The 57089-nt window shown below is 70.5% G+C and carries 45 protein-coding genes, 1 tRNA gene and 2 riboswitches (2 of these 48 only partly in view); of the genes, 29 read left to right on the plus strand and 17 right to left on the minus strand.

From position 1 onward, the window contains the following. From WAT24_RS12900 to WAT24_RS12915, 4 genes are all read right to left on the minus strand, one after another. Window positions 1-3096, minus strand: partial view of a trifunctional glycoside hydrolase family 18/polysaccharide deacetylase/glycosyltransferase family 2 protein gene (locus WAT24_RS12900; protein ID WP_336808299.1) — the 5' portion only. It extends 306 nt beyond the left edge of the window; only the first 3096 of its 3402 coding nucleotides appear in the window; it begins with the start codon at window positions 3094-3096; its stop codon lies beyond the left edge, outside the window. 81 nt (window positions 3097-3177) lie between these two features. Continuing rightward, window positions 3178-4278: a DUF1615 domain-containing protein gene (locus WAT24_RS12905; protein WP_336808359.1), complete on the minus strand. Its 1101-nt coding sequence runs from the start codon at window positions 4276-4278 to the stop codon at window positions 3178-3180. Window positions 4279-4337: 59 nt separating this feature from the next. Then, window positions 4338-4649, minus strand: coding sequence for a hypothetical protein (locus WAT24_RS12910; RefSeq protein WP_336808300.1), 312 nt, complete (start codon window positions 4647-4649; stop codon window positions 4338-4340). 144 nt (window positions 4650-4793) lie between these two features. Then, window positions 4794-5333, minus strand: a complete 540-nt coding sequence (locus tag WAT24_RS12915) for a DUF4142 domain-containing protein (protein ID WP_336808301.1) — start codon at window positions 5331-5333, stop codon at window positions 4794-4796. 165 nt (window positions 5334-5498) lie between these two features. Between WAT24_RS12915 and WAT24_RS12920 the strand changes: the two genes are divergently transcribed. From WAT24_RS12920 to WAT24_RS12935, 4 genes are all read left to right on the plus strand, one after another. Next, window positions 5499-7202 carry an AsmA family protein gene (locus WAT24_RS12920; RefSeq protein ID WP_336808302.1) on the plus strand — a complete coding sequence of 568 codons (1704 nt, stop codon included), beginning with the start codon at window positions 5499-5501 and terminating at the stop codon, window positions 7200-7202. Between the two features lie 5 nt (window positions 7203-7207). Further along, a complete protein-coding gene (locus WAT24_RS12925; RefSeq protein ID WP_336808303.1) occupies window positions 7208-8800 on the plus strand; it encodes a GMC family oxidoreductase in 1593 nt (530 codons plus the stop codon). 141 nt (window positions 8801-8941) lie between these two features. After that, window positions 8942-10141, plus strand: coding sequence for a pyridoxal phosphate-dependent aminotransferase (locus WAT24_RS12930; protein ID WP_336808304.1), 1200 nt, complete (start codon window positions 8942-8944; stop codon window positions 10139-10141). 67 nt (window positions 10142-10208) lie between these two features. After that, window positions 10209-11195, plus strand: coding sequence for a malate dehydrogenase (locus WAT24_RS12935; protein WP_336808305.1), 987 nt, complete (start codon window positions 10209-10211; stop codon window positions 11193-11195). Between the two features lie 211 nt (window positions 11196-11406). Here the strand turns inward: WAT24_RS12935 and WAT24_RS12940 are convergent, their stop codons facing one another. Beyond that, window positions 11407-12447, minus strand: a complete 1041-nt coding sequence (locus tag WAT24_RS12940; RefSeq protein ID WP_336808306.1) for a MerR family transcriptional regulator — start codon at window positions 12445-12447, stop codon at window positions 11407-11409. A gap of 117 nt (window positions 12448-12564) precedes the next feature. Here WAT24_RS12940 and prpB point away from each other — a divergent pair, with 117 nt between their 5' ends. From prpB to WAT24_RS12955, 3 genes are all read left to right on the plus strand, one after another. Then, a complete protein-coding gene (gene prpB, locus WAT24_RS12945) occupies window positions 12565-13452 on the plus strand; it encodes a methylisocitrate lyase (RefSeq protein ID WP_336808307.1) in 888 nt (295 codons plus the stop codon). A gap of 112 nt (window positions 13453-13564) precedes the next feature. Beyond that, window positions 13565-14710 carry a bifunctional 2-methylcitrate synthase/citrate synthase gene (prpC, locus tag WAT24_RS12950; RefSeq protein WP_336808308.1) on the plus strand — a complete coding sequence of 382 codons (1146 nt, stop codon included), beginning with the start codon at window positions 13565-13567 and terminating at the stop codon, window positions 14708-14710. A gap of 207 nt (window positions 14711-14917) precedes the next feature. Continuing rightward, window positions 14918-15775 carry a hypothetical protein gene (locus tag WAT24_RS12955; protein ID WP_336808309.1) on the plus strand — a complete coding sequence of 286 codons (858 nt, stop codon included), beginning with the start codon at window positions 14918-14920 and terminating at the stop codon, window positions 15773-15775. Window positions 15776-15889: 114 nt separating this feature from the next. Here the strand turns inward: WAT24_RS12955 and WAT24_RS12960 are convergent, their stop codons facing one another. Further along, window positions 15890-16567: a TerC family protein gene (locus tag WAT24_RS12960; protein WP_336808310.1), complete on the minus strand. Its 678-nt coding sequence runs from the start codon at window positions 16565-16567 to the stop codon at window positions 15890-15892. Between the two features lie 316 nt (window positions 16568-16883). On the opposite strand from WAT24_RS12960, the gene WAT24_RS12965 reads away from it, so the two are divergent. From WAT24_RS12965 to WAT24_RS12975, 3 genes are all read left to right on the plus strand, one after another. Then, on the plus strand, window positions 16884-18335 hold the full coding sequence (locus WAT24_RS12965) for a bifunctional 2-methylcitrate dehydratase/aconitate hydratase (RefSeq protein WP_336808311.1): 1452 nt from the start codon (window positions 16884-16886) through the stop codon (window positions 18333-18335). 334 nt (window positions 18336-18669) lie between these two features. Next, window positions 18670-19812, plus strand: coding sequence for an OmpA family protein (locus WAT24_RS12970; protein ID WP_336808312.1), 1143 nt, complete (start codon window positions 18670-18672; stop codon window positions 19810-19812). 135 nt (window positions 19813-19947) lie between these two features. Next, window positions 19948-20706, plus strand: coding sequence for a pseudouridine synthase (locus WAT24_RS12975; protein WP_336808313.1), 759 nt, complete (start codon window positions 19948-19950; stop codon window positions 20704-20706). On the opposite strand, the gene WAT24_RS12980 is transcribed toward WAT24_RS12975, so the two are convergent. Further along, entirely contained in the window at window positions 20693-21568 is an 876-nt protein-coding gene (locus tag WAT24_RS12980; RefSeq protein ID WP_336808314.1) for a LysR family transcriptional regulator, read from the minus strand. The genes WAT24_RS12975 and WAT24_RS12980 overlap by 14 nt on opposite strands. Before the next feature lie 106 nt (window positions 21569-21674). Between WAT24_RS12980 and WAT24_RS12985 the strand changes: the two genes are divergently transcribed. After that, on the plus strand, window positions 21675-22460 hold the full coding sequence (locus tag WAT24_RS12985) for a hypothetical protein (protein WP_336808315.1): 786 nt from the start codon (window positions 21675-21677) through the stop codon (window positions 22458-22460). 11 nt (window positions 22461-22471) lie between these two features. Here the strand turns inward: WAT24_RS12985 and kbl are convergent, their stop codons facing one another. Both kbl and tdh read right to left on the minus strand, forming a co-directional pair. After that, the gene (gene kbl, locus WAT24_RS12990; RefSeq protein ID WP_336808316.1) at window positions 22472-23668 is read right to left on the minus strand and encodes a glycine C-acetyltransferase; all 1197 of its coding nucleotides are present in this window, start codon (window positions 23666-23668) and stop codon (window positions 22472-22474) included. A gap of 4 nt (window positions 23669-23672) precedes the next feature. Next, window positions 23673-24707: an L-threonine 3-dehydrogenase gene (tdh, locus tag WAT24_RS12995; RefSeq protein WP_336808317.1), complete on the minus strand. Its 1035-nt coding sequence runs from the start codon at window positions 24705-24707 to the stop codon at window positions 23673-23675. Between the two features lie 500 nt (window positions 24708-25207). Here tdh and miaA point away from each other — a divergent pair, with 500 nt between their 5' ends. The 7 genes from miaA to WAT24_RS13030 all read left to right on the plus strand — a co-directional run bounded on the left by miaA (window position 25208) and on the right by WAT24_RS13030 (window position 31942). Beyond that, a complete protein-coding gene (miaA, locus tag WAT24_RS13000; RefSeq protein WP_336808318.1) occupies window positions 25208-26155 on the plus strand; it encodes a tRNA (adenosine(37)-N6)-dimethylallyltransferase MiaA in 948 nt (315 codons plus the stop codon). Window positions 26156-26335: 180 nt separating this feature from the next. Further along, window positions 26336-26602: an RNA chaperone Hfq gene (gene hfq, locus WAT24_RS13005; protein WP_336808319.1), complete on the plus strand. Its 267-nt coding sequence runs from the start codon at window positions 26336-26338 to the stop codon at window positions 26600-26602. A 164-nt stretch (window positions 26603-26766) separates the two neighbouring features. Further along, complete coding sequence (gene hflX, locus WAT24_RS13010; protein WP_336808320.1) at window positions 26767-28158, plus strand: ribosome rescue GTPase HflX; 1392 nt, start codon at window positions 26767-26769, stop codon at window positions 28156-28158. A 339-nt stretch (window positions 28159-28497) separates the two neighbouring features. Further along, the gene (gene hflK / locus WAT24_RS13015) at window positions 28498-29535 is read left to right on the plus strand and encodes an FtsH protease activity modulator HflK (RefSeq protein WP_336808321.1); all 1038 of its coding nucleotides are present in this window, start codon (window positions 28498-28500) and stop codon (window positions 29533-29535) included. After that, window positions 29532-30398, plus strand: coding sequence for a protease modulator HflC (gene hflC, locus WAT24_RS13020; RefSeq protein ID WP_336808322.1), 867 nt, complete (start codon window positions 29532-29534; stop codon window positions 30396-30398). The genes hflK and hflC overlap by 4 nt, the downstream gene beginning before the upstream one ends. 10 nt (window positions 30399-30408) lie before the next feature. Further along, window positions 30409-30594, plus strand: coding sequence for a DUF2065 domain-containing protein (locus WAT24_RS13025; RefSeq protein ID WP_336808323.1), 186 nt, complete (start codon window positions 30409-30411; stop codon window positions 30592-30594). A 55-nt stretch (window positions 30595-30649) separates the two neighbouring features. Continuing rightward, the gene (locus WAT24_RS13030; protein ID WP_336808324.1) at window positions 30650-31942 is read left to right on the plus strand and encodes an adenylosuccinate synthase; all 1293 of its coding nucleotides are present in this window, start codon (window positions 30650-30652) and stop codon (window positions 31940-31942) included. 99 nt (window positions 31943-32041) lie between these two features. Here the strand turns inward: WAT24_RS13030 and WAT24_RS13035 are convergent, their stop codons facing one another. Together WAT24_RS13035 and WAT24_RS13040 are read right to left on the minus strand one after the other, a co-directional pair. Beyond that, complete coding sequence (locus WAT24_RS13035) at window positions 32042-33073, minus strand: hypothetical protein (RefSeq protein ID WP_336808325.1); 1032 nt, start codon at window positions 33071-33073, stop codon at window positions 32042-32044. Between the two features lie 105 nt (window positions 33074-33178). Continuing rightward, a complete protein-coding gene (locus WAT24_RS13040) occupies window positions 33179-34417 on the minus strand; it encodes a S8 family serine peptidase (RefSeq protein ID WP_336808326.1) in 1239 nt (412 codons plus the stop codon). A 59-nt stretch (window positions 34418-34476) separates the two neighbouring features. Here WAT24_RS13040 and WAT24_RS13045 point away from each other — a divergent pair, with 59 nt between their 5' ends. After that, complete coding sequence (locus tag WAT24_RS13045) at window positions 34477-35022, plus strand: RNA polymerase sigma factor (protein ID WP_425605304.1); 546 nt, start codon at window positions 34477-34479, stop codon at window positions 35020-35022. Next, complete coding sequence (locus WAT24_RS13050) at window positions 35019-35765, plus strand: zf-HC2 domain-containing protein (RefSeq protein ID WP_336808327.1); 747 nt, start codon at window positions 35019-35021, stop codon at window positions 35763-35765. The genes WAT24_RS13045 and WAT24_RS13050 overlap by 4 nt, the downstream gene beginning before the upstream one ends. Window positions 35766-35856: 91 nt before the next feature. Here the strand turns inward: WAT24_RS13050 and WAT24_RS13055 are convergent, their stop codons facing one another. Further along, window positions 35857-36090 (minus strand): hypothetical protein, encoded by a 234-nt coding sequence (locus tag WAT24_RS13055; protein ID WP_336808328.1) that lies wholly within the window; start codon window positions 36088-36090, stop codon window positions 35857-35859. A 186-nt stretch (window positions 36091-36276) separates the two neighbouring features. Here WAT24_RS13055 and WAT24_RS13060 point away from each other — a divergent pair, with 186 nt between their 5' ends. Beyond that, window positions 36277-37080: a histidine phosphatase family protein gene (locus WAT24_RS13060; RefSeq protein ID WP_425605305.1), complete on the plus strand. Its 804-nt coding sequence runs from the start codon at window positions 36277-36279 to the stop codon at window positions 37078-37080. Further along, entirely contained in the window at window positions 37077-37982 is a 906-nt protein-coding gene (locus WAT24_RS13065) for an NAD(P)H-hydrate dehydratase (RefSeq protein ID WP_336808330.1), read from the plus strand. The genes WAT24_RS13060 and WAT24_RS13065 overlap by 4 nt, the downstream gene beginning before the upstream one ends. Here the strand turns inward: WAT24_RS13065 and WAT24_RS13070 are convergent. Beyond that, a complete protein-coding gene (locus tag WAT24_RS13070) occupies window positions 37957-38466 on the minus strand; it encodes a cupin domain-containing protein (RefSeq protein ID WP_336808331.1) in 510 nt (169 codons plus the stop codon). The two genes, WAT24_RS13065 and WAT24_RS13070, sit on opposite strands and share 26 nt — an antisense overlap. A 173-nt stretch (window positions 38467-38639) precedes the next feature. On the opposite strand from WAT24_RS13070, the gene WAT24_RS13075 reads away from it, so the two are divergent. The 5 genes from WAT24_RS13075 to WAT24_RS13095 all read left to right on the plus strand — a co-directional run bounded on the left by WAT24_RS13075 (window position 38640) and on the right by WAT24_RS13095 (window position 46798). Then, entirely contained in the window at window positions 38640-39062 is a 423-nt protein-coding gene (locus WAT24_RS13075; protein WP_336808332.1) for a hypothetical protein, read from the plus strand. A 701-nt stretch (window positions 39063-39763) separates the two neighbouring features. Then, complete coding sequence (locus WAT24_RS13080) at window positions 39764-41638, plus strand: potassium transporter Kup (RefSeq protein WP_336808333.1); 1875 nt, start codon at window positions 39764-39766, stop codon at window positions 41636-41638. A gap of 37 nt (window positions 41639-41675) precedes the next feature. Further along, complete coding sequence (locus tag WAT24_RS13085) at window positions 41676-43223, plus strand: sensor histidine kinase (RefSeq protein WP_336808334.1); 1548 nt, start codon at window positions 41676-41678, stop codon at window positions 43221-43223. Beyond that, window positions 43220-43915 (plus strand): response regulator, encoded by a 696-nt coding sequence (locus WAT24_RS13090; RefSeq protein WP_336808335.1) that lies wholly within the window; start codon window positions 43220-43222, stop codon window positions 43913-43915. Before WAT24_RS13085 ends, WAT24_RS13090 begins: the two co-directional genes overlap by 4 nt. 111 nt (window positions 43916-44026) lie before the next feature. Beyond that, window positions 44027-46798 carry a glycoside hydrolase family 31 protein gene (locus tag WAT24_RS13095; RefSeq protein WP_336808336.1) on the plus strand — a complete coding sequence of 924 codons (2772 nt, stop codon included), beginning with the start codon at window positions 44027-44029 and terminating at the stop codon, window positions 46796-46798. 52 nt (window positions 46799-46850) lie between these two features. Here WAT24_RS13095 and WAT24_RS13100 read toward each other — a convergent pair whose 3' ends face one another. The 3 genes from WAT24_RS13100 to gcvP all read right to left on the minus strand — a co-directional run bounded on the left by WAT24_RS13100 (window position 46851) and on the right by gcvP (window position 54081). Then, window positions 46851-49346 (minus strand): beta strand repeat-containing protein, encoded by a 2496-nt coding sequence (locus tag WAT24_RS13100; protein ID WP_336808337.1) that lies wholly within the window; start codon window positions 49344-49346, stop codon window positions 46851-46853. Between the two features lie 126 nt (window positions 49347-49472). Next, entirely contained in the window at window positions 49473-51026 is a 1554-nt protein-coding gene (locus WAT24_RS13105) for a ShlB/FhaC/HecB family hemolysin secretion/activation protein (RefSeq protein ID WP_336808338.1), read from the minus strand. A gap of 163 nt (window positions 51027-51189) precedes the next feature. Continuing rightward, window positions 51190-54081 (minus strand): aminomethyl-transferring glycine dehydrogenase, encoded by a 2892-nt coding sequence (gcvP, locus tag WAT24_RS13110; protein ID WP_336808339.1) that lies wholly within the window; start codon window positions 54079-54081, stop codon window positions 51190-51192. Window positions 54082-54126: 45 nt separating this feature from the next. After that, window positions 54127-54219: riboswitch (glycine riboswitch) on the minus strand. Between the two features lie 3 nt (window positions 54220-54222). Continuing rightward, a riboswitch (glycine riboswitch) is annotated at window positions 54223-54308 on the minus strand. An 80-nt stretch (window positions 54309-54388) separates the two neighbouring features. On the opposite strand from gcvP, the gene WAT24_RS13115 reads away from it, so the two are divergent. Further along, entirely contained in the window at window positions 54389-54802 is a 414-nt protein-coding gene (locus WAT24_RS13115) for a VOC family protein (protein WP_336808340.1), read from the plus strand. A gap of 127 nt (window positions 54803-54929) precedes the next feature. Here WAT24_RS13115 and WAT24_RS13120 read toward each other — a convergent pair. Then, window positions 54930-55014 (minus strand) — tRNA-Leu (locus WAT24_RS13120). Window positions 55015-55151: 137 nt separating this feature from the next. Here WAT24_RS13120 and rnr point away from each other — a divergent pair. Further along, window positions 55152-57089, plus strand: partial view of a ribonuclease R gene (rnr, locus tag WAT24_RS13125; protein WP_425605306.1) — the 5' portion only. The gene runs 864 nt beyond the window's last position; only the first 1938 of its 2802 coding nucleotides appear in the window; it begins with the start codon at window positions 55152-55154; its stop codon lies beyond the right edge, outside the window.

The following is a 57089-nucleotide window of genomic DNA, read 5'->3' on the forward strand; positions in this document are numbered from 1 at the left end:
CTGCCAGAGCATCAGCAGGTCGACCAGCGGCGAGGCGACCGAGAACAGGATCTGGAACAGCCACACCTGCGGCAACGCGACCAGGCCCAGCGCACCGTAGCGCGGGTTGAAGGTGGCGTTGCGATGCTTCCACAGGCACTGCAGCGTGCCGAACGCCCAGCGGAAGCGCTGGCGGGCCAGGCCGCGCGCGGTATCGGGCGCCTCGGTCCAGGCCACCGCCGTGCTGTCGAACAGCGCGCGGTAGCCGGCCTTCTGCACGGCCAGGGTGAGGTCCTGGTCCTCGGCCAGGGTATCGCCGGGGAAACCACCGAGTGCCTCCAGCGCGGTACGGCGCCAGGCGCCCACCGCGCCCGGCACCACGGTGATCGTGCCCAGCGCCGCCAGTGCGCGGCGCTCCAGGTTCTGGGCGGTGACGTACTCCAGCGCCTGCCATAGCGTGATCAGGTTGATGCGGTTGCCGACCTTCGCGTTGCCGGCCACCGCGCCGACCGCGGGGTCGGCGAACCAGCGCACCAGCCGCGCGATGGTGTGCGGTTCGAACTGCGTGTCGGCGTCCAGCGCCACCACCACCTCGCCGTGCGAGGCGCGCAGCGCCGTGTTGACGGCGTTGGCCTTGCCGCCGTTGGGGATGCGGATCAGCGTGACGCGCGGCTCGTCGGCGAACTCCCGCGCCACCACTTCGGCGGTGGCGTCGGTCGAGCCGTCGTCCACCACCACCACCTCCAGGTCCACGTGCCGGCTGGTGAGGATGCGGTGGACGGAACTGGCGATCACCTTCTCCTCGTTGTAGGCGGGGATCAGCACCGACACGCGCGGCGGCGCGTCGATCGCGGGCACGTGGCGGCGCCGGTCGCGCAGCCGGTTGACGATGGCGAGCCCGCCGAGCACCAGCAGCCGCGCCACGCCGAGCAGCACCGCGGTGAGGAACAGCGCGCGCAGGAAGTGGCCGAACCAGCCCAGGGTGAGGAACACCGAGCGGTCGGCCCAGCGCGCCAGCGAGCCGGGGGGTAGCGGCGGCATCGCCTGGTCGCGACTGAGGCCCGCCAGCTCGGACACGGTGACGAACTGGTAGCCCTGCGCGCGCAGGCCGTCGATGATCCGCGGCAGTGCCGCCACCGTCTGCGAACGCTCGCCCCCGCCGTCGTGCAGCAGCACCACGCGGCTCTGCCGGTCCGGGCTCTGGTGCGCCACCTGGGCGAGCACGCTGTCGACGATCTGGTCGGCCGGCAGGCGCTGCCAGTCGTCCGGGTCGATGTGCAGGCCGACCGCGATGTAGCCGAGCTTCTGCGCGATCCGGATCGGCACCAGCTCGTCGGCCGTTGTGGGCTCGGCGTCGCCGAAGTAGGGCGCGCGGAACAGCCGCATCGAGCGGCCGGTGAGCGCCTCGAACAGCCGCTGGGTGGCGTTGAGTTCGAGCGCCACCAGGCCCGGCGGCATCTCGCCCAGGTTGGGGTGGGTGAACGTGTGGTTGCCGACGTCGTGGCCTTCGTCCACTTCCCGCTGCACCAGGCGCGGCGACATCTCGGCGTTCTCGCCGATGACGAAGAAGGTGGCCGGCACGTGCTTGGCCTTGAGGATGTCCAGGATCTGCGGCGTCCATTCCGGGTCCGGTCCGTCGTCGAAGGTCAACGCGATCTTGCGCGGCGCGATGCCCACGCGCTGGATCACGTAGGAGCTGGGCAGGGCGGTGTAGCGCTCGTCGTCGATGCTGCCGTCGTCCTTGTCCACCTCCACGCTGCGCGCGCCGGGCGAGGGGGCGGCGGCGATCTGGAGCACCTCGCCCTGGCCTTCGATGTCGATGTCCTGGCCGGCGGCGATGGTGCCCAGGGCCTGCGGCGCCGGCGCGTCGTAGGGCCGGCCCAGCACCGACCAGATCGACGGATCCTCCGAGCCGAGCCGCCACACGGCGTAGCCCCACGGCTTGTAGCCGTCGGCCGCGTGCACCTGGTTGTAGGCGGTGACGCCGTCGAGGAACCACACCTGGTGTGCGGTGCCGTCGTCCTCGTCGTAGTCGTAGTGCGGGTTGTTGCTGTCCGGGTCGAACTCGATCGTGGCCTGCGCGTCGCCGGCGCGGTCCATCGCGTCCTGGAAGGTCAGCGCCTCGGTGGCGCGGCCCGGCGCCCAGTCGTAGCCGTAGCTGCCCAGCGCGACCAGCACCTGGTCCGGGTCGAGCTCCTTCATGCGCTTGTCCAGGGTCTGCTCGAACCAGTCCTGGCCAGCGATGGCGCCCGGGTCCTTGCCGGCCCAGTGCTGGTCGTAGGCCATCAGCAGCTCGAAATCGACCAGGTCGGCATAGCCCTTGTAATCCCAGCTGTCGTCGTCGAACGGCACCGATAGCACGATGCCCCAGCCGTGCGGTTCGAAGGCGTCGGCCAGTTCCGACAGGAAGGCCTTGAGGTCGGGCTGGGCGGCTGGCGGCACTTCCTCGAAGTCCACCGTGATGCCCTGGAAGCCGTGCGCGGCGAGGAAACCCACGATCTCGCTTATGCGCGCGCGGCGCCGCGCCGGGTCGGCCAGCAGCCGGGCCAGGCCGGGGCCGTCCCATTGCGCGTTTACCGCGTTCTGCAGCAGCGGCAGGATCGGCATCGACGGCCGGGTCCGGCGGATCAGGTCCAGCGCCTTGGGGTCGATCGCGGTGTGCAAGGCCATGTCCGGGCCGCTCACGCTCAGCCACGAGGGGATCACCCAGTCCAGCGTGGGCAGCGCGCGCTTGAGCGCCGGGTAGCTGCTGTCGTCCCAGTTGACGTAGAAGCCGATTGCCAGCGCGCGGTCGGCCGGCCGGTCGAGCGAGGGGGGCGGCGTGCGCGCGAGGCTGCCGCGGGACGCGGCCGCGTGATGGCGAAGCTGCCGCTGGCGCGCGCGTACCTCGGCCGCGAGTTTTTCGGCCGGCCGCACCAGCTGCGGCGCCGCTGCCCGGGCGTGCAGGCCGTGCTCGTGCCGGCCCAAGCGCAGCGCCCCCAGGCTGGGCCCTACGAACAGGCTCACCGCACAGGCGACCACCAGCAGCGTGCTGACCACCGCCAACGCCAGCCCGAGCCGCGAGACATGGCTCGCCCGCCGACCGGTGGGGTCGTAGAAGATCGGTTTCCTGTGCATGCCTGTGCGGATCGAGGAGAGCGGCTGCGCGATTGTCGTGGAGGATGGGTGAACTGTGACCTAGCGGCCGTCGGCCGCCGGTCAGCCGCGCGCCTGCGCCAGGCAACGCTGGTAGCGCCCATCCACCCGCCGCGCGAACCAGGCGGTGGTGAGCTTGCGGGTGATCTTGGGGCTTTCCAGGCGGATGCGCGGCAGCAAGGCCCGCGGCAGCCGCTTGCGCGCGGTGCGTTCGGCCAACGCGAACACGCGCCGGTACAGCTCGGTCCCGGCGAAGTCGGGGCGCTCCCCCAGCTCGAGCGCGTCGTGGATGTCGTCCTCGTCCAGGTCGAGCCTCCGGGCGAGCGTGCGCACGGCGCGCTCGGTGGCGCCGGTGCCGCCGGCGTAGCGGACCAGGTCGCCGTCGAGGTCCAGCGGGACGCCCGAGGCGACGCTCACCGCGTTCTGGAACGCCGCGTTGCGGCTGGCGTACCAGCCGGCGTTGTAGTCGGCGAAGCGGTACAGCATCTGCGGGTAGTCGGCCGGGTAGCCGAGCAGGTGGGCGATACCGAAGTACAGGCCGCCGCGGCGGCTGAACACCTCGTGGCGGATCGAGCCGTCGACCGGATAGGGGTAGGGGTGGTCCTTCGCATAGGCCTCGGCGAAGGCTACGCCGACCTGCATCGGCCCGCCGGTGTGCACCGGGTTGTCGTCGCCGAACAGCTGCCGGCCCAGCGGCACCATGCCCACGAAGTCCTCGTACAGGCGGCTGAGATCGCTTTCGGTGCGCGCGGCGGCCAGGCGTTCGCCGTAGGAGCGCCCGTCCGGCGATTTCAGTGCGAGGGCGGCGCGCACCAGGAACTGCGGCACATGGTGCTGCGCGGCGCGGCGGTCGATCTCGGCGCGCGCGATGCGGCCCAGCCCGGGCACCGCCGGGTCGGCGCGGTAGCCGGACTCCTGCGCGGTGACCGCCAGCGCGGCGCAGAGGTTGCCGGTGGTCGGCGGGAGGTCGAGCGCGGCGAAGGCAGCGTACATGTCGGTTGCCCAGCCGTTGCGGTCGGCGGTGTCGGGCGGCAGCAGGCGCACGATCTGGGCACGGACCTCGTCCGGGCGGCGCCCGGGCGGCTGCGCTTGCGGGCGGGCGCAGCCGGCCAGGATGGCGAGCGCGACGAGCGCGACGAAAGCTGCACGTGCCGTCGGTGGGATGCCGCCGCGGTCCGGCGCGAGGCGACCGGCGTGCCCGACACGCACTTGCGGGCGGGCGCTCACGCCTGGCTGGCCCGGCGCCGCTTCCAGCGCAGCCAGCGACGCTCCAGCAGCACCATCACCCAGCGCATGGGACGGCGCAGGAAGGGCAGGTCCTGGGCCAGCAGCAACAGCCCCAGCGGCAGCATCCACAGGCCCAGCAGCGGCAGCACGCTGAACACGCCGCCGACGATCAGCAGCACGCCCACCGGGATGCGGACCCAGCGCGAGGACGGTGCGCGCAACCAGCCCAGCGGCGAGCCGATCCAGTGCGGCAGCCGACGCTCGAAGCGGTCGAGCAGGCGGTTGAGGCGGTGTACGTCTTTGATCACCCGGTGCTCCCGGTCGAGGCTGCGCCATTCGACTACGCGCCGGCGCCGAAGACCAGCGACGGGCGCAGCTTCGGTTCAGGGTCGCTTCGGCGGATGCGGCAGTCGCGACCGCCTCGTGCGGGCCGACAGCGCGCCCGCACCGTCTCACCGGTCGAGCAACGCCTGCGCCCCCTGCAGATGCTGGCGCAACAGGGGCAGGGCGTCGCGTGCAATCTGTTGCAGCTGCCGGTTGCCGGGGTCGTCGGCGGCGCGTTCGTACAGCGGGATGATCCTGCGGTGCTCCTCCACCATCATCCGGGCGAAAGCCTGATCCAGCGCGGGACCCTGCAGCTTGCGCAGGTGGAGCGTGTCCTCGGTGACCTGCCGGTTGGACACGCCGTGCGCGCTGCCGTGCGCCTTCCTGGCGACCGAGACCTTGGTGAACTTCGCGTTGAGCGCGTTGTGGTCGTCGATGATCCGGCGCGCCAGCGCACGTACCTGCGGCGAGGAGGAGCGCTCCCATGCCGCCTGGGCCACTGCGATCTGCATCGAATCGTCGGCGGTGGCCTTGGCCACGAAGGCCTGTTCGTCCCGGCTGAGGGTGGGCGTGTGGGTGGTCACGGCGAAGACGGGCGCGCAGCCGGCGCCCAGGCAGAGCCCGAGCAGCGTGCGGGCGACGGGTGTCCGAAGCGGGGCTGGGTTCATGGACGGCCTTCCGTCGATCGCGAAAGGGGCCAGCCTAAAGACCGGCCCGGCAACGGGCGCTCAACAGGCCGTGAACAGCGGACCCACGTCACGGCCGGCGCGGCGCGCGGGCCTGCTCCGCACGGCGGTTGGTAGTATCGGCGCGTCGCCCGGGGAGATGCATCGATGAAGCGCCTGCTGATCGGTCTGGTGGTCGCCGTGCTGGTCGTGGTGATCGTGGCCGCCGCCGCGCTGCTGCTGGTGGACGTGAACCGCTTCCGGCCGCAGATCCAGGCCTCGCTCGGCAAGGCGGTAGGACGCGAGGTGAGTGTCGGCCAGCTGTACCTGTCGCCGTGGTCGGGCTCGCTGGGGGCCGACGAGATCCGCATCGGCGAGGACCCGGCCTTCGGTTCGCGGCCGTTCGTGACCGCCCGCTCGTTCGAACTCGGCGTGGAGCTGTGGCCGCTGCTGCTGCGTCGCGAGCTGCACGTCACCTCGCTCACGCTCGACCAGCCGGTGGTGCGGCTGGTGCAGAACCGGCGGGGCGACTGGAATTTCGCCAGCCTGGGCGGTGCGTCGGGGAAAACGGCGCCGCCGCAGGGCGCCGCCCAGGTGCCCGCGCTCACCGTCGATCGCCTGCGCATCGACGACGGGCGCATCGAGCTGCATGGCGCGGCGGGGGGCGACAAGGTCTACAGCCAGGTGCAACTGCATGCCGACCACGTTGGCACGCAGGCCGCGTTCCCGTTCGAGCTGAAGGCCGCGGTCGCGGGCGGCGGCAGGCTGGCGCTGGACGGCACGCTCGGCCCCTGGCAGGCCGGCAGCGCGCTGCTGACGCCGCTGGACGCGCACCTGGTGCTGCGCGAGCTGGACCTGGTCGGTGCCGGGCTGATGGCCAAGGGCAGCGGCGTCGGCGGCGTGCTGGACCTGGATACGCGGATCGCCTCGGCCAAGGGGGTGCTCGAGTCCAAGGGCCGCATCGATGCACGCAAGCTGCAACTGGTCGCGTCCGGGTCGCCGTCGCCGCAGCCGCTGCGGATCGACTACCAGGCGAGCTATCGCTTCGCCGCCGGGACCGGCCGCATCACCGGCGCCGCGCTGCACGCCGGTGCAGCACGTCTTGCCATCGACGGCAGCTTCGACAACCGGCCGGCGGTGATGCGGCTGGACCTGCACGTGAAGGGCGCGAAGCAGCCGGTGGACGACCTGCAGCCGCTGCTGCCCGTGTTCGGCGTGGTACTGCCCAAGGACTCGCGCCTGCAGGGTGGCACCGCCAGCATGGACCTTGCCGTGCGCGGCCCGCTCGATGCCCTGGTCATCCGCGGTCCGGTCTCGCTCGACGACACGCGCCTGGCCGGCTACAGCCTCGGCGACAAGCTGGGTGGCGCGCTGGCGCTGGCCGGGATCAGCGCGCCGAAGGACACGGTGATCCGGCACGCCGAGGCCGGTCTCACCATTTCGCCCGCGGGAATCGATGCCGATCCGGCCAGGGCGGAGGTGGCGCAGCTCGGCAGCTTCACCGGCAAGGGGCGCATGGCCGCCGACGGCCGGCTCGATTTCCGCATGCTGGTCAAGCTCGACCCGGCGGTGGCCGGCAGCGCGCAGGGCGGGCAGGGCCTGGCCGGCCTGCTCGGCGGCTCCAAGGCCGGACGGGCGCTCGGCGGCGTGCTGGGCGGGATGAGCGCGCAGGGCGTGGGCGTGCGCGTCGGCGGCACCGCCAGCGCGCCCAGCTTCAAGCCCGACCCGAGCGCGGCGGTGGGCCTGATCGAGGCCGGCAGCCGCGGCGCCGGCGTCAAGCCGGCCGCCGGCGCGTCGGCCGACAGCAAGCAGGACCCGCTCGACAACCTGCTGCAGAACGCGCTCAAGCCGAAGAGCTCCTCCAGCCACTGAACGCCATGCACCACGACGCCGCGGATTTCGTCGTGATCGGGGCCGGCCCGGCCGGCTGTGCGGTCGCCGCGCGGCTGGCCGATGCGCCGGACCGGCCTTCGGTCTGCCTGGTCGAGACCGGCCCGGCCACGCCGTCGTGGCTGAGCCGGGTGCCGCTGGGCATCGCCTTGCTGGTGCCGCTGCACGGGCGCCACAACTACGCCTATCGGACGGTGCCGCAGGCGCAGTTCGACGGCCGCCGCGGCTACGTGCCGCGCGGACGCGGGGTCGGCGGCAGCAGCCTGATCAACGCCATGATCTGCACCCGGGGGCAGCCGCAGGACTACGACGGCTGGGCCGCGCTGGGCTGCGAGGGCTGGGCCTGGCGCGACGTGCTGCCGGTGTTCCGGCGGATCGAGGACCACCAGCGCGGCGAGGACGCATGGCACGGCGTGGGCGGTCCACTCACGGTCAGCGACCAGCGCTCGCCCAGCCCGCTCAGCCTGGCCTTCGTCGAGGCCGCCGTGCAGTGCGGGTACCCGCGCAACGAGGACTTCAACGGCCCGCGCCAGGAAGGGGTCGGCCTGTACCAGGTGTTCCAGCGCGACGGCCGCCGCCTCGACGCCGGCCGCGCCTACCTCGACCGGCCGCGGCCGAACCTGCGCGTGCTGTGCGGTCGGCCGGCGCGTCGCATCGTGTTCGACGGCCGCCGCGCGGTAGGCGTGCAGGTGGGCCGGCGTGTGCTGGGCGCGCGGCGCGAGGTGATCGTGTGTGCCGGGACGATCGGTTCGCCGCAGTTGCTGATGCTCTCCGGGATCGGTCCGGCCGCGCATCTGCGCGAGCACGGCATCGCGGTGCTGCACGACGCACCGGAGGTGGGCGCCAACCTGCAGGACCACATCGACTACACGGCCAACGTACGCGTGCGGGCGGAGGGCCTGTTCGGCATGAACCCGGCGACGCTGGCGCGCATCGTGGCCGGTGCGCGGGCCTTCCGCCGGCGCGGCGAGGGCATGCTGACCAGCAACGCGGCCGAGGCCGGCGGCTTCATCCGGAGCGACGCGGCGGTGGAACGCCCCGACCTGCAGTTGCATTTCTGCATCGGCCTGGTCGACGACCACAACCGGCGCATGCACCTGGCCACCGGCATGGCGCTGCACGTCTGCGTGCTGCGGCCGGCCAGCCGCGGCCGGGTACGCCTGGGCGGCGCGGACATCGCCGACGCGCCGCTGGTCGACCCCAACTTCCTGGGCGAAGTGCAGGACCTGGACCTGCTCGCGAAAGGGGCGCTCATCGTGCAGCGCATCCTCGCCGCCCCGGCACTGGCGGCCTATGGCGGGCGTCCCCTGTACGGCACCGGACAGGAGGACGAGGTGGGCTTGCGCGCGCTGATCCGCCGCCACGCCGATACCATCTACCACCCGGTCGGCACCTGCCGCATGGGCGCCGACGCGCGGGCCGTGGTGGATCCGCGGCTGCGTGTGCGCGGCGTGGAGGGGCTGCGCGTGGCCGACGCCTCGATCATGCCCACGCTGGTCAGCGGCAACACCGAGGCCCCGGCGGCGATGATCGGCGAGCAGGCGGCCGCTTTCATCCGCGCCGAACGACCCACCCCGTAGGAGCGCGCTTGCTCGCGATGCCCTGGCCCTGGTGCCGGCCAGAGGGGCGAAGCAGCGCGAGCAAGCGCGGTCCGGCGGCGCCCGAGGCGCGGCCGGCGGCGTGCTAAAATCCGCCGGTTACCTCCACTCCCCGAGGAAGCCATGCCCCAGCTCGCCCAGCGTGTCGGCCGCGCCAAGCCCAGCGCGATCATGGTCATCGCCGAGAAGGCGAAACAGCTGAAGGCACAAGGCCGGGACATCATCAGCTTCTCGATCGGCGTGCCCAACTTCCTGCCCGGCGAGCACGTCTACGCCGCGGCCCGCGAGGCGCTCGGCCATGACTCGGGCCAGTACGGCAGCAACCGTGGCGCCGAGCCGCTGCTGGATGCCTTCCTCGAGCACATCGAGGCGCTGGGTTTCTCCGGCTACGGCCGCATGAACCTGTCGATCGGCATCGGCGCCAAGCAGGTGCTCTACAACCTGGCCGAGGCGCTGCTCGACGAGGGCGACGAGATCTGCTTCGCCGCGCCGTACTGGACCACCTACCGCGACATCGCGGACATCGTCGGCGCCAGGATCAACGTGCTGCCGTGCCCCTCGACGCAGAACTACAAGCTCACGCCGGCGCAGCTCGAAGAGGCGCTCGAGCGCAAGCCGAAGGTGTTCCTGTTCAACAACCCGTCCAACCCGACGGGCATGGTCTACACGGCCGAGGAGATCGCCGCGCTGGCCGACGTGCTGGTGAAGTATCCGGACACCTGGATCATCACCGACGACATCTACAACTCGATGGTGTTCGACGGCATCGGCTACCACAACTTCGTGTTCGCCCGGCCGGAGTTGCGCGAGCGCCTCATCTTCGTTGACTCGGTCTCCAAGACTTACGGCATGCCGGGTTGGCGCGTGGGGCTGCTGGCGGGTCCGGAGTCGGTGGCCAAGGCCGTCACCACGCTCAACTCCAACCACATCACCAGCGTGCCCGAAGTGATCACCGCCGCCGCGGTGGCCGCCTTCAGCGGCCCGCAGGACGTGCCGCAGGCCAAATGTGCGGAGTTCGCCGCCAAGCGCGACATCGTGGTCGCCGCGCTACGCGCGATTCCCGGCGTAATCTGCCCGCGGCCGCAGGGCGCGTTCTACGCCTTCCCGGACATCTCGGTCGCCTTCGGCAAGTCCCGCAACGGCACGCCGATCGACAGCGACGTCGACGTCTGCGCGGCGTTGCTGGAAGCCAAGGGCGTGGCCTGCGTGCCCGGCTCGGCCTTCGGCGAGCCGCACTCGCTGCGCATCTCCTACACCTGCCCGACGCCGCAACTGGAGCCGGGCCTGAAGCGCATCCAGGAATTCTTCGCGGAACTGGCTTGACCGTTCCCACCCGATAACCGCCTTGGTGGGCTTGCGCGTCCACCTCTTGAACCGAAGGAGTGAAGTGATGAAAGCCCCCGTTCGAGTCGCCGTCACCGGTGCCGCTGGCCAGATCGGCTACGCGCTGCTGTTCCGCATCGCCGCCGGCGACATGCTGGGCAAGGACCAGCCGGTCATCCTGCACCTGCTGGAGATCACCCCGGCGCTGCCCGCGCTGCAGGGCGTGGTGATGGAGCTCAACGACTGCGCGTTCCCGACCCTGGCCGGCATCGTCGCCACCGACGACGTCAACGTCGCCTTCAAGGACGTCGACTACGCGCTGCTGGTCGGCGCCCGCCCGCGCGGCCCGGGCATGGAGCGCAAGGACCTGCTGGAAGCCAACGGCGCCATCTTCGGCCCGCAGGGCAAGGCGCTGAACGACCATGCCAAGCGCGACGTGAAGGTGCTGGTGGTCGGCAACCCGGCCAACACCAACGCCCTGATCGCGCAGCAGAACGCGCCGGACCTGGATCCGAGGTGCTTCACCGCGATGGTGCGCCTGGACCACAACCGCGCGCTCTCGCAGCTGGCGGAGAAGACCGGCAAGCACACGACCACGATCAGGAAGGTGACGATCTGGGGCAACCACAGCTCCACCCAGTACCCGGACCTGCACCATGCCACCGTCGAGGGCAAGCCCGCGCTGAGCCTGGTCGACCCGGCCTGGTACGAGAGCGACTTCATCCCGACCGTGCAGCAGCGCGGCGCGGCCATCATCAAGGCCCGCGGTGCCTCCTCCGCCGCGTCCGCCGCCTCCGCCGCGATCGACCACATGCGTTCGTGGGCGCTGGGCACGGACGAGGGCGACTGGGTCTCGATGGCGATCCCGTCCGATGGCTCCTACGGCATCGCCCCGGGCGTGATCTACGGCTACCCGGTAACCTGCAAGGACGGCAAGTACACGATCGTGCAGGGCCTGGAGATCAACGATTTCTCGCGTGCGCGCATGGACGCGACCGACAAGGAGCTGCGCGAGGAGCGCGGTGGCGTGGAGCACCTGTTCGCGAAGAAGTAAGGCCGCCTGCGGTGGTCTGGAAAAAGGGCGGCGATGGCCGCCCTTTTTTCTTGCCGACGCCCGCTCCGGGGTTTCCCGCCTTGGCCGCTCACCCCAGCCCTCTCCCCGGGGGGCGACGGGCGGGCCCGGCAAAGGTGTCCGACCCCTCACACCTTGCCCCCTCACCCTCCGGGGAGAGGGTCGGGGTGAGGGGCCGCTCTTGCGGCAAGCGCTACTCGTGCGACGGCTTCGAATGGGAGGATGCCGCGCCCATCGCCTCCCGCAGATAAGCCAGCAAGGCTTCATCCACCCACGTCCCGTTCATCAGATCCGGCTCCTTCATGTTCGCCTCGCGGATGCGCGCATGCGTGGCCGGATCGTCTCCCGCGTAGCTGCGGAACATCGCCATCCAGCGCCGCGCCAGCGCCTGTGCCTCGGGTGAGGAGGGCGATGCGCCCGCGACCATCGCCTTGCGCACTTCGGCGATCAGCGGCGGCCAGGCATACATCTGTTCGCCGTAGTGCTCGCGCATGAAGGCCAGCTCGTGCGGCTGCAGGTAGCGCGCATAGATCGCCAGCCGCGCCTCCACCAGCGCGCGTTCCACGAAGTGCTTCACCGCGGGCGTGATGCCGGAGAGCGCCACCATGCCCGGCTCGCTGTCGTGCATGGCGTTGAGCCGCACCACGAAGTCCGGGTTGCCGGCGGTGTCGCGCTGCAGGGTCTGCATCCAGCGCAGCGCGAGCAACTGGGCATCGTGGTCGTGAGGTGCCGCGCCACGGTCGATCGCCGCCTGCACTGCGGCCACCAGCGCCTGCCACTCGGCCTGCGCGTCGGGATCGTGGTGCATCGGCAGTTGCTGCAGTTCCTCGGGGGAGAAGTACTTCTCGTACATGGTCATCAGTTCCAGCGTGTCCAGCCAGTCGGCCAGGTCGGGGGACTGTCCGGCGGCGAGCTGCCCGCGCAGCGCGACCAGCCGCCTGCGCAGGCGGGCGGCGCGCTCGAGTTCCTGTTCGAGCTGGGCGATCTGGCGATCGATCACCTCGGCCAGCGGCTGCTCGGGTCCGGACAGGACGGTGCCGATGTCGGCCAGCGACAGGCCGAGCTGGCGCAGCGCCTGGATGCGGTGCAGGCGTTCGACGTTGGCGCGGTCGTAGAGGCGGTAGCCGGCATCGGAGCGCAGCGAGGGCTTGAGCAGGCCGATGGCGTCGTAGTGGTGCAGCGTGCGGACGGTCAGTCCGCAGCGGCGGGCGAGTTCGCCGACGGTCAGCGGCATGGTGGGTCTCCTCGTGCGTGCCGGCAGGTTCCGGCCTCACGTTACGTGAGGGTCAAGCCCCGGGACAGGGACGGGGCCGCAGTGCGCTAAAATGGCGCTTTTCCCGCGGAGCCATCCATGTCCCCCACCGCATCCCCGGGCGCCCGCTTCCGCGCCGCACTGCGCGAAGAGCAGCCCCTGCAGGTGATCGGCGCCATCAACGCCAACCACGCGCTGCTGGCCAAGCGCGCCGGCTACCGCGCCATCTATCTCTCCGGCGGCGGCGTCGCGGCCGGCTCGCTGGGCCTGCCTGACCTGGGGATCAACACCCTGGACGACGTGCTCACCGACGTGCGCCGCATCACCGACGTGTGCGACCTGCCGCTGATGGTGGACATCGACACCGGCTTCGGCCCCAGCGCCTTCAACATCGCACGCACCGTCAGGAGCCTGATCAGGTTCGGCGCCGCCGCCTGCCACATCGAGGACCAGGTCGGTGCCAAGCGCTGCGGCCACCGTCCCGGCAAGGAGATCGTCAGCACCGGCGAGATGGCCGATCGCGTCAAGGCCGCCGCGGACGCCAAGACCGATCCGGACTTCTTCCTGATCGCACGCACCGACGCCATCGCCGTGGACGGCGTCGATGCGGCCATCGAGCGCGCGATCGCCTGCGTCGAAGCCGGGGCCGACGGCATCTTCGCCGAGGCGGCCTACGACCTGCCGACCTACCGCCGCTTCGTCGACGCGGTGAAGGTGCCCGTACTGGCCAACATCACCGAGTTCGGCAAGACGCCGCTTTTCAGCGTGGACGAACTGCGAACCGCCGGCGTGGGCATCGTGCTCTATCCGCTGTCCGCCTTCCGCGCCATGAACAAGGCGGCCGAGAACGTCTATCAGGCGATCCGTCGCGACGGCCACCAGCGCAACGTGATCGACCAGATGCAGACGCGCGAGGAACTGTACGACCGCATCGGCTACCACGACTACGAGCGCAAGCTCGACGCGCTGTTCGCCAGGAAGAGCTGATCGCGTTGCAGGAGCGAGCTTGCTCGCGGTGCTTTCGGGCAGATGGCCGAAAAGCATGGGCATCGCGAGCAGGCTCGCCTGCGGCGCATTTTCAATTGCCAGGAGACCACCCATGACCGAGCAAGTCCTCCCCAAGGCCAAGAAATCCGTCGCGCTGTCCGGCGTGGCCGCGGGCAATACCGCGCTGTGCACGGTGGGCCGCAGCGGCAACGACCTGCACTACCGCGGCTACGACATCCACGATCTGGCCACCAAGGGCTGCTTCGAGGAAGTGGCCTACCTGCTGGTGCACGGCGTGCTGCCGAACTGGCGCGAACTGCAGAACTACAAGGCCAAGCTCAAGCGCCTGCGCGGCCTGCCGGCGCCGGTGAAGGGCGCGCTGGAGCTGTTGCCGGCGGCGACCCACCCGATGGACGTGCTGCGAACCGGCTGCTCGATGCTGGGCACCGTGCTGCCGGAGAAGGAGGACCACAACGTCACCGGCGCGCGCGAGATCGCCGATCGCCTGATGGCCAGCTTCGGCTCGATGCTGCTGTACTGGTACCACTTCAGCCACAACGGCAAGCGCATCGAGACGCAGACCGACGACGAGTCGATCGCCGCGCACTTCCTGCACCTGCTGCACGGCAGGGCGCCGAGCGAACTGCACGCGCAGTCGCTGGACAAGTCGCTGGTGCTCTATGCCGAGCACGAGTTCAACGCCTCGACCTTCACCGCCCGCGTGATCGCCGGCACCGGCTCGGACATGTACTCCTCGATCACCGGCGCGATCGGCGCGCTGCGCGGTCCCAAGCACGGCGGTGCCAACGAGGTGGCGATGGAGATCATCGCGCGCTATCGCAACGCCGACGAGGCCGAGGCGGACATCCGCGCGCGGGTGGAGAAGAAGGAAATCATCATCGGCTTCGGCCACCCGGTGTACACGGTGTCCGACCCGCGCAACGAGATCATCAAGGAGATCTCGCGCAAGCTCTGCACCGAAGGCGGGAACCCGACGCTGTTCGAGGTCTCCGAGCGCATCGAGAAGCTGATGTGGGACCTCAAGAAGATGTTCCCGAATCTCGACTGGTACTCGGCCAGCGCCTACCACATGATGGGCGTGCCCACCGCCATGTTCACGCCGCTGTTCGTGATCGCCCGTACCTCGGGCTGGAGCGCGCACGTGATCGAGCAGCGCCAGGACGGCAAGATCATCCGCCCGAGCGCCAACTACACCGGCCCGGAGGACCAGACCTACGTGCCGATCGAGAAGCGTTGAAGCTCAGCTGCCACCCTCTCCCTGCGTGGAGAGGGTGGACGGGCCGTGGGCACGCGGACGTGCTCGATCCTGCCTCTCCGGAAAGCCAATGCCGATGTCCAGGGCGCGACGCATGCCGCGAGGGCGACGTCGCGTCGCTGTGCTGTCCACGGCCTGTCCACGGGGGCGCTGGCTACGATGGCCTGCCGTCCACGAAGAGAGCCCAGCATGCGACATCCTGCGATACGACCCTCGTGGTCCGCGCTCGGCGCGGGCCTTGTCCTCCCGCTCGGCCTGGCCGCCAACGTGGCGATGGCGCAGGACGCGTCGCCCGTCCTGGACCGGGCGAGCGTGCGCCTCGGCGGCTATTACGCCAGCACGGACACGGACGTATCGGTGGCCGACCCGAGCGACACGCTCAGCGGCAGGATCAATCTCGAGGACGACCTGGGCTTCGACCAGGACAAGGCCGTGCCCCGGGTGCGTGCCGACTTCCTGTTCGGCGAGCACCAGGGACTGGCGCTGGACTACTACAACATCGACCGCTCCAGCCACCAGGTACTCGCACGCGACATCAGCTACGACGGCGTGACCTACAGCGCCGACGCGGATGTCCACGCCAGGCTCGATTTCGACTTCGGCAGTGCCGCCTGGCGCTGGTGGTTCGGCCAGGGTGACGATGCCTACGGCGTCGGCCTGGGCGCCGGCTGGTACCAGGTGAAGACCGCGCTCGTCGGCGATGGCGCCTACGACCCGGGTGTGGGGGGCGAGCAGCCGGTGTCGGTCGCCACCGCCAGCAACGACAGCGCCTGGGCGCCGATGCTGCAGCTGGGCTGGCGGCACCTGTTCAGCGACGACTGGCGCATCTACCTGGACGCCTCGGGAGTGCGCAAGAACGGCGGGCGCATCAGCGGGCACATCTACAACGCGGCACTGGGCGTGGAGTGGCTGCCCTGGCGGAACCTGGGCTTCGGCCTGGAGTACGGCTACAGCCAGATCAAGCTGCACTGGCGCCGCAGCATGTACGACGCCGACCTGGACATGACCCTGAGCGGTCCCCCCGCCTTCGTGAAGCTGCGCTGGTAGGCACTGGGCCCAGCGGGCACATGCAGGAGGGGCTTGCTCGCGATGCGTTTCCGGACCATCCCGGCACAAGAGCACCACGGGCAAGCTCGCTCCTGCGCGTAGCGCCTGGCGCGCTCAGGCCGGGGCGCGCCGGTTGCGCTGCGCCAGCCAGCCGCCGCCGCAGACCAGCAGGATCAGCAGCGCATCCAGCGCGTAGCCGGCCCAGGGACGGGCGTCGAACCAGCCGCGCAGCAGGTGGTCGTGCGCGACCATGCGGCCGGCGGTCCAGGCGATGGCACCGGCACCGATGTACACGATGACCGGGAAGCGCTCGATCAGGCGCAGGATCAGGGTCGAGCCCCAGACCACCAGCGGTACGCTGATCAGCAGGCCGAGGATGACCAGGCCGAGGTGCCCCTTGGACGCGCCGGCGATCGCCAGCACGTTGTCCAGGCCCATCAGCGCGTCGGCCACCACGATGGTGCGCAGCGCCGCCCAGAAGCTGTCGGCCGCATCGACCTCGTGCCCGCCCTCGTCGCCGGGCTTGAGCAGCTTCCACGCGATCGGCAGCAGCAGCACGCCGCCGGCCAGCATCAGGCCCGGCAGATTGAGCAGGTAGACCACGATGGCGGTAAGCACCACGCGCACCGCCACGGCGCCGAAGGTGCCCCAGAACACCGCCTTTCTCTGCAGCGAGCGCGGCAGGTTGCGGGCGGCCAGCGCGATCACGATCGCGTTGTCGCCGGCGAGCACCAGGTCGAGCAGGATGATGGCCACGAGGCCGGAGACGAAGTCGGTACCGCTGATGTCCATGCAAGGCTCCCGCGCGTGACTCATGGCGATGACGGCGGACACGCGCAGGGTCCGTCGCCACCGCAAAAGTCTCGTTCGCGAAAGCTCGCCGGGGTGACCGGGACGCTGCCGCGTCCGTGGTGACGATCACCGCACGATGCCGCGGGGCGGCACCGGAACTACTCCCCTTTGGGTGTTCCCCGATTGTCGGAGGCGATGCGGGGGCCGGTCAAGCGCCCGCCGGCGGCGGTCCGCCTGCACGTTCCTCCCCCGGGAAGGGAGCGGTGCGGCGGACGGGCGGATACAATGGCGGTTTTTCCTGCCGCGAGAAGCCTGCATGAGCGCCCACGACATCCGTTCCGCCGTTCGCCCCGATCCCGACCAGCCGATGGTCGATATCGCCAACTACGTGGCCGACTACCGGATCGAGTCGAAGGAGGCCTACGACACCGCGCGCTACATGCTGCTCGACTCGCTGGGCACGGCCATGCTGGCCATGAAGTTCCCCGAGTGCGTCAAGCACCTGGGGCCGCTGGTGCCGGGCGCGAACCTGCCCGGCGGCACGCGCGTGCCGGGCACCAGCCACGAGCTGGATCCCGTGCAGGGCGCCTTCGCCATCGGCACGCAGATCCGCTGGCTCGACTTCAACGACACCTGGCTGGCCGCCGAGTGGGGCCATCCGTCCGACAACCTCGGCGCCATCCTCGCGGTGGCCGACTACCTCAGCCGCAAGGCCGAGCGTGAAGGCGGCCGGCCGTTCACCGTGCGCGACGTGCTCGGCTACGCCATCAAGGCGCACGAGATCCAGGGTTGCTACGCGCTGAAGAACAGCTTCAACCGCGTCGGCCAGGACCACGTGATCCTGGTGCGCCTGGCCTCCACCGCGGTCGCCACGGCGATGCTCGGGGGCAGCAAGGAGCAGATCGTCACCGCCGTGTCGCACAGCTGGATCGACAACGGCGCACTGCGTACCTACCGCCACGCCCCGAACACCGGTCCGCGCAAGAGCTGGGCCGCGGGCGACGCCTGCCGCCGTGCGGTCACCCATGCGATCAATGCGGTCTACCGCGGCGTGGTGGGCTATCCGTCGGCGCTCAGCGCCAAGACCTGGGGCTACTACGACGTGGCCTTCAAGGGCAAGGCGTTCGAGTTCGAGCGCCCGTTCGGCAGCTACGTTATGGAGAACGTGCTGTTCAAGATCAGCTTCCCGGCCGAATTCCACGCGCAGACCGCGGTGGAGTGCGCCATGCAATTGCACGCACAGGTGGCCGGCAAGCTGGACCAGATCGAGAAGGTGGTGATCGAGACGCAGGAAGCGGGCGTGCGCATCATCGACAAGACCGGCCCGCTGGCCAATTACGCCGACCGCGACCACTGCATCCAGTACATGGTGGCGGTGCCGCTGATCTTCGGCCGCCTGACCGCCGAGGACTACAACGACGACGTGGCCGCCGATCCGCGCATCGACGCCCTGCGCGGCAAGATGGAAGTGCGCGAGAACCCGCAGTTCACCAAGGACTATTTCGATCCGGACAAGCGCTACATCGGCAATTCGGTGCAGGTGTTCTTCAAGGACGGTTCCTCGACCGAAAAGGTCTCGATTGATTATCCGATCGGCCACCGCAAGCGTCGCGCCGAAGGCATTCCGGTGCTGCTGAGGAAATTCGAGGCGGCCCTGCGCGGCCATCTGCCGGCCCATCGCGTCAAGGCCATTCTCGATGCCAGCGCCGATCCTGCCGTACTGGATGCCATGCCGATCCAGCATTTCCTCGGCCTTTTCACGGTTTGACCACAAGAGGGCCGTCGATCGGACAGGCGACCATCAGGCTGCCGCCTGTGGCGCCTGCCAGAAAAAACCCGGCCCAGGCCGGGTTCTTCTTGTTTTTCACCCTCCGTTCACGGCATACCGGCCGCAATGGCCCCCGGGGCTTTGCTGAACAAGGCCTCACTGGGGACGCCGGCGTACACGCTGGAGCACTTAACGGTTTTGCTACACTCGCGCCGCTTGCCCGTAGGGACGAAAGCGAGGGGGCGGCTCAAGCTTCCGTAGTCAAAGTGAGTTTGACGCGCGGTCCGTATGAGGTGAAACGGCTGCGAACATCAATAAATGAAGGAGACACCTGATGAAACGTAAGGGCTTGTATTTTCTTATTGCCTTGGCCCTGGGCGGCGTAGGTGCCGTTCACGCGCAGGACAATACCGCCGCCCCCAGCGATACCGCCGCCACCAGCTCCACCGATTACGACGGCCGCTGGTACATCGCCCCGACCATCGGTGGCTACTACAACGACACCGACCGCAACACCAACAGCCGCCAGTTCTATTACGGCCTGGGCGTCGGCCGTTTCATCTCTCCGAATGCCTCGATCGACCTGTTCATCGACCGCACCAAGCGCGACCGCGATACCGCCGTCGGCGGCGGCAACTGGTCGAACAACAACTTCGGTGCGGCCGCGCGCTTCTATGCGGGCGACTGGAACGCCTGGCGTCCGTACCTGCTCGCCGGCCTGATGGGCAGCTACCACCAGAATCCGGGCGACCACGGCTGGGCGCCGGCCGCCGAGCTCGGCGTGGGCGTCTCCAAGACCATCGGCGACAGCTCCGACATCCGCATCGAGACCGGCTACCGCTACGACTGGGACGACAAGAGCCAGCCGGCCCAGGACGGCTACGGCGACTGGTTCCTGGGCTTCAGCATCGTCTCCCGCTTCGGTGAGCCGGCCGCTGCGCCGCAGCCGGCCGCTGCGCCGCCGCCGCCGGCCCCGGTCAACGACTGCTCCACCAAGGACAGCGACAACGACGGCGTGAACGACTGCGACGACAAGTGCCCGGCCACCGCCGCCGGCACCATCGTCGGTCCGGACGGCTGCCCGCAGAAGGTCGTGATCGACCTGCGCGGCGTGAACTTCAAGTTCGACTATCCGAAGAAGGGTCACGTCAAGGCGGATGAAATCGGCAAGGCGCTGGCCGAACCGACCTCCGACTCGATCGCCATCCTGGACCAGGCCGTCGACACCCTGCAGCGCTATCCGCAGGTGCACGTCACCGTCGCCGGCTACACCGACTCGGTGGGTACCGATGCCTACAACCAGGCGCTGTCCGAGCGTCGTGCGCAGATCGTGTACGACTACCTGACCTCGCACGGCATCGATGCCAGCCGTCTGGAGGGCCCGATCGGCCACGGCGAGAACGACCCCATCGACACCAACGACACGGACGCCGGCCGCGCGCGCAACCGCCGCACGGAGCTGCAGGTCCAGCAGTAAGCGGACGTGCATCAGGCATGACGAAAAACCCGGCTCCGGCCGGGTTTTTCTTTGTCGGGCTGCGGCTCCGGCCCGAGGCAGGGCGGTTTTCCCTTGGCCTTGCCGCGCTTCGGGCCCGGCCGATACGCTTGCACGATGCCTGCCGCGCCGCGCCGTCCTCCAGCCTCTCCCCCTCGCGGCCCCCGTCATGGCCTGGCGCGCGTGCTGTCCAAGCGCGGCGTCTGCTCGCGCAGCCAGGCCGAGCAGTGGATCCGCGCGGGGCGTGTCGCGGTCGACGGCCGCGTGGTGCGCGATCCGGCGTACTCGATGGCCGAGGGGCAGGGCGGCATCACCGTCGACGGGCAGGCCCTGGCCGAGGCGGCCCGCGTCTACGTGATGTTCAACAAGCAGCGCGGCCTGGTGGTCAGCGCGGCCGACGAACGCGGGCGCGCCACCGTCTATGACGCCCTGGTCGAGGCGGGGCTGCCCTGGCTCGGGCCGGTCGGGCGCCTGGACAAGGCCAGCGAGGGCCTGCTGCTGCTCAGCAACGACACGGTCTGGGCCGCCGGCATCACCGACCCGGCCACGCATGTGGACAAGACCTACCACGTGCAGGTCGATCGCCTCCCCGATCCGGCCCTGCTGGCAAGGCTGGGCGAAGGGATCATGGATCAGGGCGAGCGGCTGGCGGCGCGCAAGGCCGCGTTGTTGCGCGCCGGGGAAAGGAACGCCTGGCTCGAGATCGTGCTCGACGAGGGGCGCAACCGGCACATCCGCCGGTTGCTCGCCGCACACGGCATCGGCGTGCTGCGGCTGGTGCGCGTGGCGATCGGCGGGCTCGTGCTGGGCGACCTGCCCAAGGGGCAGTGGCGGCACCTGGACGACGCCGAGGTAGCGGCGCTCAGGCGTCGCTGAGCCGGCGCTCGCGCAGCGCCCGCAGCAGATCCAGGGCGGCGGACGGCAGCGGGGTCGACGGATCGTGCAGCGCATGGATCGCGTTGCGGCAGCGCCGCTCCGGCCAGCGCAGCACGGCGATCTCGCCACGGCCGGCGGCCGCCAGCGCGCAATCGGCCGGCACGATCGACACCCCGCGCCCGGCCGCGACCCAGGCGAGCACCTCCTCCAGTTCCTCGAAGTGCGCCGTAGCGTGCAGCGACGGCACCGCCGTGCCGCAGACCTGGGCGAACCAGGTGGCAAAGACGTAGTCGCTCTCGTCGTAGGTGACGAAAGCCCGCGCCTGGAGATCGCCCGGCTCGGGGATGGCCGTCCCGGGCGAGCCGATCGCCACGATCTCCTCCTGCGCGACCGGTTCCTGGACCAGCCGGCCGGGCGGCTGCGGGCAGTGCACGAAGCCGAGGTCGGCATGCCCGGCCGCCACGCTGCGCGCCACCTCCGGGGCGGTCGGGTAGTGCATGCGCAGCGGTGTGCCGGCCAGGGGGCCGTCGCGGAACAGCGGCAGCAGCACGTAGCGGCCGAAGCCGCTCACCGCCGCGATACGCAGCGGCGCGTCGTCCGCGGCGGCGTCCAGCGCATCGCGCACGCGCGACCAGTCGCGGTGCATGCCGCGGCAGAAGTCCAGCAGCCGCAGTCCGCGCGCGTTCGGCGTGAGCCGCCCGGCCTGGCGGTCGAACAGGGGCGTGCCCAGCCGTTCCTCCAGACGCCGGAGCTGGTAGCTCACCGCCTGCTCGGTGCGATGCAGGGATTGCGCTGCAGCGCGCAGGCTGCCGGTCTCGCAGACGGCGCGAAACGCGGGCAGGTAGCGCAATTCGAAGTCCATCCGGAGGGCCGCCTCAAAATTCTTTTGCCGAGCCGCAAAGAGATTCGCATGGCCCCGGAGGGCCCACAACCGGACACTGGGCGCAGCTTCCCTTGGAGTTTCCCTGATGCCCATCCGACGCATCGCAACCCGCATCGTGCTGGCCGTGACGCTGCTGCCCGCCACCGGGCCGGCCCTGGCGCAGACAGGGCTTGCCGCGCATTTCTATTTCTATCGCCCGACCGCCGGTCAGCAGCAGGCATTCGAACAGGGCTACCGCCGGCACCTGGAGTGGCACCGGCAACACCGGGATCCGCTGGTCTGGTATGGCTGGACGATCGAGGACGGCCCGCGCGCCGGGCAGTTCGTCGATGCCAGCGTGGGCGAGCCTTTCGCCGCGTTCGACCGGCGCGTGGACGTTGCCGGCGATGCCGCCGACGCGGCGCGCAACGTGCTGCCTTACGTGACACCGCTGGCACGGCCCACCTACGTGTTGCGGCCGGACCTGGGCGCCGGCACGCCGCTGGAACATCGCCGGCCGACGGCGACGATGCAGGTGGCGGTGTTCCACCTGCGCCCGGGCACCGAGGCGCGCTTCGAGCGTGCGGTGCAGGCCGCGCGCAGGGTGCTGGCGAAACGGCCCGGGGCACCGGCGCATACCTGGTACCGGCTGGTGGTCGGCGGCGAGGCGCCGCAGTACCTGCTGCTGGTCGCGCGTGAGGGCTGGGCCGGCTACGACCGCTACGACGGGGACCTCGCCGGCCTGCTGGCGAAGGACGACACGGCGCTCGCCGACTACGCCGCGGCGGTGCGCTCGGTGGATATCGAGACCTGGCGCTACCGCCCGGAACTCAGCCTGATCCCGCCGGGCGAACAGCGAGATCGCGCGCCCCCACGCCGGGCCGCCGGGTGAGGGCGGGTCGCTCAGCCGATCACGCCGAGCCGCTTGCCGATCTTGGTGAACGCGGCGATCGCGCGGTCCAGGTGCTCGCGCGTGTGCGCCGCGCTCATCTGCGTGCGGATGCGCGCCTGGCCCTGCGGCACCACCGGGTAGAAGAAGCCGGTGACGTAGATGCCTTCCTCCAGCAACGCGGCGGCCATCGCCTGTGCCTTGGGCGCGTCGTAGATCATCACCGGCACGATCGGATGCACGCCGGGCTTGATGTCGAAGCCGGCCTCGGTCATCGCCTTGCGGAAGTACGCCGTGTTCTCCTGCACCCGCGTGCGCAGCTCGCCGGCCGAGACCAGCATGTCGAACACCTTGATCGCCGCGGCCACCACGTGCGGCGGCAGCGAATTGGAGAACAGGTAAGGCCGCGAGCGCTGGCGCAGCAGTTCGATCACTTCCTTCGGGCCGGTGGTGAACCCGCCCAGCGCGCCGCCGAGCGCCTTGCCCAGCGTGCCGGTGAAGATGTCGATCTGGTCCAGCACGCCGTGCACCTCGGCCGAGCCGCGGCCGGTCGCGCCGAGGAAGCCTGTGGCGTGGCACTCGTCGATGTGCACCATCGCGTCGTACTTCTTCGCCAGCGCGGTGATCCGGTCCAGCGGCGCGATGAAGCCGTCCATCGAGAACGAGCCGTCCGAGGTGATCAGCTTGGTACGCGCGCCGGCCGCGTCGGCCGCCTGCAGCTGCCTTTCCAGGTCCGCCATGTCGCAGTTGGCGTAGCGGAAGCGCTTGGCCTTGCACAGGCGGATGCCGTCGATGATCGAGGCGTGGTTGAGCGCATCGGAGATGACCGCGTCCTCCTCGCCCAGCAGCGGCTCGTACAGGCCGCCGTTGGCGTCGAAGCAGGCGGCGTAGAGGATGGTGTCCTCGGTGCCGAAGAAGTCGGCGATCTTGGCTTCGAGCTGCTTGTGCAGGTCCTGCGTGCCGCAGATGAAGCGCACCGAAGCCATGCCGAAGCCGTGCGTGTCCAGCGCCTCCTTGGCGGCGGCGATCACCTCCGGGTGGTCGGCCAGGCCCAGGTAGTTGTTGGCGCAGAAGTTGAGCACCTTGCGGCCGTCGGCCAGCGCGATCTCGGCCGACTGCGGCGAGACGATGATGCGTTCGCCCTTGAACAGGCCCTGCTGGCGGATCGAGTCCAGTTCGGTGGCGTAGCGGTCTTTGGCGGTATAGGTCATGGCATCAGGTCCAGGAGCAGACGACCTTGCCGCACTGGCCGGCGTCCATCAGGTCGAAGCCCTTCTGGAAGTCGTCGATGGCGATCTGGTGGGTCAGCACCTTCTGCAGCGGGAAGCCGGTCAGCACCATCTGGGTCATCTTGTACCAGGTCTCGTACATGCGCCGGCCGTAGATGCCCTGCAGCGTGAGACCCTTGAAGATCACCTTGTCCCAGTCGATGCCGGCGCCCTTGGGCTGGATGCCGAGCAGGGCGATCTTGCCGCCGTGGTACATCACCTCGAGCATGTCGTTGAAGGCGCGCGGGTTGCCGCTCATCTCCAGGCCGACGTCGAAGCCTTCCATGTGCAGGTCCTTGACCACCTCGCGCAGCGACTGGTTGGCCACGTTGACGACGCGGGTGGCGCCCATGTCGGCGGCGAGCTTGAGGCGGTAGTCGTTGACGTCGGTGACCACCACGTTGCGGGCGCCCACGTGCTTGGCGATGCCGGCGGCGATGATGCCGATCGGGCCGGCGCCGGTGATCAGCACGTCCTCGCCGATCAGGTCGAACTCCAGCGCGCAGTGCGCGGCGTTGCCGTAGGGATCGAAGAAGGCGGCCAGCTCGGACGGGATCTGGTCCGGGATCGGCCACAGGTTGGAGGCGGGCACCGCCACGTATTCGGCGAAGGCGCCGTTGCGGTTGACGCCGATGCCCACGGTGTTCGGGCACAGGTGCTGGCGGCCGGCGCGACAGTTGCGGCAGTGGCCGCACACGATGTGGCCCTCGGCCGACACGCGGTCGCCCACCTTGTAGCCGCTGACCGCGCTGCCCAGTTCGGCGATGCGGCCGACGAACTCGTGGCCGATGGTCAGCCCCTGCGGGATGGTGCGCTGGGACCACTCGTCCCATTTGTAGATGTGCAGGTCGGTCCCGCAGATGGCGGTCTTCTCGACCTTGATCAGCACCTCGTTGGGACCGATCTGCGGAACCGGCACCTCTTCCATCCAGATGCCCTGCTCGGGCTTGCGCTTGACCAGGGCTTTCATCGTCTGCGGCATGGGACACCATCGTCGGGCCCGCGGTGCGGGCGGGGAAGATGGGGATTATAGGCCGGTGCCGAACCGGCCGCTGCCGCTCAGCCCAGCGCGTGGTAGACGATGGAGAACAGCAGGCTGATGAGAATGCACACCAGCAGCCAGAAACCGAAGTTGTTCTTGTCCCAGATGGGCTTGCGGGTCACCTGCGGCTCTCCCCGCGCAGGGCGCAAGGCAACGGGTTCGGCCGCCGGCCGGTTGCGCGGTGCGGGCGAGGCCGTTCCTGGCCGAAGGCTGACGACTGCCCCTTGTCCGCCGTCCTGGTCGTGTTCCGCATCGATTCGGTGCGCCATCTCGTGAATTCTTCGTGGTCGCTGTACGGCGATGGTGCGCCCGCGCGACCGGTCAGGCAAGCCGCCCCATCGGGCGGGCGGAAAGTATCCACGAGAACGTGATCCAGATCACCCGGGCTGCCGGCGGGGCGGGCGGCTGGCACGCGGGCGCCTGCGACCTACAATGCCGCGATGTCCGCCGATACGCGCCCGCTCGCCGTGTTCCTGATGGGCCCGACCGCGTCGGGCAAGACCGCGCTGGCGTGCGCGTTGCGCGAGCGTTTCCCGCTGGAGCTGGTGAGCGTGGACTCGGCGCTGGTCTATCGCGGGCTCGATATCGGCACGGCCAAGCCGGACGCGGTCACGCTGGCGCGCCACCCGCACGCGCTGCTGGACCTGCGCGACCCGGTCGAGCCGTACTCGGCCGCCGACTTCCGCGACGATGCCCTGGCCGTGATGGCGGACATCGGCAAGCGCGGCCGGGTACCGCTGCTGGTGGGCGGCACCGGCCTGTATTTCCGTGCGCTGCAGCGCGGGCTCTCCGCGTTGCCCGAAGCGGCGCCGGCGATCCGCGCACGGCTGGCCGGCGAGGCGGCCACGCAGGGCTGGCCCGCGCTGCACGCGCGGTTGGCCCGGCTCGATCCGGTGGCGGCCGCGCGGATCGGTCGCAACGACGCGCAACGCCTGCAGCGTGCGCTGGAGGTGATCGAACTGACCGGACGGCCGCTGTCGGAACAGCAGACCGGTGGCCGGGGCGATGCGTTTCCCTGGCGGGTGCTCAAGCTCGCGCTGCTGCCGGCCGCGCGCGGGGAACTGCACGGGCGTATCGCCCGGCGCTTCGACGCCATGCTCGCCGCCGGCTTCCTCGACGAAGTGCGGGCCTTGCGCGCACGCGACGACCTGCACCCGGATCTCCCCGCGCTGCGCGCCGTGGGCTACCGCCAGGCCTGGGAGCACCTGGACGGCGCGACCGACGCTGCGACCTTCCGCGACCGCGCCATCTTCGCCACCCGCCAGCTGGCCAAGCGACAGATGACCTGGCTGCGCAGCGAGCTCGACGCGCGCGTGCTGGACCCGGAGCAGGCGGGCCTGCCGGACCGGGCGGGGGCAGCGCTGGAGCTGTTCCTGCAGGGGCACTGACGCCGGCGCGGGGGCCATGGAGCGTGTTTTTCGCGCGCCATGCGCGGGCTGGCGACTGGGTCTCGGTTCCCGTGCTTTCGCCCGTCATTTAAAACTGGTTAATATCCACCGGACTTGGGCCGGTCGCCGTCGTGGCGTCTTTTCTCCGGCCTGCGCAGGTTCGCGAGGGGGTACAACAACATGTCCAAAGGGCAATCACTGCAGGACCCGTTTCTCAATGCACTGCGCCGCGAGCGTGTGCCGGTGGCGATCTACCTGGTCAACGGCATCAAGCTGCAGGGCACGATCGAGTCGTTCGACCAGTTCGTGGTGCTGCTGCGCAACCAGGTGAGCCAGATGGTCTACAAGCACGCCATCTCCACCGTGGTACCCAGCCGCAACGTGCGCATGGGCAATGGCCACGAGGGCCATGCCGAGACGCACGCGTCTGCCGAAGCCGAAGGCTGACCTTCGCCGCGCGCCGCCGGCAGGACAGCCTGGCCTGCCGGCAGCCATCGCCTCGCGCCCACGGTCTCTTGCCGGCCGGTGCGCGATGATCGGCATACAATGCCGCTCCCGGCCGCGGGTTCGCCCTGCGGCACCCCCCACACGACAGGCGATTTCGAGACCTAGTGTTCGATAGACAGAAGAAGGGCGAACGCGCCGTACTGGTCTTGCCGTATGCCCGCGGCGAGGGGGACGCCGCCCGTCGCGCGGCCGAATTCGCGGAACTGGTCAAGTCCGCCGGCGCCGAGGTGCTGGCCAGCGTCGGCGCCCGCGTCGAGGACCCCAATCCCCGCTACTACATCGGCACCGGCAAGGCCGAAGAGGTCGCCGAGGCCGTGCGCGCCACCGAGGCGGACGTGGTGCTGGTCGACCACCTGCTGACCCCGGTGCAGGAGCGCAACCTGGAGAAGCTGCTGGCCGTGCGCGTGGTCGACCGCGCCGGGCTGATCCTGGACATCTTCGCCCAGCGCGCGCGCTCGCACGAGGGCAAGCTGGAAGTGGAGCTGGCCCAGTTGAAGCACCTGGCCACCCGGCTGGTACGCGGCTGGACCCACCTGGAGCGCCAGCGCGGCGGTGCCATCGGCCTGCGCGGTCCCGGCGAGACGCAGCTGGAGACCGACCGCCGCCTGCTCGGCGAGCGGGTCAAGATGCTCACCAAGCGGCTGGAGAAGGTGCAGGTGCAGCGCACCCAGCAGCGCCGCGCGCGCCTGCGCAACACGGTGCCGCGGGTGGCGCTGGTGGGCTACACCAACGCCGGCAAGTCGACGCTGTTCAATGCGCTGACCGAGGGCGAGGTGTTCGCGGCCAACCTGCTGTTCGCCACGCTCGATCCGACGGTGCGCAAGATCGAGGACCTGTCCTGCGGCCCGGCCGTGCTGGCCGACACCGTGGGCTTCATCCGCGAGCTGCCGCACGACCTGGTCGCCGCTTTCCGCGCCACCCTGGCCGAGGCGCGCGATGCGGATCTGCTGCTGCACGTCAGCGACGCCGCCGACGAGGAGCGCGAGCGGCTGCACCGGATCGTCGACGCCGTGCTGGAGGAGATCGGCGCGGGCGAGGTGCCGCAGTTGCGCGTGATGAACAAGATCGACGTACTGCGTGAGGGCCTGGGCGACGGCGGGGCTTCCACCGCTGACGGTCTGGACGATCCGCAGGAGGCGCCGGCGCCGCGTCTCGCGGCCGCTGCGCAACCGCGCATCGTGCGCGATGCCGACGGTCGTCCCGCCCAGGTGTGGCTGTCCGCCGCCACCGGGGAGGGCCTGGAACTGCTGCGCCAGGCGCTGGGTGAACTGCTGGGCGGCGAGCGCGTGCAGACCGAGCTGCAGTTGCCGCTGTCCGCAGGTCGCCTGCACGCGCGCCTGCGGGCGGCCGGGGCGATTGCACGCGAATCGGTCGACGAGCACGGCTGGCACCTGCACATCGATGCCCCGCGTGCGGTGATCGCTCCGCTGGGCGGCGGCAATCCACAGGATGCGGCCTTGCTGCGCGGGGTGCTGGGCGCCCCGGACATGCCCTGAACGGTAGGAGCGGGCTTGCTCGCGATGCTGTTCCTTCCGTTCGCCGGCCGCGCATCGAACCCCTCCGGGCGGGCATCCAGCCAACGGCATCGCCAGCAAGCCCGCTCCGACTAAAGGGGCGGCGGCGCGGGCAAGGGGGCGGCCGGAACGGCCACGGCCCGTTCCGGCCTCTGCTAGACTATCCGGCGTTTGTGCGGCGTTCGCCCGCCCGCACCGAGATCGATCGCGGCGTGCCGCGATTCACCCACCCCGACCTCGACGCTGCGTTTATGGCCCTGAATCCGCAACGCACTCGCCGGCACGTCCTGCCGGCCTGCCCCTTGCCCCAAGGAGATTGAGATGGCCTGGAACGAGCCCGGCAGCGGCCAGCGCGATCCCTGGAGCAGCAAGCGCCCCAGCGGCGGCAACCACGGCATCGACGACGTGCTCAAGCGCCTGCGCGCGCGCCTGGGCCGCCACGGGGGGCCGGGCGGCATCGTCACCATCGTGCTGGCATTGCTGCTGGCCTGGCTGCTGCTCAGCAGCTACACCGTGATCGACGCCCGCCAGGCCGGCGTGGTGCTGCGCTTCGGCCAGTACGCCCGCACGCTGCCGCCCGGCTTCCACTTCAAGCTGCCGCAGCCGATCGAGACGGTGACCAAGGTCGAAACCACCCGCGTGCGCTCGCTGTCCGACAGCGTGCGCATGCTGACCCGCGACGAGAACATCATCAGCATCGATTTCACCGTGCAGTACCAGGTCTCCGACGCGCGCGCCTACCTGTTCGCGGTGGACGACGTGGAGGGCACCATCGCCGCCGCGGCCGAGGCCGCCGTGCGCTCGGTGATCGGCCACAGCGACATGGACCTGATCCTCTCCGGCGAAGGCGCCGCGCTGGTCGACGAGGCCGGCCGCACGCTGCAGAAGACGCTCGACGCCTACCACTGCGGCCTGCAGGTGACGGCGGTCAGCTTCCAGAACGTGGCGCCGCCGGCGGAAGTGAAGGACGCCTTCGACGACGTCAACAAGGCGCGCGAGGACAAGCAGAGCATCGAGAATGGCGCGCTGGCGTACGCCAACAAGGTGGTGCCGGTCGCGCGCGGCGACGCCGCCCGCATCGCGGCCGAGGCGGCTGGCTACAAGGCCGAGCGCATCGCGCGCGCGCAGGGCGACGCCGAGCGCTTTTCGCTGCTGCTGAAGGAATACAAGGCGGCCCCCGAAGTGACCCGCAAGCGCCTGTGGCTGGAGACGATGGAGCAGGTGATGGCCGGCAACCGCAAGGTGATCGACGGCTCGGGCGGCCGCACCATCATCAACCTGCCGCCGGTGCCGGCGGCCGCGACCACCGCTGCCGCCGCCACGTCCGATGCGGACGCGGACAAGGAGAACCAGCCATGAAGGCCGTCTGGCTCGTGATCGTGGCGCTGCTGGTGCTGCTCGGCATCAACAGCGCCTTCGTGGTGCGCGAGGGGCAGAGCGCGCTGGTGCTGCAGTTCGGCCGCATCGTGCAGACCGACTACCCGCCCGGGCTGCATTTCAAGGCGCCGCTGATCCAGCAGGTGGTGCGCTTCGACACCCGTATCCAGGGCCTGGACGCGCCGCCGGAGCGCTACTTCACCTCGGAGAAGAAGAGCGTCAACGTCGATTTCTACGTGAAGTGGCGCGTGGCCGACAACGCCGGTTACTACCGCGCGACCAGCGGCGACGCCAACCAGGCGGCGCAGCGGCTCACTCCGGTGGTGAAGGACGCGCTGCGCTTCGAGTTCAACTCGCGCACGCTGCAGGACCTGATCGCCGGCGGCCGCAAGGACATCACCGAGCGCGTGCGCCAACTGACCGATGCCGCCGCACGCAGGAATCTCGGCATCGCGGTGGTCGACGTGCGCATCAAGCGCATCGACCTGCCGGAGGAGGTCAGCGAATCGGTGTACAAGCGCATGCGCGCCGAGCGCCTGCAGCTGGCCAACGAGCTGCGCTACACCGGCCAGGAGGCGGCCGAGAAGATCCGCGCCGACGCCGACCGCCAGGGCCAGGTGCTGCGCGCCGACGCCGAGCGCGACGCGGCCAAGGTGCGCGGCGAAGGCGATGCGCAGGCGGCGGCGATCTACGCCCGGGCGTACGGCCAGGACCCGGAATTCTTCGCGTTCTATCGAAGCCTGGCGGCGTACAAGAAGGCGTTCGCAGACGGCAAGGGCACCCTGGTGCTCAAGCCGGACGCGGAGCTGTTGCGCTACTTCGACGACAGCGCGGCCAAGCGCTGAGGGCGCGGGCATGCCGCACGAGTTGTCGGCCGCGTTGTGCCTGGTGCTGGTCCTGGAGGGCCTGATGCTCTTCGCGGCGCCGCGCCACTGGCAATCGATGGTGCGCCAGGCGCTCGAGCTCAGGCCGCGCACGCTGCGCGTGTTCGGCGCGGCGGCGGTGATCGCCGGGCTGGCCGCGCTGCAGCTGGTGCGCTGAGTCTTCCTTTCCGAAACCACGGCTCCCGTGCGGGGCACAACGAGCGAGAACTTTCATGGGCAAGTCAGTCGTCATCCTCGGAGCCCAGTGGGGCGACGAAGGCAAGGGCAAGATCGTCGACCTGCTGACCGAGCGGGTCAGCGCCGTGGCGCGCTTCCAGGGTGGCCACAACGCCGGCCACACGCTGGTGATCAAGGGCAAGAAGACGGTGCTCCACCTGATCCCCTCGGGCATCCTGCGCGAGGACGCGCTGTGCCTGATCGGCAACGGCGTGGTGCTCTCGCCCGAAGCGCTGATCCAGGAGATCGGCGAACTGGAAGCCCAGGGCGTGGACGTGCGCTCGCGCGTGAAGATCAGCCCGGCGACGCCGCTGATCATGCCCTACCACATCGCCGTGGATAAGGCGCGCGAGGCCGCCGCGGGCAAGAGCGCCATCGGCACCACCGGCCGCGGCATCGGCCCGGCCTACGAAGACAAGGTGGCGCGCCGCTCGATCCGCGTGGCCGACCTCATGTACCCGCACGAGCTGCCGGCGCAGATCAAGGCCGCGGTCGAGTACCACAACTTCATCCTGACGCAGTGGCTGAAGGCCGAGCCGGTCGACTACCAGAAGGTGCTCGACGACGCGCTGGCCTGGGGCGAGTACATCCGTCCGCTGGTCGACGACGTCGCCACCATCCTGCACGACGTGCGCCGCGAAGGCGGCAACATCCTGTACGAAGGCGCGCAGGGCGCGCTGCTGGACATCGACCACGGCACCTACCCGTACGTCACCTCGTCCAACACCACCGTCGGTGGCGCACTGGCCGGCACCGGCGTGGGCGCCTGCGACATCGACTACGTGCTGGGCATCTGCAAGGCCTACGCCACGCGCGTGGGTGGCGGTCCGTTCCCGACCGAGCTGCACGACGAGATGGGCGAGCGCCTGCGCAAGGTCGGCAACGAGTTCGGCGCCAGCACCGGCCGGCCGCGCCGCTGCGGCTGGATCGACCTGGTGGCGTTGAAGCGCGCGGTGCAGATCAACGGCATCAACGGCCTGGCCATCACCAAGCTGGACGTGCTCGACGGCCTGCCGTCGATCAAGGTCTGCGTGGCCTACGAGTACCGTGGCAAGCGCCGCGAGCTGGCGCCGCTGGACGCCGACGGCTGGGCCGAGTGCAAGCCGGTGTACCTGGAGTTCCCCGGCTGGGCAGAGTCCACCGCCGGCATCCGCGACTGGAACAAGCTCCCCGCCGCCGCCCGCGCCTACCTGCGCGCGGTGGAGGAGCTGTCCGGCTGCCGCCTGGCGATCGTGGCCACCGGCGCCGACCGCGAGGACACCATCGTCCTGGACGACCCGTTCGCCTGAGCGCATCGACGCAGAAGGCCCCGCCAGGCGGGGCCTTCTTTTGCGTCCCGCCCGACGGCGTTGCCTTCGGCATCGGTTTCCTTGCTTCTGCGCGAGGGCTCAGTGGCCCGCGGCATGCACACCGGCGCTGCCTTCACCCCGGGCGCGGGTCGAGGCGGAGACGCCGTGGCGGGCCGAGCCTTGGGCGTGGGCCCGTGCCTGTGCGCCAGCCGCACCACGGGCGTCGGCCGTGCCGCCGGAACCCGCCTTGGCCTGCGCGCCGCCTTCGCCCGAGCCCGACACCTCGGCCGACGGGCCACCGGCGCCGCGCGTCGTGCCGGCGGCCGGCGACAGCGGTCCGGACCCGCCGGTCGACCGCTCGTCCGACGTCGTGCCGGAGCCAGGCCCGCCGGTCGATGCCGTTCCGGAAGCGTCGCCGGCAAGGGCCGTCGCGAGCACGCCGGCAGGCGCGGGCTGCGCGCCAACGTTGTCGGTGTGGCTGGCCGTGCGGTCGCGAACATCGGCCAGGCCGTCGGCCGAGCCCTTCGCAGCGGCCGGGGCGTCGCCGGCTCCGCCGCGGGCGTCCGCCCCTGCGCCGTCGACATAGTGTTTGGCCGTCGGGACGGCCGAACGTGTCACACCGGTGACCTGACCCGGCGTGGTCGCCAGGCCGTCCCTCGCTGACGAAGGAAGGGTGCCGGCTGCAGAGGAGGCGAGTTCGGCTGCGCCGTTCCCCGCGACACGGTGGCCGCTGCCGCCGCCGGCCCCCGCCGCGCCGGCGAGCGCGGCGGAGGCATCGTTGGCCGCCGTACCGTCCAGTCGGCGGGTGGCGCGTGCCCCGGTATCCGTCGCCGAAGCAGCGCTCGCGGCGGCCCGCCGGCGCAGGCGCTCGGCGTGCCGCTCGACGGCCCGCGCATCGATCCCGGGCGCATCGAGACTGCTCATGCCGCCGCGCATGGAGCCGTCGATGCGGCCGTCCATGGAGCCCATGGTGGTGGATCGGATGGGGCCGCCCAGGCCGCCGGCGATATCGCCGGCAAGCGAGCCTCGGCCCAGTACCTGGGCGTGCGCCGACGCTGCTGCGGTCAGGGCGAGCACGCCGCTGACCAGGGCAATGGTGAGGGGCTTGTAGCTGAGGGTCGTGTTGCGCATGTGGGACCTCCTGCCCGCGGCCGATCCGCGGCTTCCGAGGTCCAGTACGTCCGTGGCGCAAGCATCCTTCCATGCCGGCGGCCCGTGGTCGGCATGCGTTCAGGTTCAGGGTGTCAGCAGACCGTACCCGTAGCGAGGGTCGTGGCCCGCGGCGCCGAGGTGACGTGCTTCGCCGATCAGCCGGCGCTGTACCTCGGCGGCGGCTCCGTCATGCGGCGCCTCCAGCAAGCCCGCAGCCCTCCGCGCGACGATCGGGGCCGCGAACGAGGTGCCACGCAGCGCATTGCGGCCCCTGCCGACCACGCCGGAGGCGCAGAAGTCCACCTGCTCGCCCGCGGCGGACTCGGGCAGCACGCGATCGTGCGCATCGACGCCGCCGACCCCGATCACACCCGGGTACGCCGCGGGAAACAGCGGCGGCGCGGCGGGTCCGTCGTTGCCGACCGCACTGACCAGCACGTGTCCCCGCGCGATCATCGCCTGCACCGCCCGCGCGAGTACCGGGTTGTCGGGCCCGACCAGGCTGATGTTGATGACCGCGACACGCTCGCGCGCCATCCAGGCAAGCGCATCGACGAGTCTCGACACGGCGCCCCCGACCTCGTCCCCACACCATAGATCGGCCGCATACAGCGCGTCCGCGTCGCCTGCGACCAGGCGCGCGGCAACTGCCGTGCCATGCGGTGAGGCGACCTCCCGCTGGCAGCCGTGCCGCTCGATATGCGCATGGGCGAGCGCAGGATCGGCCGCGTCGACGCCGCCGTCGATCAACCCCACGCGCCGGGCGGGCATCGCGGATGACCCTGCGGCCGCCATGCCGTCCTGGTCCGGGTGTCCGGGTCCGGCGGGCAGATAAAGATGCTGGTAGGTGAAGGTGGCATCCGGCGCAGCTTGCCGCAGGGCCTGCATGGCCGCAGCCGTGCCACGCCCGCGCAGGTCGTGCAGGACGACGAAGTCCAGGCCCAGGACGACATCGGCCGGTGGCGGCCGATCGACGGAGAAGCCGCCTGCCCGCACGGCGTCGAGTTGCGCCTCCGACAAGCCCATGGCAAGGAATTCGCCGCGGACGACCGGCGCTCCCCGGGGGTCGACATCGACGCGCCCGGGTTCCCGGCGCAGCAGCGCGTCGACCTGCGCTGTCAGGCCGGCGGCCAGTGGTCGTCGCAGCAGGTCACCGGCGCGCTGCAGGGGCGGTCCGGGGAGGGCCCCGGGCAGGGGCATGCCCGGGACCTGCAAGCCTTGCAGCGCGCCCCCCACCTGCGCCTGTGCGGGCGAAATGCCCGCCAGCGCCAGAACGAAGGCGGGCGCCAAAAGCCGCATGATGGAAAAAGCGCGCAAGGACATCGCCCGGTGGCCTCGGTGGGCGGATGCTAGCATCCACCCGCTTTACGCCCTCCAACCGCATGAGCGTGCGCGAGGGAAGAAATGTGCCCCTTCGGACGTACAGGAACACGATGGTGGATTCGACCGACGCCGTGCGCGCGGGCCTGATCCCGCTGCTGCCGCGCCTGCGTCGCCTGGCGCGCGCGCTGGCTGGACAGGCCGCGGATGCGGACGACCTGGTACAGACGGTGCTGGAACGGGCGCTGGCGCGCGCCGCGCAATGGCGACCGGATGCTCCGCTGGACAAATGGGTGTTCGCGATCGCACGCAATGCCTGGCGCGACGAGCTGCGCGCCCGCGGGCGGTCGCAAAACCTCTTCGTACCGGAGGCGGCGGCTGCGGTGGTGGACGAGGGCGCCAGCGCACGCCCGGCGGATCGGTTGGCGCTGGCGGCCGCGTTGGCGGCGCTGCCTCCGGACCATCGCGAGGTCGTCGCCCTGGTGCTGGTCGAGGGCATGTCCTACGGCGAGGCCGCCGAAGTGCTGGAGTTACCGGTCGGCACCGTCACCAGTCGGCTCGCCCGCGCCCGCATTGCCTTGCAGGCCCATCTCGGGAAAGACGCATGAACCCCATCGACGACGACACACTGCAGGCCTACGTGGATGGCGAACTCGATCCCGTCTCGGCGGCGCGCATCGATGCCGCGCTTGCGCACGACCCGCTGCTGGCCGACCGCGTCCGGCGGGCACGCGCGGTTCGGGCCGAGTTGCGCGCCGCGTTCGATCCGGTGCTCGAAGAGCCGATACCGGCGCGGTTGTCTGCCTTGTTGCAGCCGTCCTCCCAGCCCGTGCGGCGCGGCATGGCGCGCGGATCGGCAGCCGCCGGCCATGCAGCCGCGGCCCGCCGACGGCCGCGCCGCCGGCTCGTTGCCGGCATTGCTGTCGCCGCGTCGGTGGTGCTCGTCGGCATGGCGTTGCGAGGGTGGTGGGCTGGCGGCGACCTGGTGCGCATGCAGGATGGGCAGGTGCTTGCCGCCGGCGATTTGCAGCACGCCCTGGACGAGGCTCTGGCAAGTGAGCCCGACCCGCACGCCCGGGTCGGCGTCGGCCTGAGCTTCCGCGGCACGGATGGACACATCTGCCGCACGTTCGTGCTGCGCGCCCGGGCGGCGCGGGCCGGCCTGGCATGCCATGGCGATGCAGGCTGGTCGGTGCTGGTGCTGAGCCCGGCGGCCCGCGAGGATGGCGAACTGCGCCCGGCGGCGAGCGCTCTGCCGGCGGACGTGCAGGCGGCGGTCGATGCCCGCCTGCGAGGCGACGTGTTCGACGCCGGGCAGGAGCGGGCAGCACGCGCCGCAGGCTGGCGCTGACCGCTTGGCCCCGGATGCGCGGTCGGGGCCGGGATGGGCGGCGTCGGATGGCGCTTGGTGCGCGCCGCAGGCCCTGCGGTTCGAATACCCCTCAGTACATCCGCATCGACGAGGCGCGGATCACGTACGGCTCCTGCTCGGCCTCCGGGCCGGAAGCGATGCGGGCGAGTTCCTCGTCGAGGCGCTGGACCGTCTGCCCGGCGCCGTACCGTTGCATGCGCTCGCGCAGCATCGCGTTCTCTCGCATCAGGCGGTCGCATTCGTCATGGAGGGCGCGCATCGAGCGCTCCAGTTGGTTGCAGCGCAGTTGCAGGGCGTTTCGCATGGGAGGTCTCGTTCGGGCTTGCGGCGGGTCTGGCACCGGCGCGAACGCTCGGCAAGGTACCGCCGTTCGCAGGTCCGATGTTGGCGTGACGACCGTGAGGCCTCCGTCTAGCCGGCGCTAGCAAAAGCTCAGGTGCGGCCGCCGGCAGCGGTGGTGGCTCGACCGGCCGTTCACGCCGCGGCGCCAATGCTCAGCAGCGATACGGAGCAGGAGAATCGCGTGTCGGGCGCAGTCAGACAGGACCACGCCGGATGGCCCGAGCGGCTGTGGATCATCCGGCATGGCGAAAGCGCGGGGAACATCGCGCGCGACCGGGCCGAGGCCTCGGGCGCGCCGCTCATCGAACTGCAGCACCGCGACGCCGACGTGCCACTTTCACCGCTCGGGCTCGAGCAGGCGCAGGCGCTGGGCGCGTGGATGCGGGCATTGCCCGAAGAACTGCGGCCGACCACGATCCTGGCCTCGCCCTACGAGCGTGCACGGCAGACGGCCTGCGCGGCGGCCGAATCGATGGGGCGCAGGGCGGAGGAGGTGCTGGTGGACGAGCGCCTGCGCGAGAAGGAGTTCGGTGTGCTCGACCGCTACACGCGTGCCGGCATCCGCGAGAAGTTTCCCGAGCTCGCCGACCAACGCCGGCTGGTCGGCAAGTTCTATTTCCGCCCACCCGGCGGCGAGAGCTGGTGCGACGTGGTGCTGCGCCTGCGCAGCATGCTGAGCGACCTGCAGCGCAACCACGCCGGCGAACGGGTGATGATCGTCGGCCACCAGGTGATCGTGAACTGCTTCCGCTACCTGCTCGAGCGCATGGACGAGCGCACCATCCTGGCGATCGACCGCGAAGGCGACGTACCCAACTGCGGCATCACCGAGTACGTGCGGGCCGCCGACGGCTGCGGCCTGGTGCTGGAGCGCACCAACTTCGTGGCGCCGCTGGTCGAGGCCGGATCGCCGGTGACGATCGAGTCCGACCGGCCCAAGGGGGCACGATGAGCGCGCGGGCCGAGCCGCAGCGGCTGACGGCGCGACTGCTGCGCGGCATGCCCTTGCCGGATCCCGACGGCGGCAAGGAAGCGCGCGGCCGCGTGCTGGTGATCGGCGGCTCCAGTCGCGTGCCCGGTGCGGCGCTGCTGGCGGGCACCGCCGCGCTGCGTTCCGGGGCGGGCAAGCTGCAGGTGGCCACCGCGCAGGACGTCGCGCTGCCGTTCGCCGTCGCCCTGCCGGAGGCGCTGGTGCTGGGGCTGCCGGTGGACGCGCGGGGCGGCATCGTGCGCGGCAACGCCGCGCTGGACGACGCGCTGGCCGGCGCCGACGCGGTGCTGGTCGGCCCGGGCATGAGCCCGGCACCGGCGACCACCACGCTGGTGCAGCGGATCATCCGGCATGCGACGGGCACGCTGGTGATCGATGCCGGAGCGCTGTCGCCGGACCTGCGCGCGCGGCCCGGCGCGCCCTACGTGCTGACGCCCCATGCAGGCGAGATGGCGAAGCTGTCCGGCCTGGAAAAGTCGCGCGTGCAGCGCGAGCCGCAGGAGCTGGCGCTGGCATTTGCCCGGCGCACGCGCAGCGTGCTGGTGCTCAAGGGCGCCACCACCTGGATCGCATCGCCCGACGGCCGCCTGTGGCTGCATCCGGGCGGCTGCCGCGGGCTGGGCACCTCCGGTTCGGGCGATGTGCTGGCCGGGCTAATCGCCGGGCTCGCGGCGCGCTGCGGCGATGCCGTGCAGGCGGCACTGTGGGGTGTGTTCGTGCACGCCGAGGCAGGGCGGACGCTGGAGCGTTCGGTGGGTTCGCTGGGTTTCCTCGCCCGCGAGATCGCCGACCCGGTGCCACGCCTGCTGGACCATCTGCGCCGGCGCGGCGCGACGGTCAGGACGGGCTCCAGCGCTGGGTGAGCGGGCCGTGCTCGCCTTCCACCGGATCGCACGCGGGGAAGGGCAACTGCGCGATGCGCATCAGCATGGTCGCATCGGGGGCGTCGCGGCAGATGTCCCAGTGCTGGTCCGGCGGATAGGCACCGACCACCAGGAAGTCGTTGCTCGACTCCAGGCGGCGGTGGCCGGTGCCGGCCGGCAACAGGGCCACGTCGCCCGCGCGCACCCGGACCTCGCGGCCGCCCGGGCCGCCCAGCATCAGGCGTGCGCTTCCCCTGGCGACGCCGAGCACCTCATGGGCGGTGGAATGGTAATGATGGAAATCGTAGATGCCCGAGCGCCACTGCGGAGGCCAGCCGTTGCGCCGGAACATCGCCTCGAAGGCTGCTGCGGCGCCGTCCTCGCCTGCCTCGCCGCCGAGCGCCTGGCGATAGAGCAGCACCGGCAGGCGCGGGTGGTTGGGCACCCAGTCGTGGGGCGACAGCAGGAAGGCTTGTACGTGCATGGTGGTCGGTTCCGGTGTCGTGACCACGTCCGCGCGGACGGGGCCAGCGGCGAGCTTGCGCCGGCGCATGTGTAGGAAGCGGCGAGCTAACGAGCCACCCATCGTCGCTGCACGCCCCGCTGACCTTCGCTCGGGCAGGATCGTGCGCAGCCGTTCCGGAGCAGGAGAAACCCATGGGCAGCATCGACGATCCGCGTGGCCGCACCAACGCCAACCTGCAGGACGCCATCGCCAGGCGCGCCGAGCAGAGCCAGGTCCAGGTCGAGGGCGAGAGCCGCGAGGCGGTCGAGCCGGTCGGCGGCACTGGCGGCGAGAGCGGCAACGGCCAGATGCGCCCGCACCATGGTTTCGGCGACCCGCGCGGACAGCAGGCGCTGGGTGAGCCGCTCGACCCCGAGGCGATCCTGCCGGTGCCGGAGAACGGTCCCACCTACCAGACCGGCGGCGTCGGGCTGGACCGCGCGCAGCACATCGAGGAGCGCAAGCGTCGCGAGAGCGGTGTGGGCTCGACCAAGGGCCAGGGCGCGGACGGGCAGGGGGGCGGGTTCGATCCGCCGCCCGGGGCGCCGACCACCGGCGGCCGCGGGCGCCCCTGATACCGGCTCGCGATTGCCGCTGAGTGGGGGTTCCGGCATCCTGTCCGCCCGACAGGAGCGGCGCGGCACGCGGCGTGTCTGTGGACCCTTGCCGGCACGCGCCAGCGTCGGCGCTGCCTTGGCATCCTCCACACGCCGGCTGCACCCGTGCCGGTGCATCGTCGAAGACCCCGAAGCCGGAGGCCCGCCATGCGTCACGACGAGTCCCTTCCCAGCACCCGCCGTCCCCTGCCGGCCGCGAACATGCGTCACGGCATCAGGCTGCCCGCGCCTTCGTGGGCAAGGGGCGGCAACACCACGAGGGTCCCGGGTGGCGTGCCGCCCATGTTCGCCAGCATGCCGCCGCATCCGGGCGGGGCGAACCGGCGGCCCGTGTCCGGCTGAGCCGAGCACGAGCGAGGCGCCGCCCCCGCGGACGACGCCCCTGCGTCGGGCTTTGCTGGCGCGCGGGGCCTGCTCCGGCGCGGCGGGCACGTAGAACCAGCAAAGGTGCGGGCGCCGCAGGGTCGTTCGGCACGAGGTAAACGATCGCGCTTTTTTTTACGGCCTCTTTATGTGGGGAGGCCGCCGCGCTATCCCTTTCTTACGAGAGCGTCCCTAAAGTGCGCGCCGGTTCAACTGGCGCTCGCTTCCATGTCCCTCCATCCCGCTCGGCCTAACCGTTTCCGGTTCACCGTCCCCCCGCATGGCCCGGTGCAGCCATGAGCGAGGAACGCAAGCGGCTCGCCGCGCTGGCGCTGGGCGCGGTGGGGGTGGTCTACGGGGACATCGGCACCAGCCCGCTGTACACGCTCAAGGAAGTGTTCGGCGAACACGGCGTGGCGGCCACGCACTCGAACGTGCTGGGCGGGCTCAGCCTGGTGTTCTGGTCGCTGCTGATCGTGGTGTCGGTCAAGTACGTGCTGTTCATCATGCGCGCCGACAACAAGGGCGAGGGCGGCATCATGGCGCTGATGGCGCTGGCGCAGCGCAGCGTGCGCGAGATGCCGCGCCTGCGCATGGCGATCGCCCTGCTGGGGATCTTCGGCGCAGCGCTGTTCTACGGTGACGGCGTGATCACGCCCGCGATCTCGGTGCTGTCGGCGGTCGAGGGCCTGCAGGTGGCCACGCCTGCGCTCGAGCAGTGGGTGGTGCCGGTGACACTGGTGGTGATCCTCGCGCTGTTCTGGCTGCAGAAGCATGGCACCGACCGCATCGGCGCGGTGTTCGGACCGGTCTGCGTGGTCTGGTTCCTGGCGCTTGCGGCGTTCGGCCTCGCCGGCATCGTGCGCCACCCCTCCGTGCTGGCGGCACTGAGTCCCGCCTACGGCGTCGACTTCTTCCTGCGCAACCGTGCCGAGGCGTTCTTCGCACTGGGTGCGGTGGTGCTGGCGGTGACCGGTACCGAGGCGCTGTACGCGGACATGGGGCATTTCGGGAAGCGGCCGATCCGGCTGGCCTGGTTCAACCTGGTGCTGCCCGCGCTGGTCATCAACTATTTCGGCCAGGGCGCGCTGGTGCTGGCCGATCCGCGCGCGCTCGCCAACCCGTTCTATCACCTGGTGCCCCGTCCCTTGCTCTATCCGACGATCGCGCTGGCCACCGCGGCCACGGTCATCGCCTCGCAGGCGGTGATCTCGGGGGCGTTCTCGATGACGCGCGAGGCGATGCAGCTCGGCTACCTGCCGCGCATGCGCGTGGTGCATACCTCGCACGAGATGTCCGGCCAGATCTTCGTCCCGTGGATCAATCGCGTGCTGCTGGTGCTGATCGTGGCGGTGGTGCTGGGATTCCGCTCGTCCAGCAACCTGGCGTCCGCCTACGGTATCGCGGTGACCGGCACGATGGTGATCACCACCCTGCTGGCGCTCGTGGTGGCGCGCTTCCGCTGGCGCTGGAGCGTGCCGGCGGTGGTGGCCACCGGCGTAGGCCTGCTCGTCGTCGACCTGGGCTTCTTCAGCGCCAACCTGGTCAAGATCGAATCCGGCGGGTGGTTTCCGCTGGCGCTCGGCTTGGGCATCTTCGCGCTGATGACGACCTGGCGGCGCGGCCGAGAGCTGGTCGTGCGCGAGATCCGCCACGGCGGACTGGCCGTGGACCCGTTCATCCGCACCATGGTCGACCATCCGCCCCCGCGCGTGCAGGGCACGGCGGTGTTCCTTACCGCCAATGCCGACGCCATTCCCCACGCGCTGCTGCACAACCTCAAGCACAACAAGGTGCTGCACGAGCGCAACGTGCTGCTGACCGTGGAGGTGCTAGAGACGCCCGTCGCCGAAGCGGAGGAGCGGTTCCAGTGGCAGGCGCTCGAGGGCGGCTTCGGCCGGCTGCTGTTCCGCTTCGGTTTCGCCGAAGACCCGGACATCCCGCGCGCGCTGGCGCTCTGCGGCCAGCGTGGGGGGCCCGGGTTCGACCTGATGGACACCACCTTCTTTCTCTCGCGCGAGACCGTGGTGGCCGCGGAGAGGCGGCCGGGCATGGCGCCCTGGCGCGACCACCTGTTTGCCTTTCTCGCCCGTAATGCGCTGCCGGCCACCGCCTTCTTCCGGATCCCCGGCAACCGGCTGATCGAGCTGGGCGCCCCGGTGGAAATCTGAGGCCGGCGCGCGCCGGATGTTCTACCGTAGGCGGGCCATGCCGAGCTTCCGCGACATGCCTCCGGGCCAGCGCTCCCGCACGATCCGCCGGATCCTGCGGGAATACGCCCTCGCGTCGCTCGCCTCGGTGCTCGCCGTGGCGCTGGCCGCCGTCGCGGATCGCTACCTCTCGGTCGCCAACCTCGCCTTCATCTTCCTCACCGCCGTGCTGGCGGTCGCCGTGCGTACGCGCATGAGCGTGGCCGTGTACGCGGCGGTGCTGTGCTCGCTCGCCTACAACTTCTTCTTCACCCCGCCGCGGCACACGCTGATGATCGCCGATGCGGACGACGTGCTGGCGGTCGGCCTGTTCCTGGTTGTCGCGCTGGTTTGCAGCCGCCTGGCGACACGGTTGGCCAGCCAGGTCGAATCCCTGCGTGGCGCGCAGGCCAGCTCGCGCGCCTTGCTGCGACTGGGCCAGCGCCTTGCGGCCTGCGAAGGCGCCGCACAGGTCCTGCAGGCCGGTGCGGCACGCCTGTCCCAGGCGCTGGAGGCACCGGTGGCGATCCTGGTGCGGGAGCCCCCCGACGGGCCTTTGCGCCTTGCCGCCGTGGCACCGGCGACCCCGGGGCTGACGGCGCAGGAGCTGGCCGACCTCGAGGCGGGGGTCCGGTCGGAGCCCGCGGCGGACGGCCCACCGACCCGGGCGGCCGGCTACCGGATCGTGCCGCTGGGCGGGGCGGAGCAACCGGCCGGCCTGGCGGCCTGGCGGCCCGCGCGCTGGGCGCGCGAGCCCGATCCCGAACGCCACCGGCTCGCCCGAGCGATGGCCCGCGACATCGGCCTCGCCCTGGAGCGGGCGCGCCTCGCCGAAGCGCTGGAGCAGGCCCGCGTGCAGGGTGAGACCGAGCGCCTGCGCAACGCGCTGTTGTCCTCGGTATCGCACGACCTCCGCTCGCCACTGGCGGCGATGATCGGCGCGGCGGGGACCCTGGCCAGCTACGAAGACCAACTGCCGCGCGAGGAGCGCCGCGAGCTGATGCAGGCGATCCTCGAGGAAGGGCAGCGCCTGGACCGTTACATCCAGAACCTGCTCGACATGACCCGGCTGGGGCACGGCACCCTGCACCTGCACCGCGACTGGATCGATGCCGGCGAAATCGTGGTCGCCGCGGTGGAACGGCTGCGCCGGTTGCAGCCGGCGCAGGCCGTGGAGATGGCGCTGCCCGCGGGCACCGTGCTGCTGTACGTGCATCCGGCGCTGATCGAGCAGGCGTTGTTCAACGTGCTGGAGAACGCCGCCCACGTTTCGCCGCCGGGAGCGCCGGTGCGCGTCGCCGTCCGCGTGGCGGGTGCCGAGCTGGAGATCCAGGTGATCGACCGTGGCCCCGGCATCCCGGAGGAGGAACGCAAGCGCATCTTCGACATGTTCTATTCGGTGGCGCGTGGCGACCGGGCCGCGCGCGGCACCGGCCTGGGCCTGTCGATCTGCCGTGGCATGATCGGTGCCCATGGCGGCAGCGTGGCCGCCCTGCCCGCGGAGGGCGGCGGCACCGTGCTGCGCCTGACCCTGCCGCTGCCCAGCGCCCCGGAGGCACCCGCATGAACGCCGCCGCACCGCGCGTGCTCGTGGTCGACGACGAGCCGCAGATACGCCGCTTCCTCGACATCGGCCTGCGTGCGGAGGGCTACCGGGTGCTGCTCGCGGCCAGCGCGGCCGAGGGCCTGGCACTCGCCGCCACTCAGTCGCCCGACCTGATCGTCCTCGACCTCGGTTTGCCCGACCGCGACGGGCAGGACATGCTTGCCGAGCTGCGGCAATGGAGCCAGGTACCCGTGCTGGTGCTGTCCGTGCGCAGCGCCGAGAGCGAGAAGGTGAGGGCGCTGGACCATGGCGCCAACGACTACGTCACCAAGCCCTTCGGCATCCAGGAACTGATGGCACGCCTGCGCGCGTTGCTGCGCAACCACGCCGCGGCCGCAGGCGGCACAGAGCCGCCGCGCTACGACGACGGCCGGCTGGCGGTGGACCTGGCGCGACGCGAGGTCGCGCTGGATGGCCGGCCGGTGGCGCTCACGCGCAAGGAATACGCCGTGCTCGCACTGCTGCTGCGCCATGCCGGCAGGGTGGTTACCCAGCAGCAGTTGCTGCGCGAGGTCTGGGGCGCCACCCACGTGCAGGACACCCATTACCTGCGCATCGTGCTGGGCCGCCTGCGCCAGAAGCTCGGCGACGACCCCGCCGCGCCGCGCTGGCTGAAGACCGAGCCGGGCGTGGGCTATCGCTTCCTCGGCTAAGCGGCCACGGCGGCGCCCGCCGGCTTGGTGTAAGTTCCGGCGGCGGCCTCGGCAAGGGGCAGGCGACCGGGCCGCGCTCGACCGAACATCGCTGGCAGCGGAGGTTTGCGCATGGGCGTTCGTCGCTTGGCATGTCTTGGGGTGGCCTGGTTGCTGGTCGCATGGGCGCCCGCCCGTGCCGACGCGCCGGCCAGTTCCGCGGTGGTCGCGGGCAAGGCCCGCTTCGAGTTCCTGACGCCCTCGCTGGTGCGGCTGGAATATGCGCCCTCGGGCCGTTTCGTCGATGCGCCCACGGCCGTGGTGCAACAGCGCGACTGGCCGCCCGTGGCGGTGCGCCGCACGCAGCGGGACGGCTGGCTGGTCATCCACACGGACGCGATGACGCTGCGCTACCGGACCGGCAGCGGTCCGTTCACGGCGGACAACCTGGAGGTGACCTGGCGCGGTCCGGGCGGCCGGGAGAGTCATTGGCACCCGGGCGAGGTGGACCGGCGCAACCTCGGCGGACTGACCTATTCGCTGGACGACCTGCGCGGGACGAACCTGCCGGCGCACGGCGACGGTACGGAAAGCCCGGTCGGCATCGTCATCCCCGGGATCGAGGTGCACCTGCAGCCGGCCAAGCCCGGCCTGCTCAGCCGCAGCGGCTGGGCCTGGATCGACGACAGCCGCACGCCGCTGTGGAACACGCGCACGCAATGGATCGAGCCGCGGCCCGACGCGCACGGCCAGGACGGCTACCTGTTCACCTACGACCACGACTACGCGCGCGTGCTGCGCGATTACGCCCGCTTGTGCGGCGCCATACCCATGGTGCCGCGCTACGTGTTCGGGCCGTGGATCACCGACTTCAACTTCGAATACTTCCCCGGCACGGCGGAGGCCGCGCGGCCGGCGTTCCGCCGCTACGGCCAGCAGGCCCTGCAGACGGAAGTCTCGCGGCTGCGCGAGGCAGGCATCCCGTTCGACACGCTGGTGCTGGACTTTGCCTGGCACAACTACGGCTGGGACGGCGGCTACGACTGGAGCCCGCTGATCCCGCAGCCGCAGGCCTTCATCGACTGGCTGCACGCGCGCGGCATCCGGCTCGCCCTCAACGACCACCCCGGCTACGCCAACACCCGGGAGAGCATCCTCTCCTTCAGCGACAGCCACGCGCCGCAGGTGCTGGAGGACCTGGGCCGGCCGCAGCCGCCCGAACCCGGCTTCGACCTGGATATCTCCGGCGGCTGGCGCTTCGCTCCCGATCCGCGCGACCAGGGGCTGGACAACCGCTGGTACGCACCGGGCTTCGACGATCGCGGCTGGAAACCGATCCGTACCGACCTGGCCTGGCAGGAACAGGGCTGGCCGGACTACCAGGGGCCGGCCTGGTACCGCACCACCGTGCGTCTGCCCGATCGCCTGCCGCCGCACCTCTACCTCTACCTGGGCGAGGTGGCGCGGGACTACCGCCTCTTCGTCGACGGCCGGGAGGTGCCGCACAGCCACGTGCAGTGGCCGCGCCGGCTGACCACGGCCGACCTGGCGCCCTATGCGAAAGGCGGGCGGAGCATCGTGGTCGCGCTGCGGGTGGAGCCGGGCAAGCGCGGCGGCGGGCTGCTGCGCGGGCCGGTGGCGCTGCGCGACGTGCCGCCGCCCGGACGGATCTGGTTCGACCTCGCCGACCGGCACCAGGCGGACGTCTTCATGCGCGACCTGCACCGGCCGCTGATGCGCCAGGGCGTGGACCTGTGGTGGGTCGACGGCGGCAGCGGCGCGGCGGACATGCCCGGCCTGAACCCGCAGCTGTGGACCAACAAGGTGTTCTACGACGACGCGCAGCAGACCACCGGCGAGCGCGCCTTCATCCTGGGCCGCTACGGCGACTGGGGCAGCCAGCGCTACCCGGGCTTCTTCACCGGCGACACCTGGTCCGAATGGCCAGTGCTGGCGTACGAAGTGGCGTTCACCGCGCGCGGCGGCAACGTCGCGGTGCCGTACATCAGCCACGACATCGGCGGCTTCCACGGCGGCAGGATCGACTTCGACCTCTACGCGCGCTGGATCGAGTTCGGCACCTTCAGCCCGCTCCTGCGCATGCACAGCGCGCACGCCAATCCGCGCGAGGGCAACCTGCGCATGCCCTGGGTCTATGGCGAGCGGGGTGTGGCGCTGATGCGCAAGTACTTCACGCTGCGCGAGCGGCTCGTGCCCTACCTCTACAGCCAGGCCTGGATCGCCCACCGCGACACGCTGCCGATCCTGCGCCCGCTGTACCTGGCCTACCCGCAGCTGGAGGAGGCCTACCGGCATCCGCACGAGTATTTCTTCGGCGAGTCGATGCTGGTGGCGCCGGTGCTCGATCCGGATGGCGAGGTTGCGATCTACCTGCCGCCGGGTACGTGGATCGACTTCTTCACTGGCAAACGTTACGTGGGCGGGCACCGCTTCAGTGCCCGCTACGCGGTGGACGAGATCCCGGTGTTCGTGCGCGAGGGCGCGATCGTGCCGGAGCAGGAGGCCGGTGCCTATTCGGATGCCGCCCCGCTGGATCCGCTGGTCGTCAGCGTGTACGGCCGGGGGCAGGGCCGCTTCGAGCTCTACGAGGACGACGGGCACTCGCTCGCCTACGAGCACGGCGACTACGCCATCACCCCGCTCGAGCACGTGACCGGTCCCGACGGCGCGCAACGGCTGGTGATCGGGCCGGCGCGCGGCCGCTTCGCCGGCCAGTTGCCGGCGCGCGGCTACGAGCTGCGCATCCACGCGGCGGTTAAGCCGCGCGAGATCACCGTCGAGGGGCGTGCGGTGGATGACTGGCGCTGGGATGCGGCAACCGCCACGGCGACCCTGCGCCTGCCCCGGCACGCCGTGCGCGAGCCGCTGACGGTAGGCTGGTGACGTGCGCGACGGCAGGCCGCGAAGGCCTGCCGTCGAAGGGGCGCGACCGGCCTTACTGGGCGGCCGGGGGCGTGTCGGTGTGGAACATCGAGGGATCCAGCGCGGCGTAGATCACCGTGCTGCCGCTCTGCTTGCCGCCGAAGAAGGCGCCCGCGCCCAGCGCGCCGCTGGCGTACTGGTCGGTGAGCGTCTGCGTGCCGAAGCTGATCCAGCTGTTCGCATTGGTCGTCACGGTATAGCCATTGAGGTTGAGCGGCTGCGCGGTGATGAACTCGATGCCGCCGTCGCTGGCGGTGCTGCCCGGCAGTACGTTGCTGAACTTGCCGCCGAGGGTGATGGTGCCGGTGCCCAGCGTCGCGGGGGCCGGCGTACCGTCGGCTTGGCCGGCCACCGTACCGAGATAGACGTAACCCGGCCAGTAGAACCTTCCGGTGCCCGTGGTAATGCTGCCGGAGGCCTGCAACACCAGGTGGGTATTGGGGATGGCCGATGGGCTCGGAGCAGACCCCGATCCGTAGATGGCGGGCGAGCTGTTGTAGACCGGAGGCACCAGGTTGACGCTGCCGTCGACGAGCAGGTTCACGGAACCCGCGCTCGAGGTATAGGTCACCGGCTTGAGCGAAAGCAGCAGTGGCGCGCGACGGGAGCGCACGGGCAGGAAGGCGTAGCGGAAGTCGGTGCCGGCAGAGGGGAGCGCGCCGACCGTGCCGGTGAAGGCGATGGTCAGGCGCGGGTCGGTGCCGGTGAACTTGAGGAAGCCGCCCGGGCCGCTGAAGACATCGCTTAGCGGTTGCCCCGAATCGCCCAGGTAGATCCAGCCGGCGGTCAGCGTGCCGTCGAGCAGCACGTTCGGGTTGGTGACACGGCCGTCGGTGGGCGCGACGGTATAGGTCGGCCCCTTGATGCTGACCATGTGGCCCGACACGGTGGCGCCGTTGGCGATGGTCACGGCATAGTCGCCGGTCATCTGGCTGCCGGCGGCGATCGTGATGTTGCCGGCCTGCGCGCCGTTGGCGTCCACGCCGAGCACATTGCTGAGAATCTTCACCTGACGCCCGTGGATGATCGCACCGCTGACCGCCAACGGCGTGGCGATGGTCAGCACGCCGTCGGTCCAGAACGTCGGCGTGTCCACGGTGGCGTTGTATCCGCCCGCGGAGCTGACGAGCTCGCCGATCGGGTTGCTGGTGGACACGTCCTGGGCGTTGGCGCCGAAGCCGGTCTGCACCTTGCCGCCCAGGTACACGTCCTGCCAGCCCTTGACCTGGAGCTTGGCGCCCTTGGCCAGCTGCAGCGTGCCGGTATTGATGAAGCTGCCGGTCGACGTGTTGGCGCCGTCGTTGTAGTGGCTGGCGCGGTTGGCGTCGATGGTCAGCTGGCCGTAGCTGGTGATGGTGCCCGTGTTGACGATCGAGTAGTAGGCACCGGGCTGGTAATACCTGTTCGAAGAGGTGCTGAGCCCGACTACGCCGACGATGCGGCCGCTGTTATTGACGCTCCCGTCGACCACTTCGATGAGCTGCGCACCGTTGATGGTGCCGGTGTTGACCAGGTCGCCGCCGCCTTTCACGGTGATGCCGTGCGAGGTAGTGAACGTGCCGTCATTGGTCAGCGCCGTGAAGGTCGTTCCGACGTCACTCGACAGGTTGCCCTGGTTCCACATCGAACCGTTGCTCGCCGGCAGGGTGAGGTTGCCCTGGTTGGTGAACAGGCCGGCGACGCTGTAGCCGTCGCTCAGCGCCAAGGTGCCGGTATTGAGGGCGGTACCCGCCGAGCTGAATCCCCCCAGGCTGCGCCCGGTGGGCAGGGCGCCTGCAGTGGTAAGCGAGGCGTTGGGGTTGTCCGTCGCACCGCTGCCGGCGCCGGCCGAGGCACGTCCAGCCGCCAGCGTGGTGCTGCCGCTGGGCCCAGTGAAGGCACCAAGGTCGACGTTGACGTTGCCACCTCCCGCGACCAGTACGGAGTTGCCGCTGATCACCGCACCCCTGGCCACCGTCACGTCCCCACCGGAGCCGTCGTAGGCGAGCGAACCGGTATTGCCGTCGAAGCCGCTGCCGCCTGCGATGAGCGTATTTCCGATCAGTGCCACATTGGCCGTGGAGGTAATCCTGGCGCCCGCGCCGACGATGATCCCGTTCCGGTTGGCGACGAAGATGCTCGTGCCGTTGCCGACCAGCTGGCCGAAGATCTGCGACGGGTTGCCCGTGCTGTCGATGTTGAGCACCGCGGCACCGTGCCCGCCGGTGCCGTCGTTGAACGTCAGTCGCGATTGCGGACCAAGGTTGAAGCCGGCGGTACGCGTGGGATTGATGTCCGTGCCGGATCCCCAGTCGATCACCGCGCTGGCGAGGCCGGGGTCGCTGGCATTGCCGATGGTAATGGTCTGCGTGCCTGCGCCGGCGACCCCGGCGCTCACATGGCCGCTGACGATACGACCCTGGCCGGGCATCTGCCGCGTGCCGATGTCGGCATGGGCCGGGACAGGGCGCAGGGCGAGCAAGATCGCTGCAGCCAACGCGGCCGCAGTCCAGCCACTCATCCGATTCATGGGGAAGATCCTCGCAGGTGTTGGGTGTGTGTTCGTGGAGCGCGCGGAGGCTATGCCTGCGCGTGTAGCGGACTCGTGAGTGGCGGAAGTGCCGTCCGCGTGCACGGGGCGTGAACGTCCGCCCCCTCAGAACCCCACTTCGAGGTAGACGAAGGCATGCGCACGTTGGCGGCGGCGCGTTTCCCAGGGAATGTGCGAGGTCAGCGGGTGCGCATAAGCCAGCAGGGCGTGCGTGTCCGGACCGGGCAGGTCCAGCGCCAGGCTGGCTCCCGCGTCGGTGAGCGTCTGCCGCCCCGGATTGCCGGTGGCCTCGTTGTAGCGCGAGGCGCCCTGCTCGGCGAACGCGAGCGCACGCAGCCGCCACGTGCCGATGCCCCATACCGGTGCTTCCAGGGTGAGGCGCTCCAGGAAGCCCCTGTCGCCAGCCAAGGTACCGGGCAGCCAGGCGGCCAACGCATTGACCCCGCCGAGGACCCATTGTTCGTACGAGGGCAATGTATCCGGTGTGGCCTGGCCGCTGAGTTCGAGTCGCAGGCCGTAACCCTTCGCGAGGGCCTGGTCGAGGCTGACCCGCGCGGTGAAGATGTGGAAGTCCGCGGTCGGTGCGCCCGTGCCGTTGTAGAAGCCTCCCGCGCCCCCTGGTCCGCCCAGCTTCGAGCCCAGCGCGAGGGCCAGGCTCGCGGGACGCCCGCCGACGCCACCCAGTTGCCAGGAGGCCTGGGTGCCGAGGTCGACGACCTGGTAGCGCTGATCCCGCAAGGCGTAGGCACCGGCAAAGACCGTCTCCCTGTCGTGGACGCGGTGCAGGCCTTCGGACAGGGTCCAGCGCCGCGCCTCGTCGGCAAAGAGCAATTGGGTGGCTCCCCCACCGAACACGCTCACGTTGCCGGCCGGATCGAGCGGCGCGAAGGCCACGCCCAGGCGGTAGCGTGTCCCGATGCCGTCGAGCTGGAACCAGCCGGCAGGGGTCACGCGGGTCAGGGTTGCTCCGGTTGCTGCATAGAAGGCGCCGCGGCTGTCCGCATCGACGCCGGTGAGCGCGCGCGCATGATTCACCTGCAGCGTGTAGCCACCGTACTGCAGTTGGCCTTGCACTTGCGCCAGGTCATGGCCGGCATAGCGGTTGCCCAGGTTGCCGACGGAGAGGCTGCCGCCCGCGTGATGCTCGTGGGCCGATCGCGTGGTGTCGATCCGCAACGTGCTCGCGCCAGGCTCGGCCGCGGGCACGAAGGCGAGTTTCGCCTGCAGACCCTCGGTGGCGGCGTGCGCCTGGACCAGCAGGTCGCGGCGCACGACCTGCTCGTGTCGGACATCGTCGCGCCCGAGCAGACCGGCAAAGTACGCCGCAAGGTCGGTAGGGCCTTCGACGTGCGCCAGTCGGCCTTGCACCACGTTCACCTTGACCTCCCGCCCCTGTACCTGGGCCACGACCGCCACGAGGAAGTAGCCCCTGTCTGCGTAGGCCCGCTTCAGGGCGCCGATCGCCTCCGTCGGGGTCGCGCCGCGCTTCAGCGCCGAGCGCACGTCGGCCGGTTCCAGCAAGTGGTTGCCTGCGACGACGTACCGATAACCGCCCTGATCCACGAGAAGCGGCGCGGGGGCCGGGACCAGGGGAGGCCGCACCGGCACCGCGACGGCACCGGCCATGGCGAGCAAGGACGCAAGCAGGGTGGCGGACATGGGCGGCTCCGGCAGGTTTCGGGTTGACGGGGCCGGGGCACGTGTCCGGCGGGCGCGGATTCTACCCATGCGGAATGTGAGCGTAATGCGGAGCCCGGTTGCCCGAGAGACCGGTTGCCAAAAAAAAGGCCCCGCGGGTGCGGGGCCTTTCGGGTCCTTCGAATCAGGACACGTTCGGTTCGCTGAAGGCCTCGATCTCTTCCTTGAAGTCGTTGATCGGCACGCAACTGCAGAACACGTTCTTGTCCCCGTAGATGTTGTCCACGCGGGCCACCGGCGACCAGTACTTCTGCAGCTTCAGGCTGGGCAGCGGGAAGGCCGCCAGTTCACGCGGGTAGGCGTGGGTCCACTCCGTCGCCGAGACCTGGGTAGCGGTGTGCGGGGCGTGCTTGAGCGGGTTGTCCTCGCGGTCCAGGCGGCCGTCCTCCACCGCGCGGATCTCGTCGCGGATCTGGATCATCGCGTCGATGAAGCGGTCCAGCTCGTGCAGCGATTCGGACTCGGTCGGCTCGACCATCAGGGTGCCCGCAACCGGGAAGCTCAGGGTCGGCGCGTGGAAGCCGAAGTCGATCAGGCGCTTGGCGACGTCCTCGGCGCTGATGCCGGTCGAATCCTTGAGTGGACGCAGGTCGAGGATGCACTCGTGCGCCACCAGGCCGTTGCGGCCGGTGTAGAGCGTCGCGTAGTGTGGCGCCAGGCGCCTGGCGATGTAGTTGGCGTTGAGCAGCGCGACCTGGGTGGCGCGGCGCAGGCCCTCGCGGCCCATCAGCGTGATGTACATCCAGCTGATCGGCAGGATCGAGGCCGAGCCGAAGCTCGCCGCCGAGACCATGCCCACCGGCGTGTCCTCGCCCAGCTTGCGCGGCAGGAACGGCGCCAGGTGCGACTTGACCGCACACGGGCCCACGCCCGGACCGCCACCGCCGTGCGGGATGCAGAAGGTCTTGTGCAGGTTGAGGTGCGAGACGTCCGAGCCCCACTTGCCGGGCTTGGCCAGGCCGACCAGCGCATTCATGTTGGCGCCGTCGGTGTACACCTGGCCGCCGTGCTGGTGGACGATGTCGCAGATGGCGACGATGTCCTCCTCGAACACGCCGTGCGTGGACGGGTAGGTGATCATCAGCGCGGCGAGGCGGTCGGAATACTTCTCCGCGTTGCGGCGGATGTCCTCGACGTCCACGTTGCCGTTGGCGTCGCACTTGGTCACCACCACCTGCATGCCGCACATCTGCGCGGAGGCCGGGTTGGTGCCGTGGGCGGATTCGGGGATCAGGCAGACATCGCGATGGCCTTCGCCGCGCGAGCGGTGGTAGGCACGGATCGCGAGCAGGCCGGCGTATTCGCCCTGCGCGCCGGAATTCGGCTGCAGGCTCACCGCGTCGTAGCCGGTGCACTCGACCAGCATCGCCTCCAGCTCGTCAATCAGCTGCTTGTAGCCCTGGGCCTGCTCGGCCGGCGCCAGCGGGTGGATGTTGGCGAACTCGGGCCAGGTCACCGGGATCATCTCCGCGGTGGCGTTGAGCTTCATGGTGCACGAGCCCAGCGGGATCATGGTGCGGTCCAGCGCCAGGTCCTTGTCCGCCAGCGAGCGCATGTAGCGCAGCAGCTCGTGCTCGCTGTGGTGGGTGTTGAATACCGGGTGGGTGAGGAACGGGCTCTTGCGCGCCAGCGCGGCGGGCAGGGCGTCCGGGGTGCCGGCGTCGAGCGCGTCGATGTCGGCGATGCCGGCGCCGAACAGGCCGGCCAGCGCGGCCACGTCGGCGCGCGTGGTGGTCTCGTCGAGGCTGATGCCGAGGCTGCTGCCGTCGATGCGGCGCAGGTTGATGCGCGCGGCCCTGGCCTTGGCATGGATCGCCTCGGCATCGACCCCGGTCACGTGCAACGTGTCGAAGAAATCCTTGCCCACGGCGATGCCGGCCTGGCGCAGCGCGGCGGCCAGGATGGCGGCCAGACGGTGCGTGCGGCGGGCGATGCGGGTGAGACCCTCGGGGCCGTGGTAGACGGCGTACATGCTGGCCATCACCGCCAGCAGCACCTGCGCCGTGCAGATGTTTGAGGTCGCCTTCTCGCGGCGGATGTGCTGCTCACGGGTCTGCAGGGTCAGGCGGTAGGCCGTCTTGCCCTCGGCATCGATCGATACGCCGATCAGGCGGCCGGGCATCGAGCGCTTGTACGCATCGCGGCAGGCCATGAAGGCCGCGTGCGGGCCGCCGAAGCCGAACGGCACGCCGAAACGCTGGCTGTTGCCCACCACGATATCCGCGCCCCATTCGCCCGGGGCGGCGATCAGGGTCAACGCCAGCAGGTCGGTGGCCACGGTGACCAGCGCGCCGCGCGCGTGCACGGCCTCGGCCAGCGCCTTGTAGTCGCCGATGTGGCCGAAGGTGTCCGGGTACTGCAGCAGCACGCCGTAGCTGTCGACCGTGGCGGCCTCGGCGTCGGGGCCCACGTGCAGTTCGATGCCCATCGCCTCGGCGCGGGTCTTCAGCACCTCCAGCGTCTGCGGGTGCACGCCGCTGGAGACGAAGAACACGTTCGACCTGGACTTGGCCGAGCGCTTGGCCAGCGTCATCGCCTCGGCCGCCGCGGTGCCCTCGTCCAGCAGCGAGGCGTTGGCGATCTCCATCCCGGTGAGGTCCGCGCACAGCGTCTGGAAGTTGATCAGCGCTTCCATGCGGCCCTGCGAGATCTCGGCCTGGTAGGGTGTATAGGCCGTGTACCAGGCCGGGTTCTCCAGGATGTTGCGCAGGATGACGTTGGGCGTGTGGGTGCCGTAGTAGCCCTGGCCGATGAAGCTCCTGAACACCTGGTTCCTGTCGGCGATCGCGCGGATCTTGGCGAGCGCCTCGACCTCGGTCAGCGCCGGCGGCAGGTCGAGCGGCGCGGACGACTTGATCTTGCTGGGCACGATCGCGTCGGTCATGGCTTCCAGCGAGTCGTAGCCGATCACGCGCAGCATGCGCGCGATCTCGGCGTCGTTGGGGCCGATGTGGCGCTCGATGAAGGCGTCGTGGTGTTCCAGGTCGCGCAGCGAAGGGGTCTTGGTCTGGCTCATGACGGGCGTCCGAAGGTGATCGTGCGTGCCGCACGCGGGGCGCCCCTCTGTCCTTTTGCCTGAGAGTTTGGAAGCTGCTCGTCGGGTGACGGTCGCTTCGTGCCCCTTCGGCGGCGGATCGAACCGCTCTCTCCAGAGTTTGCGCACGCGACGGTATCGGGCCTGAGCGATTACGGGCGTTGCGTCTTCGGCAGCGGGCTGTTCCCCGCTTCTCCCGCCGCGTGCGAAGCGGCGATTATACCGCCCCGGCGGGCCCGTACGATGGCATCATCGGAACCCGTGTCGCCCGTTCATCCAGGAGCTTGCCATGCCCCCGTTCCGAGTCCAGCGGATCGACCACGTAGTGCTGCGCGTGCACGACCTGGCCGGCATGCAGGCGTTCTACTGCGAGGTGCTCGGCTGCCGCGAAGAGCGTCGACAGGACGAGATCGGCCTGGTGCAACTGCGCGCGGGCGACTCGCTGATCGACCTGGTCAGCCTGGACGGCAAGCTGGGCCGCCTGGGTGGCGCCGGGCCCGGCACGGAGGGCCATAACATGGACCACCTGTGCCTGAGCGTGGACGGCTACGACGAGGCGGCCATCGTGGCCCACCTGGAGGCGCACGGCGTGCGCGTGGGCGAGATCGGCTCGCGCTACGGCGCGCAGGGCGAGGGACCGTCCATCTACTGCTACGACCCGCAGGGCAACATGGTGGAGCTCAAGGGCCCGCCTGCCGCCTGAGCCCCGAGCTGTTTCGCAGAGGCGAGCTTGCCGGCGACGTCGCGGAGCGGATTGGATCGCTGCACCGAGGCGCAAACGAGCGGCAACGAAAAAGCCCGCCTTGCGGCGGGCTTCGTCTAGAATCCGTTGGTGCCCAGGAGAGGACTCGAACCTCCACGGTTTTACCCGCTAGTACCTGAAACTAGTGCGTCTACCAATTCCGCCACCTGGGCAGGTGGATCGCGTCGCCGTGTGGGCTGCGCGAGCCGCGTAGAGTAGGCATCTCCCCCGAGCTTGTCAACAGTTCGTTGATAGGAATTTCATTGCGGCGCGCGGCATGCTGCGCGCGGCATCATCACAAGGCGATTTCGTGAGAAAGAACAACACCCCGCGCGGCAAGTCCGGTTCATCCACCCAGGCGCCGCGGGCGCGCAAGCGTACGCAGGCGCAGCGTTCGGAACCATCGACCGGCAAGACATCCGGCGCGCGCGATCCCTTCGCAGGGCGCGAGGCCGAGCGCTACGAGCGGCCGATCCCCAGCCGCGAGGCGATCCTGGCGTTGCTGGACGAGCGTGGCGAAATGCTCAGCGAGGCGCGCATCGCCGAGGCGCTGGGACTCGATGACGAGTACGAGATCGGCGCGCTGCGCAAGCGACTCGGTGCGATGGTGCGCGACGGCCAGCTGCTGCAGGGCCGGCGCGGCGACTTCGCGCCGGTGCGCAAGCTGGACCTGATCCCCGGCGTGGTACTGGCCAATGCCGAAGGCTACGGCTTCCTGCGTCCCGATGACGGCGGCGAGGACCTGTACCTCTCGCCGCAGCAGATGCGTTCGGTGCTGCACGGCGACCGCGTGCTGGCCAGCGTGGTCGGCATCGACCGCCGCGGCCGCCGCCAGGGCGCCATCGCCGAGATTCTGCAGCGGCGCCCGCCGCGGCTGGTCGGCCGCGTGGTGGTCGAGAACGGCGTGATGGTGGTGGCGCCGGACGACCGGCGCCTGCACCAGGACGTGATGATCCCGCCGGGCCACGAGCAGGGCGCGCGCGACGGGCAGATCGTGGTGGCGGAGATCACCGATCCGCCGACGCCGCACCGCGGCCCGCTGGGCCAGGTCGTTTCCGTGCTGGGCGAGCGGCTGCAGCCGTCGCTGCTGGTGGAGATGGCGATCGCCAGCTACGACCTTCCGCACGAATGGCCGCCGGAGGTGCTGCGCGAGGCGGAGGAGGTGGAACCGCAGGTGACCGCGGCCGAGCGCCAGGGTCGTGTGGACCTGCGCAAGCTGCCGCTGGTGACCATCGACGGCGCCGACGCACGCGACTTCGACGACGCGGTATACGCCGAGCCCCGCCGCGGCGGCGGCTGGCGGCTGGTGGTGGCGATCGCCGACGTCTCGCACTACGTGCCGGTCGGTGGCGCTCTGGATCGCGAGGCGTACGAGCGCAGCACCTCGACCTACTTCCCGGGCTTCGTCGTGCCGATGCTGCCCGAGACGCTGTCCAACGGCATCTGCTCGCTCAACCCCAAGGTCGAGCGGCTGTGCATGGTCTGCGACATGCAGGTCGACGCCGACGGCGAGGTAGTGCGCTCGAAGTTCTACGACGCGGTGATGCGCTCGCACGCCCGGCTCACCTACGAGCGCGTGTGGCAGGCGATCGGCCTGCTCGACTCCGACGCCCGCGAGGAGCTGGCCGACGTGCTGCCCCAGCTGGAGCACCTGCACGCGCTGTACAAGGCGATGGCCGCGCAGCGCAAGCGCCGTGGCGCGATCGACTTCGAGACGCCGGAGGTGAAGTTCCGTCTCGACCAGCGCGGCGAGGTGATGGCGATGGGCGCCACCGAGCGCAACGACGCGCACAAGCTGATCGAGGAGTGCATGATCGCCGCCAACGTGCAGGCGGCGATGTTCCTCACCAGGAAGAAGATTCCGGCGCTGTTCCGCGCACACGAGCCACCGCCGGCCGAGAAGTACGAGGACCTGCAGCAGTTCCTGCGTGAGTTCAAGCTGCGCATGCCGCCGGTGGAGGAGGTCACCCCTGGCGACTTCGCCGACATCCTGGCGCTGGTGCGCGACCGCCCGGAGCGCGAGCTGATCCAGTCGGTGCTGCTGCGCTCGCAGAGCCTGGCGGCCTACCAGCCGGAGAATCGCGGCCACTTCGGGCTGTCGCTCGATGCGTACGCGCACTTCACGTCGCCGATCCGCCGCTACCCGGACCTGCTGGTGCACCGGGCGATCCGCTACGCGCTGACCGGTGGCAAGCCGAAGGACTACGTCTACACGCCGGCCGAGATGGCGGCGATGGCGGTCCACTGC

The organism is Fulvimonas yonginensis (genome assembly GCF_037137055.1).
Lineage (GTDB): Bacteria > Pseudomonadota > Gammaproteobacteria > Xanthomonadales > Rhodanobacteraceae > Frateuria_A > Frateuria_A yonginensis.

Excerpts from the sequence above, each read along its gene's own strand:
- WAT24_RS12930 (WP_336808304.1), top strand. The coding sequence starts at position 8,942 with ATGCCCCAGCTCGCCCAGCGTGTCGGCCGCGCCAAGCCCAGCGCGATC.
- hfq (WP_336808319.1), top strand. The coding sequence starts at position 26,336 with ATGTCCAAAGGGCAATCACTGCAGGACCCGTTTCTCAATGCACTGCGC.
- WAT24_RS12935 (WP_336808305.1), top strand. The coding sequence starts at position 10,209 with ATGAAAGCCCCCGTTCGAGTCGCCGTCACCGGTGCCGCTGGCCAGATC.
- WAT24_RS12960 (WP_336808310.1), bottom strand. The coding sequence starts at position 16,567 with ATGGACATCAGCGGTACCGACTTCGTCTCCGGCCTCGTGGCCATCATC.
- WAT24_RS13105 (WP_336808338.1), bottom strand. The coding sequence starts at position 51,026 with ATGTCCGCCACCCTGCTTGCGTCCTTGCTCGCCATGGCCGGTGCCGTC.
- WAT24_RS13060 (WP_425605305.1), top strand. The coding sequence starts at position 36,277 with ATGCTCAGCAGCGATACGGAGCAGGAGAATCGCGTGTCGGGCGCAGTC.
- WAT24_RS13035 (WP_336808325.1), bottom strand. The coding sequence starts at position 33,073 with ATGCGCAACACGACCCTCAGCTACAAGCCCCTCACCATTGCCCTGGTC.
- hflK (WP_336808321.1), top strand. The coding sequence starts at position 28,498 with ATGGCCTGGAACGAGCCCGGCAGCGGCCAGCGCGATCCCTGGAGCAGC.
- WAT24_RS13115 (WP_336808340.1), top strand. The coding sequence starts at position 54,389 with ATGCCCCCGTTCCGAGTCCAGCGGATCGACCACGTAGTGCTGCGCGTG.
- hflC (WP_336808322.1), top strand. The coding sequence starts at position 29,532 with ATGAAGGCCGTCTGGCTCGTGATCGTGGCGCTGCTGGTGCTGCTCGGC.
- WAT24_RS13045 (WP_425605304.1), top strand. The coding sequence starts at position 34,477 with ATGAGCGTGCGCGAGGGAAGAAATGTGCCCCTTCGGACGTACAGGAAC.
- WAT24_RS12985 (WP_336808315.1), top strand. The coding sequence starts at position 21,675 with ATGCCCATCCGACGCATCGCAACCCGCATCGTGCTGGCCGTGACGCTG.
- WAT24_RS12940 (WP_336808306.1), bottom strand. The coding sequence starts at position 12,447 with ATGCCGCTGACCGTCGGCGAACTCGCCCGCCGCTGCGGACTGACCGTC.
- miaA (WP_336808318.1), top strand. The coding sequence starts at position 25,208 with ATGTCCGCCGATACGCGCCCGCTCGCCGTGTTCCTGATGGGCCCGACC.
- WAT24_RS13070 (WP_336808331.1), bottom strand. The coding sequence starts at position 38,466 with ATGCACGTACAAGCCTTCCTGCTGTCGCCCCACGACTGGGTGCCCAAC.
- WAT24_RS12955 (WP_336808309.1), top strand. The coding sequence starts at position 14,918 with ATGCGACATCCTGCGATACGACCCTCGTGGTCCGCGCTCGGCGCGGGC.
- gcvP (WP_336808339.1), bottom strand. The coding sequence starts at position 54,081 with ATGAGCCAGACCAAGACCCCTTCGCTGCGCGACCTGGAACACCACGAC.
- tdh (WP_336808317.1), bottom strand. The coding sequence starts at position 24,707 with ATGCCGCAGACGATGAAAGCCCTGGTCAAGCGCAAGCCCGAGCAGGGC.
- WAT24_RS13065 (WP_336808330.1), top strand. The coding sequence starts at position 37,077 with ATGAGCGCGCGGGCCGAGCCGCAGCGGCTGACGGCGCGACTGCTGCGC.
- WAT24_RS13025 (WP_336808323.1), top strand. The coding sequence starts at position 30,409 with ATGCCGCACGAGTTGTCGGCCGCGTTGTGCCTGGTGCTGGTCCTGGAG.
- WAT24_RS13050 (WP_336808327.1), top strand. The coding sequence starts at position 35,019 with ATGAACCCCATCGACGACGACACACTGCAGGCCTACGTGGATGGCGAA.
- prpC (WP_336808308.1), top strand. The coding sequence starts at position 13,565 with ATGACCGAGCAAGTCCTCCCCAAGGCCAAGAAATCCGTCGCGCTGTCC.
- WAT24_RS12970 (WP_336808312.1), top strand. The coding sequence starts at position 18,670 with ATGAAACGTAAGGGCTTGTATTTTCTTATTGCCTTGGCCCTGGGCGGC.
- WAT24_RS13095 (WP_336808336.1), top strand. The coding sequence starts at position 44,027 with ATGGGCGTTCGTCGCTTGGCATGTCTTGGGGTGGCCTGGTTGCTGGTC.
- WAT24_RS13040 (WP_336808326.1), bottom strand. The coding sequence starts at position 34,417 with ATGTCCTTGCGCGCTTTTTCCATCATGCGGCTTTTGGCGCCCGCCTTC.
- WAT24_RS12920 (WP_336808302.1), top strand. The coding sequence starts at position 5,499 with ATGAAGCGCCTGCTGATCGGTCTGGTGGTCGCCGTGCTGGTCGTGGTG.
- WAT24_RS13085 (WP_336808334.1), top strand. The coding sequence starts at position 41,676 with ATGCCGAGCTTCCGCGACATGCCTCCGGGCCAGCGCTCCCGCACGATC.
- WAT24_RS12965 (WP_336808311.1), top strand. The coding sequence starts at position 16,884 with ATGAGCGCCCACGACATCCGTTCCGCCGTTCGCCCCGATCCCGACCAG.
- WAT24_RS12980 (WP_336808314.1), bottom strand. The coding sequence starts at position 21,568 with ATGGACTTCGAATTGCGCTACCTGCCCGCGTTTCGCGCCGTCTGCGAG.
- WAT24_RS13080 (WP_336808333.1), top strand. The coding sequence starts at position 39,764 with ATGAGCGAGGAACGCAAGCGGCTCGCCGCGCTGGCGCTGGGCGCGGTG.
- WAT24_RS13090 (WP_336808335.1), top strand. The coding sequence starts at position 43,220 with ATGAACGCCGCCGCACCGCGCGTGCTCGTGGTCGACGACGAGCCGCAG.
- WAT24_RS12915 (WP_336808301.1), bottom strand. The coding sequence starts at position 5,333 with ATGAACCCAGCCCCGCTTCGGACACCCGTCGCCCGCACGCTGCTCGGG.
- WAT24_RS13055 (WP_336808328.1), bottom strand. The coding sequence starts at position 36,090 with ATGCGAAACGCCCTGCAACTGCGCTGCAACCAACTGGAGCGCTCGATG.
- WAT24_RS12975 (WP_336808313.1), top strand. The coding sequence starts at position 19,948 with ATGCCTGCCGCGCCGCGCCGTCCTCCAGCCTCTCCCCCTCGCGGCCCC.
- WAT24_RS13075 (WP_336808332.1), top strand. The coding sequence starts at position 38,640 with ATGGGCAGCATCGACGATCCGCGTGGCCGCACCAACGCCAACCTGCAG.
- kbl (WP_336808316.1), bottom strand. The coding sequence starts at position 23,668 with ATGACCTATACCGCCAAAGACCGCTACGCCACCGAACTGGACTCGATC.
- WAT24_RS13030 (WP_336808324.1), top strand. The coding sequence starts at position 30,650 with ATGGGCAAGTCAGTCGTCATCCTCGGAGCCCAGTGGGGCGACGAAGGC.
- WAT24_RS13100 (WP_336808337.1), bottom strand. The coding sequence starts at position 49,346 with ATGAATCGGATGAGTGGCTGGACTGCGGCCGCGTTGGCTGCAGCGATC.
- prpB (WP_336808307.1), top strand. The coding sequence starts at position 12,565 with ATGTCCCCCACCGCATCCCCGGGCGCCCGCTTCCGCGCCGCACTGCGC.
- WAT24_RS12925 (WP_336808303.1), top strand. The coding sequence starts at position 7,208 with ATGCACCACGACGCCGCGGATTTCGTCGTGATCGGGGCCGGCCCGGCC.